General features: G+C 64.7%; 42 protein-coding genes and 1 pseudogene (1 of these 43 cut by a window edge). 17 read left to right on the top strand and 26 right to left on the bottom strand.

Annotated features, from left to right (window positions below; genetic code table 11):
* A protein-coding gene (locus AAHK20_RS28295; RefSeq protein ID WP_449184843.1) for an MFS transporter crosses the window boundary here: on the bottom strand, positions 1–49 show its beginning. The gene continues 1,307 nt to the left of window position 1, outside the view; the window shows 49 of its 1,356 coding nt (coding positions 1–49); the start codon lies at positions 47–49; its stop codon lies beyond the left edge, outside the window.
* A 288-nt stretch (positions 50–337) separates the two neighbouring features.
* Here AAHK20_RS28295 and AAHK20_RS28300 point away from each other — a divergent pair, with 288 nt between their 5' ends.
* Positions 338–643, top strand: a complete 306-nt coding sequence (locus AAHK20_RS28300) for an NIPSNAP family protein (RefSeq protein ID WP_449184803.1) — start codon at positions 338–340, stop codon at positions 641–643.
* 48 nt (positions 644–691) lie between these two features.
* On the opposite strand, the gene AAHK20_RS28305 is transcribed toward AAHK20_RS28300, so the two are convergent.
* Positions 692–1,585, bottom strand: a complete 894-nt coding sequence (locus tag AAHK20_RS28305; protein ID WP_449184804.1) for a LysR family transcriptional regulator — start codon at positions 1,583–1,585, stop codon at positions 692–694.
* A 101-nt stretch (positions 1,586–1,686) separates the two neighbouring features.
* Here AAHK20_RS28305 and AAHK20_RS28310 point away from each other — a divergent pair, with 101 nt between their 5' ends.
* From AAHK20_RS28310 to AAHK20_RS28330, 5 genes are all read left to right on the top strand, one after another.
* Positions 1,687–2,595, top strand: a complete 909-nt coding sequence (locus AAHK20_RS28310) for an HpcH/HpaI aldolase/citrate lyase family protein (RefSeq protein WP_449184805.1) — start codon at positions 1,687–1,689, stop codon at positions 2,593–2,595.
* 44 nt (positions 2,596–2,639) lie between these two features.
* The gene (locus AAHK20_RS28315) at positions 2,640–3,845 is read left to right on the top strand and encodes a CaiB/BaiF CoA transferase family protein (RefSeq protein WP_449184806.1); all 1,206 of its coding nucleotides are present in this window, start codon (positions 2,640–2,642) and stop codon (positions 3,843–3,845) included.
* A gap of 11 nt (positions 3,846–3,856) precedes the next feature.
* A complete protein-coding gene (locus tag AAHK20_RS28320) occupies positions 3,857–4,687 on the top strand; it encodes an amidohydrolase family protein (protein ID WP_449184807.1) in 831 nt (276 codons plus the stop codon).
* A gap of 67 nt (positions 4,688–4,754) precedes the next feature.
* Positions 4,755–6,119: a short-chain fatty acid transporter gene (locus AAHK20_RS28325; protein ID WP_449184808.1), complete on the top strand. Its 1,365-nt coding sequence runs from the start codon at positions 4,755–4,757 to the stop codon at positions 6,117–6,119.
* Between the two features lie 37 nt (positions 6,120–6,156).
* Positions 6,157–7,503 carry a 2-hydroxycarboxylate transporter family protein gene (locus AAHK20_RS28330; protein WP_449184809.1) on the top strand — a complete coding sequence of 449 codons (1,347 nt, stop codon included), beginning with the start codon at positions 6,157–6,159 and terminating at the stop codon, positions 7,501–7,503.
* A gap of 224 nt (positions 7,504–7,727) precedes the next feature.
* Here the strand turns inward: AAHK20_RS28330 and AAHK20_RS28335 are convergent, their stop codons facing one another.
* Positions 7,728–7,955 carry a hypothetical protein gene (locus tag AAHK20_RS28335; RefSeq protein WP_137336815.1) on the bottom strand — a complete coding sequence of 76 codons (228 nt, stop codon included), beginning with the start codon at positions 7,953–7,955 and terminating at the stop codon, positions 7,728–7,730.
* Between the two features lie 321 nt (positions 7,956–8,276).
* Between AAHK20_RS28335 and AAHK20_RS28340 the strand changes: the two genes are divergently transcribed.
* Entirely contained in the window at positions 8,277–10,730 is a 2,454-nt protein-coding gene (locus tag AAHK20_RS28340) for a glycogen/starch/alpha-glucan phosphorylase (protein ID WP_449184810.1), read from the top strand.
* Positions 10,731–10,766: 36 nt separating this feature from the next.
* Here AAHK20_RS28340 and AAHK20_RS28345 read toward each other — a convergent pair whose 3' ends face one another.
* The 4 genes from AAHK20_RS28345 to AAHK20_RS28360 all read right to left on the bottom strand — a co-directional run bounded on the left by AAHK20_RS28345 (position 10,767) and on the right by AAHK20_RS28360 (position 13,511).
* Positions 10,767–11,108 carry a hypothetical protein gene (locus tag AAHK20_RS28345; protein WP_449184811.1) on the bottom strand — a complete coding sequence of 114 codons (342 nt, stop codon included), beginning with the start codon at positions 11,106–11,108 and terminating at the stop codon, positions 10,767–10,769.
* Between the two features lie 112 nt (positions 11,109–11,220).
* Positions 11,221–11,610 carry a DUF6232 family protein gene (locus AAHK20_RS28350; RefSeq protein WP_449184812.1) on the bottom strand — a complete coding sequence of 130 codons (390 nt, stop codon included), beginning with the start codon at positions 11,608–11,610 and terminating at the stop codon, positions 11,221–11,223.
* A gap of 177 nt (positions 11,611–11,787) precedes the next feature.
* On the bottom strand, positions 11,788–12,042 hold the full coding sequence (locus AAHK20_RS28355; protein ID WP_449184813.1) for a DUF2866 domain-containing protein: 255 nt from the start codon (positions 12,040–12,042) through the stop codon (positions 11,788–11,790).
* Between the two features lie 302 nt (positions 12,043–12,344).
* The gene (locus tag AAHK20_RS28360; protein WP_449184814.1) at positions 12,345–13,511 is read right to left on the bottom strand and encodes a porin; all 1,167 of its coding nucleotides are present in this window, start codon (positions 13,509–13,511) and stop codon (positions 12,345–12,347) included.
* Between the two features lie 290 nt (positions 13,512–13,801).
* On the opposite strand from AAHK20_RS28360, the gene AAHK20_RS28365 reads away from it, so the two are divergent.
* Positions 13,802–14,611, top strand: coding sequence for a MetQ/NlpA family ABC transporter substrate-binding protein (locus AAHK20_RS28365; RefSeq protein ID WP_449184815.1), 810 nt, complete (start codon positions 13,802–13,804; stop codon positions 14,609–14,611).
* Between the two features lie 46 nt (positions 14,612–14,657).
* Here the strand turns inward: AAHK20_RS28365 and AAHK20_RS28370 are convergent, their stop codons facing one another.
* From AAHK20_RS28370 to phnG, 9 genes are all read right to left on the bottom strand, one after another.
* Positions 14,658–15,773, bottom strand: coding sequence for a succinylglutamate desuccinylase/aspartoacylase family protein (locus AAHK20_RS28370; RefSeq protein WP_449184816.1), 1,116 nt, complete (start codon positions 15,771–15,773; stop codon positions 14,658–14,660).
* Between the two features lie 238 nt (positions 15,774–16,011).
* Positions 16,012–16,797 (bottom strand): ABC transporter substrate-binding protein, encoded by a 786-nt coding sequence (locus AAHK20_RS28375; RefSeq protein WP_449184817.1) that lies wholly within the window; start codon positions 16,795–16,797, stop codon positions 16,012–16,014.
* 269 nt (positions 16,798–17,066) lie between these two features.
* Positions 17,067–18,200 carry an alpha-D-ribose 1-methylphosphonate 5-triphosphate diphosphatase gene (locus AAHK20_RS28380; protein WP_449184818.1) on the bottom strand — a complete coding sequence of 378 codons (1,134 nt, stop codon included), beginning with the start codon at positions 18,198–18,200 and terminating at the stop codon, positions 17,067–17,069.
* A 31-nt stretch (positions 18,201–18,231) separates the two neighbouring features.
* Positions 18,232–18,993, bottom strand: a complete 762-nt coding sequence (gene phnL / locus AAHK20_RS28385; RefSeq protein ID WP_449184819.1) for a phosphonate C-P lyase system protein PhnL — start codon at positions 18,991–18,993, stop codon at positions 18,232–18,234.
* A 10-nt stretch (positions 18,994–19,003) separates the two neighbouring features.
* A complete protein-coding gene (gene phnK, locus AAHK20_RS28390; protein WP_449184820.1) occupies positions 19,004–19,774 on the bottom strand; it encodes a phosphonate C-P lyase system protein PhnK in 771 nt (256 codons plus the stop codon).
* On the bottom strand, positions 19,771–20,670 hold the full coding sequence (locus tag AAHK20_RS28395) for an alpha-D-ribose 1-methylphosphonate 5-phosphate C-P-lyase PhnJ (protein ID WP_449184821.1): 900 nt from the start codon (positions 20,668–20,670) through the stop codon (positions 19,771–19,773). The genes phnK and AAHK20_RS28395 overlap by 4 nt, the downstream gene beginning before the upstream one ends.
* Positions 20,667–21,806, bottom strand: a complete 1,140-nt coding sequence (locus AAHK20_RS28400) for a carbon-phosphorus lyase complex subunit (RefSeq protein ID WP_449184822.1) — start codon at positions 21,804–21,806, stop codon at positions 20,667–20,669. Before AAHK20_RS28400 ends, AAHK20_RS28395 begins: the two co-directional genes overlap by 4 nt.
* Positions 21,806–22,444 (bottom strand): phosphonate C-P lyase system protein PhnH, encoded by a 639-nt coding sequence (phnH, locus tag AAHK20_RS28405; protein ID WP_449184823.1) that lies wholly within the window; start codon positions 22,442–22,444, stop codon positions 21,806–21,808. The genes AAHK20_RS28400 and phnH overlap by 1 nt, the downstream gene beginning before the upstream one ends.
* 134 nt (positions 22,445–22,578) lie before the next feature.
* Positions 22,579–23,070 carry a phosphonate C-P lyase system protein PhnG gene (phnG, locus tag AAHK20_RS28410; RefSeq protein ID WP_449184824.1) on the bottom strand — a complete coding sequence of 164 codons (492 nt, stop codon included), beginning with the start codon at positions 23,068–23,070 and terminating at the stop codon, positions 22,579–22,581.
* Positions 23,071–23,252: 182 nt separating this feature from the next.
* Between phnG and phnF the strand changes: the two genes are divergently transcribed.
* From phnF to phnN, 3 genes are read left to right on the top strand one after another with little or no spacing between them, the layout of a single operon-like run.
* A complete protein-coding gene (phnF, locus tag AAHK20_RS28415) occupies positions 23,253–24,020 on the top strand; it encodes a phosphonate metabolism transcriptional regulator PhnF (protein WP_449184825.1) in 768 nt (255 codons plus the stop codon).
* A 14-nt stretch (positions 24,021–24,034) separates the two neighbouring features.
* Complete coding sequence (locus tag AAHK20_RS28420) at positions 24,035–24,862, top strand: DUF1045 domain-containing protein (protein WP_449184844.1); 828 nt, start codon at positions 24,035–24,037, stop codon at positions 24,860–24,862.
* Positions 24,859–25,425, top strand: coding sequence for a phosphonate metabolism protein/1,5-bisphosphokinase (PRPP-forming) PhnN (gene phnN, locus AAHK20_RS28425; protein WP_449184826.1), 567 nt, complete (start codon positions 24,859–24,861; stop codon positions 25,423–25,425). Before AAHK20_RS28420 ends, phnN begins: the two co-directional genes overlap by 4 nt.
* Positions 25,426–25,548: 123 nt before the next feature.
* Here the strand turns inward: phnN and AAHK20_RS28430 are convergent, their stop codons facing one another.
* Positions 25,549–26,439, bottom strand: coding sequence for a LysR family transcriptional regulator (locus AAHK20_RS28430; RefSeq protein ID WP_449184827.1), 891 nt, complete (start codon positions 26,437–26,439; stop codon positions 25,549–25,551).
* 144 nt (positions 26,440–26,583) lie between these two features.
* Between AAHK20_RS28430 and AAHK20_RS28435 the strand changes: the two genes are divergently transcribed.
* Positions 26,584–28,170, top strand: a complete 1,587-nt coding sequence (locus AAHK20_RS28435) for an MFS transporter (RefSeq protein WP_449184828.1) — start codon at positions 26,584–26,586, stop codon at positions 28,168–28,170.
* On the opposite strand, the gene AAHK20_RS28440 is transcribed toward AAHK20_RS28435, so the two are convergent.
* Positions 28,167–28,991, bottom strand: a complete 825-nt coding sequence (locus AAHK20_RS28440) for an IclR family transcriptional regulator (RefSeq protein WP_449184829.1) — start codon at positions 28,989–28,991, stop codon at positions 28,167–28,169. The genes AAHK20_RS28435 and AAHK20_RS28440 overlap by 4 nt on opposite strands.
* Positions 28,992–29,307: 316 nt before the next feature.
* On the opposite strand from AAHK20_RS28440, the gene pcaF reads away from it, so the two are divergent.
* Positions 29,308–30,510, top strand: coding sequence for a 3-oxoadipyl-CoA thiolase (gene pcaF / locus AAHK20_RS28445; protein WP_449184830.1), 1,203 nt, complete (start codon positions 29,308–29,310; stop codon positions 30,508–30,510).
* 88 nt (positions 30,511–30,598) lie between these two features.
* On the opposite strand, the gene AAHK20_RS28450 is transcribed toward pcaF, so the two are convergent.
* The 3 genes from AAHK20_RS28450 to AAHK20_RS28460 form a co-directional block, all read right to left on the bottom strand.
* Positions 30,599–31,249, bottom strand: a complete 651-nt coding sequence (locus AAHK20_RS28450; RefSeq protein ID WP_449184831.1) for an outer membrane lipoprotein — start codon at positions 31,247–31,249, stop codon at positions 30,599–30,601.
* Between the two features lie 277 nt (positions 31,250–31,526).
* Positions 31,527–32,996: an NAD-dependent succinate-semialdehyde dehydrogenase gene (locus tag AAHK20_RS28455; RefSeq protein ID WP_449184832.1), complete on the bottom strand. Its 1,470-nt coding sequence runs from the start codon at positions 32,994–32,996 to the stop codon at positions 31,527–31,529.
* A gap of 30 nt (positions 32,997–33,026) precedes the next feature.
* Positions 33,027–34,313 (bottom strand): 4-aminobutyrate--2-oxoglutarate transaminase, encoded by a 1,287-nt coding sequence (locus tag AAHK20_RS28460; RefSeq protein ID WP_449184833.1) that lies wholly within the window; start codon positions 34,311–34,313, stop codon positions 33,027–33,029.
* 128 nt (positions 34,314–34,441) lie between these two features.
* On the opposite strand from AAHK20_RS28460, the gene pdxR reads away from it, so the two are divergent.
* The gene (gene pdxR, locus AAHK20_RS28465; protein WP_449184834.1) at positions 34,442–36,043 is read left to right on the top strand and encodes a MocR-like pyridoxine biosynthesis transcription factor PdxR; all 1,602 of its coding nucleotides are present in this window, start codon (positions 34,442–34,444) and stop codon (positions 36,041–36,043) included.
* 79 nt (positions 36,044–36,122) lie between these two features.
* On the opposite strand, the gene phnE is transcribed toward pdxR, so the two are convergent.
* The 3 genes from phnE to phnC form a co-directional block, all read right to left on the bottom strand.
* Positions 36,123–36,863 carry a phosphonate ABC transporter, permease protein PhnE gene (gene phnE / locus AAHK20_RS28470; protein ID WP_449184845.1) on the bottom strand — a complete coding sequence of 247 codons (741 nt, stop codon included), beginning with the start codon at positions 36,861–36,863 and terminating at the stop codon, positions 36,123–36,125.
* Positions 36,864–36,964: 101 nt separating this feature from the next.
* Positions 36,965–37,942 (bottom strand): phosphonate ABC transporter substrate-binding protein, encoded by a 978-nt coding sequence (gene phnD / locus AAHK20_RS28475; protein WP_449184835.1) that lies wholly within the window; start codon positions 37,940–37,942, stop codon positions 36,965–36,967.
* A 29-nt stretch (positions 37,943–37,971) separates the two neighbouring features.
* Entirely contained in the window at positions 37,972–38,808 is an 837-nt protein-coding gene (phnC, locus tag AAHK20_RS28480) for a phosphonate ABC transporter ATP-binding protein (protein ID WP_449184836.1), read from the bottom strand.
* A gap of 303 nt (positions 38,809–39,111) precedes the next feature.
* On the opposite strand from phnC, the gene AAHK20_RS28485 reads away from it, so the two are divergent.
* From AAHK20_RS28485 to AAHK20_RS28495, 3 genes are read left to right on the top strand one after another with little or no spacing between them, the layout of a single operon-like run.
* Positions 39,112–40,152, top strand: a complete 1,041-nt coding sequence (locus AAHK20_RS28485; RefSeq protein ID WP_449184837.1) for a M14 family zinc carboxypeptidase — start codon at positions 39,112–39,114, stop codon at positions 40,150–40,152.
* Positions 40,149–40,928, top strand: coding sequence for an alpha/beta fold hydrolase (locus AAHK20_RS28490; protein WP_449184838.1), 780 nt, complete (start codon positions 40,149–40,151; stop codon positions 40,926–40,928). Before AAHK20_RS28485 ends, AAHK20_RS28490 begins: the two co-directional genes overlap by 4 nt.
* Before the next feature lie 9 nt (positions 40,929–40,937).
* Positions 40,938–42,026 carry a beta-propeller fold lactonase family protein gene (locus AAHK20_RS28495; protein WP_449184839.1) on the top strand — a complete coding sequence of 363 codons (1,089 nt, stop codon included), beginning with the start codon at positions 40,938–40,940 and terminating at the stop codon, positions 42,024–42,026.
* A 30-nt stretch (positions 42,027–42,056) separates the two neighbouring features.
* Here AAHK20_RS28495 and AAHK20_RS28500 read toward each other — a convergent pair whose 3' ends face one another.
* Together AAHK20_RS28500 and AAHK20_RS28505 are read right to left on the bottom strand one after the other, a co-directional pair.
* Positions 42,057–42,554, bottom strand: a complete 498-nt coding sequence (locus tag AAHK20_RS28500; protein WP_449184840.1) for a hypothetical protein — start codon at positions 42,552–42,554, stop codon at positions 42,057–42,059.
* A 247-nt stretch (positions 42,555–42,801) separates the two neighbouring features.
* Positions 42,802–43,166 (bottom strand): annotated as a pseudogene (locus AAHK20_RS28505) (TonB-dependent receptor); the annotation flags it as partial.

Raw genomic sequence — 43,166 nt, forward strand, 5'->3', positions numbered from 1 at the left:
CGACCGCGAGCATGATCGCGACGATCGCGCGGCGGTCGCGCGCGCTCATCGGGGTATCGACAGGGAGGTCGGCTGGCGCGCGGGCCGCGTTCGCCTCGGCGTTCGGAGGGATGGTGTTCTGCACGGTTGAGCGTCTTGAAGCGTGGGCGGAGGTGCGCCGAATCGAAGGGATGCTGCGGCGCACCGAGCGATTGTCACAGAGTCGCGGAAAACGTGCAGAAGGCGCTTTCCAATTGGCTTTCGGGTGGTTCTTGATTGGCTTGCAAAGGGGCGAACCCGGGGCCCATCCTGGTTGGGTGCGCTAAGCTACACGCCCGCAACCCAACCAGGAGTGACCGTGATCACCTGCTATCTGCGCTATGTCGTCGATCCCGCCAAGCTGAAGGAATTCGAGCACTACGGACGCATGTGGATTCCGCTCGTCGAGCGCTTCGGCGGACAGCATCACGGGTACTTCATGCCGTCCGAGGGTGCGAACAATATCGCGCTGGCGCTGTTCTCGTTTCCGTCGCTGGCGGCATATGAGCAATACCGTCAGAAGTCGATGGACGATCCGGATTGCCAGGCCGCGTTCAAGTACGCGCAAGACACGCAATGCATCATCAGCTACGAGCGCAGTTTCTTTCGGCCGGTGTTCGAATAGTTTTGCTGATTTTGTGGTCCATAAAACCAGCCCGACGCTGGTTCCGTATCACGTTCCAGCGCCTTCCCCCTCGCGCTCCAGCACCTGCTCGGCACTGTGCAGCAGCCCCTTGATCAAACGTCCGCGCGGCGATGCACGGTGCCAAAGCAAACCGAAGCGCCGCGGCTCCGTTTTCATCGGCAGCGCCATCCTCGCGACATCGAGTCCTGCCGTCAAAGGCGAAACGATGTCCGGTGCGAGCGATACCCCGAGTCCGCGGTCGACCATCATCGCGATTGCCATCAGCGAATTCAACTCGAACAGCTCGTGCGGAACGATCTTCGCGGTCCGAAGGTATTGATCCGCTTGCTTGCCGCCGCCAAGCGAGCGATCGTATCGAATGAAGGGCTCGCGACGCAGCAACTCATGAGGCTCCTGATCCGCGAGCCTCGAATGTGCCAGTACGACGAGCGGTTCCTCTCGCAACAAATGCCAGTCGTAAGCCTTGGGCAGCGCGAACGCCGGATGAAGGCAAATTGCCACATCGATATCGCCCCGCTGCAGCGTCTCGTACAGCTCCGTCGACGTGCCTGCCCGGATCAACACCTTCGCTTGAGGGAAGGCGGCCGCAAAGTTGGCGAGCACGTCGGGCAACAGGCTCAGAAGCGCCGTCGTAATCGTGCCGATCCGCAATTCGCCCGCGGCCTCGTCTTCGAGCGCAAACGCCTTGAGTTCCGAAAACCCGCGCACGAGACCCCGCGCCCTGTCGATCACGCGATGCCCGGCCTCGGTCGGGATGACCGTGCGCCCGGCGCGCACCAGCAGCGATACACCCAGTTCGCGCTCGAGCGCCTGAATCTGCTGTGCGACGGCAGCGGGCGTCACGCCCACGCGGCGGGCGGCTTCAGCCATTGAACCGCTGTCGACGACGAGCAGAAGGCTGGCGAGAAAATCGATGTCCATGAAGATAGATTATCTATGCTTTGAAGATAGATACGGATAGTTTATCTAAATCTACAGCGGTCTTAGACTCATCTCCAGCCAATAGACGATGAACTGGAGACATGAGAAGCAAGCTCTTCGTGCCGGCGTCACGCCCCGAACTGTTCGCCAAGGCATTCGCGAGCGCCGCGGATGCACTGTCCTTCGACCTCGAGGATTCGGTCGCCGCCGAGCGTAAGCGAGAGGCGCGCGAAGCGCTCCGCACGCTATTGCGCTCGAACGACGCCACCACCCATGCAAAAGTCCTGATCGTTCGCGTGAACGCGCTCGACTCGCCGCATTTCAACGCCGACGTCGACGCGGTCGTCCAGTCCGGACTCGACTTCATCAATCTGCCGAAACCCGAGAGCGTCGAAGACGTCCGCGAGGCCGCGTCCGCCATCGATCGGGCGGAGCGCGCCAACGGCGTGACCCGTCCCGTGAAGCTGCTGCTCAACATCGAGTCGCCGAAGGCGTTTCGCCATGCGGCGGAGCTGGCCGGTGCGCATCCGCGCGTCACGGGGCTGCAATTGGGCTTGGGCGACCTTTTCGAGCCGCTCGGCGTGGCTCGTCGCGAGGTAGCCGCCATTGCGCAGGCGATGTTCGGTCTGCGCATCGCGGCGGGCGAAGCGGGGGTCTTCGCCTATGACTCGGCATTCGCCAATATCAAGGACGAAGCCGGCTTTCGCGCTGAAGCGCAGCTCGCGCGGTCGATGGGGTTTCTCGGCAAGAGCTGCATACACCCGAGCCAGATCGCGCTGGCGAACGAGGTCTTTCGCCCGTCGGATGAGGAAATCGCGCATGCCGTGCGCGTGGTCGCAGCGGCGCGCGAAGCAGAAAGCAACGGCGTCGGGGCTTATGTGGTCGACGGCAAGATGATCGATCCGCCATTCGTCGAGCGCGCGCGCGTTCTCGTCGGCAATGCGCGACGGCTCGGCTTGCTGACGAGCGAACAGCGCAGCGCGCTGGAAAGCGCTCACGCCGCAACCTGAAGCGCGCAGCCGCGCTGACGCACTAGATACCGACGGAGATTTTCATGCAAGCATCGCCCCTTCAATCGCGTGCCGAGGGCTCGGGACCGCTCGCCGGCGTGCGCGTGCTCGACCTGAGCGCGTACATCGCCGGCCCTTACGGATGCACGCTGCTCGCCGACCAGGGCGCGGATGTCATCAAGATCGAGCCGCCCTCGGGCGACAATCTGCGCAAATACCCCTCGACACTCGAAGCCGAGAGCCGCGCCTTCCTCGGCGTGAATCGCGGCAAGCGCGGTCTCGTGCTCGACCTCAAGCAGCCGGAGGCGCTCGCGGTGCTGATGCGTCTCGTCGAATCCGCCGATGTGCTCGTCCACAATTTCCGTCCGAACGTGCCGGCGCGGCTTGGCATTGCGTATGAGCAATTGCGTGAAGTCAATCCGCGACTCATCTATTGCGCGGTGACGGGCTACGGCGACGCGGGACCGAACAAGGAGAAGGCAGGCTACGACCAGGTGCTCCAGACGATGACCGGCATGTGCACGCTGCAAGGCAAACGCGGCGGGCCGCCGGAGATCCTTTACGGATCCGTAGTCGACTACTATGCGGCCGCGCTGGTCGCCGCTGGCGTGTCGTCAGCGCTCTTCGAGCGCGAGCGCAGCGGCGTCGGGCAGTACGTCGGCGTGTCGCTGCTGCGCAGCGCGCTCACGATGCAATCCGCCCGCATGATCTGGGCCGAGGGCGAGCCGAAGGACGTCGGCCGCGACATGCGATCGGGCGGCATAACAGGCATCCATCCGACGCGCGAAGGCTACCTGTACATCTCCGCCAACACGCCGCACTTCTGGCAGTCGCTGTGCGAGAAGACCGGCCTCGAAGCGCTGTCGCAAGACGAGCGCTATGACACCGTCCGCAAGCGCGCGCAGCATTGCGACGAAATCGTGCCTCAGTTGCACGCCGCGCTGCAGGCGCGCACGGCGCTCGAATGGGAAGCGCTCTTCGGCGATGCAGTGCCCTGCGCGGCAGCTCGCAGCGTCGAGGACATGTTCGACGATCCGCAAGTCGTTGCCGAAGACATGGTGACGAGTTTCGACTATCCGGGTGTCGGCCGTTATCGCGGCTTCAAGCATCCGATTCGCTTTGGCGCGACGCCGGGACGCGATCCTGCCGCGGCACCCGCATTCGGCCAGCATTCCGATGCGGTGCTGCGCGAATTCGGCTGGACCGATGCCGAGATCGAATCGCTGCGCGCGAAGCGCGCGGTTCAGTGAGGAGACGCGCGATGCAGTTCAAGGCGCCGGCGAACGCATGCGATTCGCACATCCATATCTATGACCACCGCTTCTTCGCCGACCGTTCCGCTCATGGATTCGTAGAAGGCGCGAGCGTCGCCGACTACCGCAAGGTGCAGGCGCGCATCGGCACGCGGCGGGCCGTCATCGTCACGGCGCGCGCGTACGAGACCGACAACAACGTGACCCTCGATGCGATCACGCAGTTCGGCCTCGACAACGCGCGCGGCATCGCGGTGCTGCGTCCCGAGGTCACCGATGCTGAACTCGCCGCACTGCACGACGGCGGCATTCGCGGTATTCGCTTCACGCTCTATACGCCGGCGCATGCCGTCGTGAACTTCGACATGGTCGAGCCGCTTGCGCAACGAGTCGCCGAACTCGGCTGGCATGTGCAGTTGCACTGGACGGCGCAGCAGATCGTCGAGCATGAAGCGATGCTCGCGCGTCTCCCCTCGGCCATCGTCTTCGATCATCTCGCCCGCCTGCCGTTGCCTGCCGGCCCATCCCACGCTGCGTACGCCATCGTTCGGCGCCTGGCCGATTCGGGACGCGTGTGGGTGAAGCTGTCCGGACCGTACCTGGATTCCATGGCGGGTCTTGAAGGCGGCTATGCCGACACGACCGCTACCGCCCGCGCCTGGGTGACCGCGTTGCCCGAGCGCACGGTATGGGGCAGCGACTGGCCGCACGTAACCGAATCGCACAAGCCCGACGACGCGGCGCTCTTCGACCTGCTGGGCGCATGGGCCGATGACGAAGCGACGCGCAAACGCATCCTCGTCGACAACCCGGCGAAGCTCTACGGCTTCCCGACCTGAACGCGACCTCGCCGACCCGAACGCGCACAGAACGCGTGGGGCACACCCAATACCCGGAGACAACTTCATGAAACCCGCCGCCGCAGTTGCACCCATACGCAAGACGCGCTTCACCGAAGCGACGATCAGCCTCTTCGAGCGCACCATCCCCGATCCCTTCGTCCTCGCGATCCTGATCACGGCGATCGTCGCCGTGTTGTCCGCGATCTTCGCGCCACACGCGTCGTTCGAACGGCTGATCGGCGGTTGGTACAAGGGCTTCTTCGACATTCTCACGTTCGCGTTTCAGATCACGCTCGTCCTCGTGACCGGTCACGCGTTCGCGCATGCACCGCCCGTGCAGCGCGTGTTCAAGGCGCTCGTATCGGTCGCCCGCACGCCGGTACAGGCCGCGACGCTCACGTTCGTGCTGGTTGCCATTGCATCGTTTTGCAACTGGGGCCTGGGGCTCGTGGTCAGCGCGTTGCTCGCGCGCGAAGTGGCCAAGCGCATGCGCGTCGACTTCGCGTGGATCGTCGCGGCCGGTTTTTCGGGCTGGGTCGTGTGGGCGAGCGGCATCTCCAGTTCGATCGCGCTTGCGCAATCCACGCCCGGCAGCGCCATGAACGTCGTGCAGAAACTGACTGGGCAGGTCCTGCCGTTCAGCGCGACCGTCTTCACGACGTTCAATCTCGTGCCGACGATCGTGATGCTGATCGCGATGCCGTTCGTGCTCGCACTGCTCAAGCCGCGCGATGAAGACGCCGTAGTGCTCGATACCGAGAAGAATCCCGACGCCCCGCTGCGCGAGACGCCGACGGGCAAGTTGAGCTTCGCGCGCTGGATCGAGTATTCGTGGCTCGGCAGCGCGTTCATCGGCGTGGCGGGGATTGCGGTGGTCGTGCTCGCGCAGGTCCATCACATGGCGTTCTCGGGCGTGAACGCCGTGATCTTCATCATGTTCATCGCGGGCGTGATCCTGCATGGCTATCCGCTCGCGTATGCGGACGCCGTGAAGAACGCGGCCAAGCAGACCGGTTCGATGATGCTTCAGTACCCGCTCTATGGCGGCATCATGGGCATGATGGATGCGACCGGTCTGCCTGATGTGATCTCGCACTTCTTCATTGCGATCTCCAACGCTCACACCTTGCCTTTCTGGAGCTATGTCTGCTCGCTGATCGTGACGTTCTTCATTCCGAGCGGCGGCGGTCATTGGGCCGTGCAGGGGCCGTTCGTCGTGCCGGCGGCGGTGGCGTTGCACGCATCCGTGCCGGCCACGACGATGGCGGTCGCGATGGGGGAGCAGGTCTCGAACATGATGCAGCCGTTCTGGGCAGCGCCCGTGGTCGCAATGGCCGGCATCGGCGTGCAGCGCGTGCTCGGCTTCACCGTGACGACCTTCGTGCTCGGAGCGGTGGTCTACGGCGCCGCGCTGCTGCTGCTCTCGTGACGCCCGCGCTTAAAACGACACGAACGGAGACAGACATATGGAATCGGCAACGACCGGACAAACCGTAGCCGCAGGGCCATCCCATCCTAAGTCGCTGACGGAGCGCTGGTGGCGTGTGTTCGACACGCGCATTGGCGCGCTGCCCCTGCCGGTGTATCTCTTGCTGCTGGCTGTGCTCGCTGCCATGACGCTCGAGGGCAAGCTCGCTTCGGATTTGCCAACCGGCATCGCGCTGGTTGCGCTCGGCGGCTTCACTTGTGCGGAACTGGCAAAACGCATTCCCTGGATTCGTCACATCGGCGCGACTTCGATTTTTGCGGCGTTCATTCCGTCGATGCTGATTTACTACAAGCTGATGCCGGCTTCGGTCGTCAAGGCGGTCACCGACTTTACGAAGCACTCGAACTTTCTCTATCTCTTCATCGCGGCGATTATCGTCGGCAGCGTGCTCAGCATGGACCGCCGCACGCTGATCAAGGGCTTCGTGCGCATTTTCATTCCGGTCGCGAGCGGCTCGGTCGTCGCGGCGCTGGTCGGAACGGGCGTCGGCTTCGCGCTCGGCATGCCAGCGCAACATGCGCTCTTCTTTGTCGTCGTGCCGATCATGGCGGGCGGGGTGGGCGAGGGCGCTCTGCCGCTGTCCGCGGGCTATGCGCAGATTCTGGGCGTCGGGCAGGGGCCGCTCTTCGCGCAGGTGCTTTCGGCCGTCATGCTCGGCAACATCGCGGCGATTTGCTGCGCGGGTCTCCTGAGCTATCTTGGGACACGCCGGCCGAAGCTGACCGGCAACGGCCGGCTGACCGTTGCCGAATCAGAAGAGGGTCACGCCGATCCCGCAGCGCCCTCGTTCGAATTCGACGTGAGTTCAGTCGCCGCGGCGGGCGCGACCGCTATCGCGCTGTATCTGCTCGGCGTGCTCAGTCATCAACTGTTCGGCTGGCCCGCGCCGGTTGTGATGCTCGTGCTCGTGGTCGCGGCGCAGCTGTTTCAGGTTGTTTCGCCCCGCGTGCGCAGCGGCGCGCGCTTCATGTATGGGTTCTTTTCGACGGCGGTCACATATCCACTGATGTTCGCGATCAGCGTTGCAATGACGCCATGGGGTGAGATCGTCACCGCGTTTCATTGGATCAATATCGTGACCGCGGTGTCGACCGTGCTTGCGCTGACGCTGACCGGCTTCTTCGTCGGGAAGCTGGTCGGGATGTATCCAGTGGAAGCGGCCATCGTCAACGCGACGCATAGCGGCCTCGGCGGTACCGGCGATGTCGCAATCCTGACGGCTGCGAACAGGATGGAGCTGATGCCCTTCGCGCAGATTGCGACGCGCATCGGCGGTGCCGTGACGGTGATGACTGCCCTCGCTGTCTTTGCTCTCACGCATTAGGAATGCGCTGGAGTTGCGATAGACCGTAGGTAGGGGCTTGGCCGACCGTTCGGGGGCGATTTGGCCCCTTGCGATCGGATCGTCTGGACGCAGGGGGCTTCCGACGGCTAGCTTTCATTTGTGTTTCGATTTTGATGTTTTTGTCTGGCCCAGGACCGCAACTAACGGTCAGCCGCCGCCGGCCCCCGGCGAGCACCGGCGGCAGCGGCACGCAAACGACCCGATCACGAAAACGAGGAGAGCAGGATCGATAGATGTCTAACATGCGCCTTGAACGCGTCAACCGTTTCGCGCTCGCTCGACGAACTGAGGTGCGGCAGCTCCGACAATTCCACCTGAGCTTGAAATTCGTCAGCGGCCTTGCGGCGCATCTCCGGCGGCAGCGAGCGGATCAGCGAGATCATCAGCAGTTCCTGGGCGTGAATCATGCCTAGCGTCGAATGCGTGTTCATGGCGGCCTCCCTTTGAACGTATGGCGCGCGTACAGCCGTCGCCGCGCAAGCAGCGGGGCGCTGCCTGCGCGCGAGTGCGCTGCTTTTCACATTTCTATACTAGGCGTGAAGCGGCGACATCGACAGCCGGCGCTCACCCGTGCGTACCGGTACGCACCAGCGCGGCGCATCGGATGTAACAGCGCGCAAGTGTCGTGGCGCTGTCGCCGAATCTGCGGAAAATGGCGTAACCTGCTTATTCCCTTGTCTGTGTCCCTCGCTCGCTTTTGCTGCGCGTGCTGCAACACCCGCGCGCCCGAAGCGCTCACAAGGAGGCTTTCGATGACAGCCGTCGATCTGGAATTCGACCAGCTCAACAGTACCGTCGATGCGCTACGGCGCTCCATCTCCAACCGCCTGATGTACGGCGTCGGCAAAGACGCCGCCACCGCCCGCCCTCAAGACTGGCTCAATGCCGCGGCGCTCGCGGTGCGCGACCGGCTCGTCGCGCGCTGGATGAAGACCACGCGCCATCAATACGAGCAGGACGTGAAGCGCGTCTACTACCTGTCGATGGAATTCCTGATCGGCCGGACGTTTACCAACGCCTTGCTCGCGCTCGGCATCTATGACCAGATGAAGGAAGCGCTCGCGGGACTCGGCGTCGACATGGACACCGCCGCGGAACTCGAACCCGACGCCGCGCTCGGCAACGGCGGCTTAGGCCGGCTCGCCGCGTGCTTTCTCGACTCGATGGCGACGCTCGCGATTCCCGGCTTCGGCTACGGCATCCGCTATGAATACGGCATGTTCCGCCAGAAGATCATCGACGGCGAGCAGGTCGAGACGCCGGATTACTGGCTGCGCGCGGGCAACCCTTGGGAGTTTCCGCGTCCCGAGGTGCAGTACATCATTCACTTCGGAGGACGAACGATCGAGCGCGACGGCCATGTCCAATGGATCGAGACCGAGCACGTCAACGCGATGGCCTACGATACGGTGATCCCCGGCTTCGCCACGAGCGCGACGAACACGTTGCGGCTGTGGTCCGCGCGCGCGACGGAGGAGCTCGATCTGTCGGCGTTCAATCAGGGCGATTACCGCCGCGCCGTCGAAGCCAAGGAGACCTCCGAGAACGTCTCGCGCTTGCTGTACCCCGACGACTCGACCCCCGCGGGGCGCGAGTTGCGCTTGCGCCAGGAGTACTTCTTCGTGTCGGCGACCATGCAGGATCTGATTCGCCGCTACCAGCGCACGCACAGCACGTTCGGGCGCTTCGCCGAGAAGGTGGCGATCCACTTGAACGACACGCACCCCGTGCTCGCGATTCCCGAGCTGATGCGGCTTCTGGTCGACATCCACCATGTCCCGTGGGATCGCGCGTGGAAGCTCGTGCAGCAGGTGTTCTCGTACACGAATCACACGCTGATGCCCGAGGCGCTCGAAACGTGGGACGTCGAAATGCTGGCGCGTTTGCTGCCGCGCCACCTCGAAATCATCTTCGACATCAATGCCGAATTCCTGAAAGACGCAAGCGCGCACTTCGGTCACGACGTCGACGTGATCCGCCGCATTTCGCTCGTCGATGAGTATGGCCAGCGGCGCGTGCGCATGGCGCATCTGGCGATCGTCGCGAGTCAGAAGGTGAATGGCGTCTCGAAGCTGCACTCGCAACTGATGGCGCGCGAGTTCTTCAGAGATTTCGCGCATATGTTCCCTGCGCGCTTCACGAACGTGACGAATGGCATCACGCCGCGTCGCTGGCTCGCGCAGGCGAGCCCGCCGCTGTCGGCGCTGATCGACCAGCATATCGGCACGCATTGGCGCCGCGACTTGTTCGAGTTGAGCAAGCTGCGCGCGCTCAAGAGCGATCCGGCGTTCTCATCCGAATTCCGCGCCGCCAAGCGCCGCAACAAGATTCGTCTCGCGCACCGGCTGATGCACGACACCGGCATCATGGTGCATCCCGATGCGCTGTTCGATCTGCAGGTCAAGCGCATCCACGAATACAAGCGGCAGCTGCTCAACGTGCTGCATGTGATCGTGCGCTACAACCGCATCCGCGCCGAGCCCGAGCGCGATTGGGTGCCGCGCGTCGTGATCTTCGCGGGCAAGGCCGCGTCGGCGTACAAGATGGCGAAGACCGTCATCAAGCTGATCAACGACGTCGGCCAGAAGATCAACAACGATCCGCTCGTCGGCGACCAGCTCAAGGTCGTGTTCGTGCCGAACTACGGTGTGAGCGTGGCCGAACTCGTGATTCCGGCGGCGGATCTGTCGGAGCAGATATCGATGGCGGGCACGGAAGCGTCGGGCACCGGCAACATGAAGCTCGCGCTGAACGGCGCGTTGACGATCGGCACCATGGATGGCGCGAACATCGAGATCTGCAATGCGGTGGGCCGCGACAATATCTTCATATTCGGCCACACCGCGGAAGAGGTCGACGACTTGCGCGCAACCGGCTATCGGCCGCGGCAGATCTACGAGGAGAATGCGGAGCTGCGCCTCGCGCTCGACCAGATCCGCACCGGCTACTTCTCGCCGGACGACCCGCATCGCTTCTCGGACATCTTCCACACGTTGGTCGATTGGGGCGACCACTACATGGTGCTCGCCGACTTCGCCGCGTTTGCGGCGGCGCAGGAGGCGGTCGATGCGCGTTTCCGCGACCCGCGTCTGTGGACCGAGAGCGCGATCGAAAACGTCGCGGGCATGGGGCAGTTTTCGTCGGACCGCACGATCGCGGAGTACGCCCACGACATATGGCACGTGAAGCCGGTCGATGTCAGCTAGGGCGGGTCGACGCGGCGCGCGAAGCCGCGTGCGCCGTCAGCCGCGCTGAGGGCGGCGAATCTGCGTCGTCACCGCGCGGCCGAGCGTGGCCTGCCCGAGTGTGCGGGTGAGGGCTGCGATCACGTCCGCAAGCGGGCGGGACGTGACTTCGATGCGGAATGTCACGCAATCGCGCAGCTTGTCCATCGTGACGACATAGAGGCGCAGGTCGTCGCCGAGCGCCTGGTGCAAGGCGCGGCGTCCGGCGCTCGTCGAGTGGCCGGGCACCGTGACGTCGATCGACACATAGGAGACAAGCCGTTCCGGCGTGCGCGTGCGGACCGGCCGGGCGATACGCGGCGCAGCAGGTGCAAGGTATTCGGCAGACGACTGAAACATGGCTTAAGCGCTGGCGCAAGACGCGCTGGCGTTCGTTGTTATGACGAACCCAATGTAGTCCCGTAGGGCTAAACCGCGCGCAAAAGCTCTGTACGAACGAGTTAATTTTCTGTTAATGCGGCGCAGCAGCCAGATTTTCGATCGCCTGCTGCAGGACCTGGTCCACGTGCTTCACGAATTCGAGGTCCGGGCTGGAGAGGGCTTCGCGTTCGCCGTTCGGCGTGTCGACGATCAAGCGATGGGCGATGTCCTGCGTGAACCACGTGAGCACGCCGACGACGATCATCATGACGCCGAGCGTCAGTCCCGCGCCCGAGCGGAACATGGCGCCGGCCACGGCGCCGGCGAGGCCGATGAGGGAAAGCGTGAGCGGCAATGCCTTGTTTTTCTGGACCGTCATGATCCGTGTGCTGCGGATCTCGCGCAGTGCGAAGACTTGTCCGGCTGCGCTGAGGCCGTTGCGGGTGATCGTGACGCCGCGCTCGTTAAAAGCATTGTCCATCGGCGAGAGATGCAGGGTTGAAACCGCGCAGCGTATCAGACTCTACGGCGATGCGCCGGGCGCGGCCTGCGTGCTGTGACGTATGGCCGCACCATGGCGCGGGTCATGGCGTTGGGGCGATGGGAAACGACGCCGCGCGGCGCGCAGCGGGACTACGCGCGCCGGGCGCGCGAAGCCTTAAACCGGTTCGCAGGTGTAGAGGCGTCCCGGCACGTGGCTCGCCACGACGCGGGCGATGTCCGCGTCGGTGCTTTCCGCCGGCACGACGCACCGGTACGACGGCACGTCGCCATGCGTGGTCCATTCGACGAGGCGATACGGCCGGCTCCATGGACGTTGAACCGGCATCGACACTCGGCAGCTCTGAACCGGCAGCTTGTGTTCGCTTTTGAGCATCGTACGCAGATGCTTGAATACCGCGTCTTCGATCATGGTCGCTCCCGTTTGCGTGTGGCGCTGCCGGTGGCGGCGCGCTGCGTGAGAGGGATAAAAAAATGCCGCCTAAGCTACGGCGGCTGAACAGGGGTGGTATGGGATGCATAGTCGCAGCCAAGAATTAAGCCAAACTTAAAACGTGCTGTCGCTTGCGGCCCGCACTTCCCCGCGCTGTTGCAAGGCTCTGCCAACACGTGCAGGAATGCTTTTAAGCGCAACGCCCCGCTAAGAAATCCGCGGGGCGTCGCGCTTTTTGCAATGATCAGCCGCTACCGAAAAGCAGCAGCGGCGATATCGCTTTAGAACTTGTGACGGATGCCGACGCGCACAGCGACTTGATTGGTCGAGTTCGTGCCCGACGTACCGAAGTACGACGAAGCCGAATCGCCAATCTGCGCCTGAATCGGCGTCGTCGTGCCGGTGAGGTTGCCCGACGCCTTCTGGTAGACGGTCAGAAAGTACACGTCGGTGCGCTTGCTGAGCGCGTAGTCGACGCTCGCGTCGACCTGGTTCCAGTGGCCGGAGAACGCGTCCGACACCTTCATGTACGTGTAGCCGAGGCCGGCCGTCAGAGCCGGCGTGAACGCGTACTTGCCGCCTGCCTCATAAGCGTTGAACGTCGTCTGCGCACCCGTGGTCGGCTCGATGTGCGTGTTCGTCCACAGGGCCCACAGCGTTGCCGGGCCAATAATGTAGCGGCCACCGAGGCCGACCGTGTGCAGGTCGCGGATCGCATTGGTCGACGAGCCGAGCGTGATGTTGGCGAGGTTTGTCGAGAACGCTGCGGGCGTCGCGGCTGCCGGGAAGCGGATGTCGGTGTAAGCCGTGCCGACGGAGAACGGACCCGTCGCGTAGTTCGCGCCGAAGCTATACGCGCGCGACGAGCTGCCGGCCGCACCGGAGAACGCGCCGGCCTGGTTCGAGAAGCCGTACATCGCGCCGAACGTCAGGCCCGCGAAGTTGGCGCTCGTGAACTTGACCGAGTTGCTGATGCGGCTCGACGTGAGCTGGTCAACGTCGTTGATGTGATAGCCGTAGTTGCCCGCAACGGTGTTGCCGCCGTTCGAGTAGCTGCCGCCGAGATAGTCGGTCGAGAACGAGTACTGACGGCCGAGCGTGAACGAGCCGATGGTGTCCTTCGAGATGCCGACGTACGCCTGGCGGCCGAATTCGGAGCTGCCTTGGCCTAGCGTGCCAGTGCCGCTGTTGAAGCCGTTTTCGAGCACGAAGAGTGCTTTCAGGCCGCCGCCCAGATCTTCCGTGCCGCGCAGGCCCCAGCGGCTGCCTTGTGCGACGCCGTCGTCGTACTTGTAGAGCTTGCTGCCGGTCTTGGTGCTGGTCTGCGTGCTGTTGTTCACGTAGCTGATACCCGCGTCGATCAAACCGTACAGCGTGACGCTGCTTTGTGCGTGTGCGGTCCCCGCGATCGTTGCAATGGTAGCGGCGGCGATGATTTTCTTTTTCACAAATTCTCCGTTTTTAAAGGTAAGAGCCCGGCTTCCCGTCTTCGCGGGATCGCAGAACCGGCGGCAATTTATCGGACGAGAACGAAAGCGATATGACAGCTAGGTAATCGCAGGGATTTGTTGTGCGGTTGCAACAATCGGCTTGTTTGGATGCGCGGTGAGAGGCAGTCGGCAGGGTCATATGCACCGGCGCGAGCGGGCCATATGCGTAGCAGAAAAGATTGGTTCGCCTGCGTGGAGGCGGGTGCGACGATGCGCGTCCAGCATCCACAACACCAAACGAGGACACCATGCAGCGCAGAACCCTTATCCAGTCTCTCGCCGCGCTTACGGCCGCTTTCACGCTGGCGGCGCCGCTCGCGCACGCCGGCGACACCGTGCTCAAGGTCGGCACGATGAGCGGCCCCGATGCGCAAATCTGGTCGGTCGTGACTCAGGTGGCCGCGCGCGAGGGCCTGAAGATCAAGGTGATCGAGTTCAACGACTACGTGCAGCCGAATGCGGCGCTCGACGCGGGCGACCTCGACGCCAACGGCTTCCAGCACCAGCCGTTTCTCGACAGCCAGATCAAGCAGCGCGGCTACAAGATCGTCAGCATCGGGCTGACTTATACGGCGCCGCTCGGGTTCTATTCGAAGAAGCTGAAGTCGCTGAAGGACTTGCCGGTGGGCGCGAAGGTCGGGATCCAGAACGATCCGTCGAATGGCAACCGGTCGCTGCTCCTGCTGCAGAAGTACGGCGTGCTGACGCTCAAGCCGGGCGCGGGCACGAACGGTGTGAACGCGACGCCGCTCGATATCGCCGACAACCCCAAGAAGATCAAGATCGTCGAACTCGACGCGGCGCAGCTGCCGCGCGCCTTGGGCGACCTCGATGCGGCATCGATCAATACCGATTACGCGGTGAAGGCGGGTTTATCGTCGACGAAGGACGCGATTGCGATCGAGGATGTGAAGGGGCCGTATGCGAATCTGATCGCGGTGCGCGAAGGCGACAGGAACAAGCCTTGGGTGAAGAAGCTGGTGGCCGCGTATGAGTCGGATGACGTGCGGCAGTACATCAACAAGCAGTTCAATGGGGCGATCGTGCCGGCGTTTTGAGGGGCGCGCGGAGGGCGGTTCTGCCGCTCTCTCGCGCGCCGCTCGCTCAATTCGACAGCAGCGAGCCCGTCCGGTAAGGCGTCGCGCCCGCGATGCGCGCGATTTCGAGCCCGGCGGTCGCAAAGCGCGCGCGGTGCCGCGCGTACAGCACGCCGGAAATGCTGCTCGAGATCGTGACGACGCGGTCGGTCAGCGGATCGACGATATCGGCGATCTCCTGGCCCGGCTCGACCCACACGCCCACCGGCGCGCGGAACACGAGCACGCCCGAAATCGGCGCGAGCAGCGGCTCGGTGCCGGCGAGCGGCGTGGCCGCGAATTCGAGCTGGGGCAGCGGGGCGGGCGTGCCGTCGATCACGCCGCGATGCGTCAGGTATTCGACGATCGCGTGCGCGTCGCGCTCGGCGAACGCGTACGTCACGTCGCCTTGGCCGCGCAGCTCGATCGTCACCGAGATCGAGCCGTTCGGAATCGGATAGCGGTCGCCAAAGCGCGCGCGCAGCTCGGACCAGCAGAAGCTGTGGATCTCGTCGAACGGATTGCCGATCGAATTGAGCGCGAGCAACGATGCTTTCGAATCGAGGTAGCGCGCGAGCGGCTCGACTTCGGGCCACAAATCGGGGTTGGTGTAGAGGTGCATCGCGGCTTCGAAGTCGCAATGCAGATCGAGCACGACGTCGGCATCGTAGGAGAGGCGCTGCAGCGCGAGGCGCTGCGATTCGAGCTCGGTGTTCGGCGTCTGCTCGTTAAGCGCTTCGCGCATCGCATGGCGCACGGCGACGAGATTCTGCTGCGCGTCGTCGGTCAGGCGGCCTTCGATGCGCGGCATGATGAGCGCGGCGAGATCGTGGAAGTTGCGGTTGAAATTGCTCGCGGTACCGGTTTCGAAGCGGCCGAGCATCTGGCCGAGCAGATGCTGATTGAGGCCGATCGGATTCGGCACCGGCACGACGACGATCTCGCCGCGCAGCTTGCCTGCCGCTTCGAGCGCGGCGAGCCGTTTGCGCAGCGCCCACGCGACCAGCATGCCCGGCAGTTCGTCCGCGTGCAGCGACGATTGGATGTAAATTTTCTGCCCGCCGGAAGGGCCGTAGTGGAAGCTCGTCAGATGCCGCTCGGTGCCGAGCGCGGGGGAGATCAACGGATGAGTTTGTGTTTGCATGATTTTGTATGCGCGCCGGAGGTCATGCGGGCGCGATGACGGGGAAATAGGTCTCAGGCGATTGTACTTCGCGGCACGCGGCGCGGGGGCGGGTACTCAGTCTTAACCGCGCGGCCTCGACGACGCGCAGGCCGCGAATCTCGATGGACAAAAGAAAAAAGGCCCCGCGCAACACGGGGCCTTTTTCGCTTGCACATCCGGCAACGACAGGCGCGGGAGCGTCCCGCGCCGTCGTGGATCAGCCGCCGTACACGTCGAACGTGAAGTACTTCGCTTCGATCTTCTTGTACGTGCCGTCCTTGATCATGTCGGCGATGGCCTTGTCGATCTTCGCCTTCAGGTCGGTGTCTTCCTTGCGCAGACCGATGCCGGCGCCGTTGCCGAGCGTCTTCGGATCGTTCAGGTCGCCGCCGGCGAAAGCGAAGCCCGCACCGCGCGGGGTCTTCAGGAAGCCGATGTCGGCCTGCACGGCGTCTTGCAGCGCGCCGTCAAGGCGGCCCGAGATCAAGTCCGCATAGACCTGGTCCTGGTTCTGGTACGGGACGACCTTCACGCCCTTCGATTCCCAGTTGGCCTTCGCGTACGTTTCCTGAATCGTGCCTTGCTCGACGCCAACCGACTTGCCCTTCAGCGATTCCGCCGTCGGCATGACGCCCGAACCCTTCTTCGCCACGAGACGCGTCGGCGTGTTGAAGAGCTTCGACGAGAACGCGATTTGCTCTTCGCGCTGCGGCGTCATCGACATCGACGACAGCACGCCGTCGAACTTCTTCGCTTTCAGTGCCGGGATCATGCCGTCGAAGTCGTTTTCGACCCAGACGCACTTCGCGTTCACGCGCTTGCAGATTTCATTGCCGAGGTCGATATCGAAGCCGACCAGCTTGCCGTCGGAGCCCTTCGATTCGAACGGGGGGTAGCTCGCATCGACGCCGAAACGGATCGTGGTCCAGTCTTTGGCTTGAGCGACGCCCGCGGCGGAAACGGCGAGCAGCGAGATGGTCAAGGCGGCTAACAGCTTTTTCATTTTTACTCCTCGGAGGGGTTCGTTCACCTCGAATGCGGTTGTGCCGCTTCAAGGTTTTTCCGGCGCAACGGTTTGCCAGAACGGTTATTACGGCCGCCAGCCGGGCGGCCAGCAGCGCGCGGCACAGCATACCAAGCCAAAAATATGGCGCCGCTAGTAGAACACCGGATGGCGGCCGAACGCAACCTCTAGGCGAAAGACCCCTCTAGGACTGTTACCTAAGCGCTTTGAGTGCGCCAAATGCGTGTTTTTACGCGCTTTTTGCGCCGTCAAACGATCCGTTCCCCCTCGCGATACGTGGCGCGCGGCACCGGCAGCGCGTCGTGCATCGTCACGCGCAGGAAGTCGGCGCGCAGGCCGGGCTCGATCGCGCCCCGGTCGTGGAGGCCGGCGGCGCGCGCCGGTTCCGCCGATACCGTGCCGACCGCGCGCGGCAGCGTCCAGCCCGCTTTGTCGACGAGCTCGAAAGCGGCGGTAAGGAGGCTCGACGGCACATAGTCGGAGGAGAGGATGTCGAGCAGGTCCGCGCGCGCGAGTTCGAGCGCCGAGACGTTGCCCGAGTGCGAACCGCCGCGCACGATGTTCGGCGCACCCATGACCGTCGCGATGCCGAGCTTGTGCGCGGCGGCCGCGGCGACCTGCGTGGTCGGAAATTCGGAGATCGCGACGCCTTCGGCCGCGGCTTCCTCGACGTGCTCGGCGACCGTATCGTCATGGCTCGCAACCGGCAGTCCGAGCGCCTTGCAGCGCGCGACGATTTCGCGGCGATGCGCGATGGCGAAGCGCTCCTGGTCGGTGGTGAGTTCGGCGAGGGCGGCGGCCATGTGCTCGTCGGTCCACTTGCCGTTGCGCTCGTGGTACTTGCGCCATTGCTCCTTGTCGTGCCACTGGCGCTGGCCCGGCGTGTGGTCCATCACGGAAGCGAGCCGCAGCAATGGATGCGCGGACAACGAATCGAAAATCTCGACGACGTCCGCCGTGCCGATCTCGCAGCGCAGATGCAGGAAGTGCTCGGCGCGCAGCAGCTTGCGTTCGGAGAAGCGCTGGAGCGCGCGCGCACACGACGTCTGAATCTCGCGGCCGCGCAGCTTGGAGGTGCTCATCGAGCCGATCGCGAGCGCGTCGAACACGGTGGTGATGCCGGCTGCGGCGACTTGAGCATCGTGGATCACGAACGCGGCGTCGGTGTTCCAGATCACGCCGGGACGCGGCGAAAGGTGTTTTTCGAGGTTATCGGTGTGCAGCTCGATCAGGCCCGGCAGCAGATAGTCGCCGTCCCAGTCTTGCGCCTCGGGCGCCGACGTCGTGCCGCGCGCCAGCTCGCGGATCGTGCCGCCTTCGATCTGCACGACCCCGGTGAATGTTTCGTCTCGCGTCACGATGCGAGCGTTCTTGATCAACATCGACAAGCTCCTTGTCCTTGGATTGCGCGTGTCAGTGAATGAGGGAGGCGGCGGGCGCGCTCAATTCGAGGCGGCGCGTCGCGACGCTCTCGCGCGTCGCTTCGTCGTGGAAGATGCCGACGATCGCGGCGCCGCGTTGGCGCGCTTCTCTGATCAATTCCGCCACGATATCCCTGTTTTGTGCATCGAGTGAGGCAGTGGGCTCGTCGAGCAGCAGCAACGGATGCTCGGCGATCAGGCCCCGTGCGATGTTCACGCGCTGCTGTTCGCCACCGGAAAACGTGGCGGGCGCAAGCGGCCACAAGCGTTGCGGCACGTTCAGCCGCGCGAGCAGGGCGGATGCGCGTTCGCTCGCTTCGTGCTCGTCGACGCCGCGCGAAATCAGCGGCTCGGCGACGAGCGCAAGCGTCGGCACGCGCGGGATCACGCGCAGAAACTGGCTCACGTAGCCCACAACCGAGCGGCGCAGCGCGATCACGTCGTGCGGCTCGGCGCCGGTGATTTGCACATGGCGCTCGGCGCGTGAATCGTCGCGGATCGCGATCATGCCGCCCGTCGCGAGATAGTTGCCGTACAGGCAGCGCAGGAACGTGCTCTTGCCTGCGCCCGACGGGCCGGCAAGCACGACACATTCGCCGCGCTCGACATCGAGCGAAACGCCCGAGAGCGCCGTGATGCTCGCGCCGCCTTGCGTGTGCAGCGTGAAGCGCTTGCTGACGTGTTGCGCGCGCAGCATCAGCGCGTCGTTGTCGATGAAGGCGCGTTCCGGTGCGCTGGTTGCGGTTGTATTCATCGTCGATCCTTTAGACAGGAAGCACAGACGAAACCAGCGTCTGCGTGTACGGATGTTGCGGATCGTCGAGCACTTGATCCGTGAGGCCCGCTTCGACGACCTTGCCGCCTTGCATCACCATGAGCCGGTGCGCGAGCAGGCGCGCGACGCCGATGTCGTGCGTGACGATCAGCACCGAGAGATGCAGCGTGGTCGTGAGCGTGCGCAGCAAATCGAGCAGTCGCGCTTGCACCGAGACGTCGAGGCCGGCGGTGGGCTCGTCCATGAACACGAGGCGCGGTCCGGTGACCAGATTGCGCGCGATCTGCAGACGCTGCTGCATGCCGCCGGAAAACGCTGACGGGAGCTCGTCGATGCGAGCGGAGTCGAGTTCGACGCGCTCCATCCATTGCGAGGCGGTGTTGCGGATCTGCCCGTAGTGGCGCGCCCCGACCGCCATCAGCGGCTCGCCGATGTTCGCGCCCGCCGATACGCCAAGCCGCAGCCCGTCGCGCGAATTCTGCTGCACGAAGCCCCATTCGGTGCGCATCAAAAGACGCCGCCGCGGCTCGCTGAGCGAGAACAGATCGATCGCTTCGCCGTTCGTGTTGGTGTAGCTGAGCGAACCGCGATCGGCTTCCGTGCGCAAGGCGAGCGTGTTCAGCAGCGTCGACTTGCCCGAGCCCGATTCGCCGACGATGCACAACACCTCGCCCGGATAGAGATCGAACGTGACGTCCGCGCAGCCGTTGCGGCCGCCGAATTGCTTCGTGATGGCGCGGGCGGAGAGGAGCGGGGTCATGCGCGTTCTCCTGCTTCTTGTGCATCGCGCCGGTCGTGGCAGTAATCGCTGTCGGAGCAGACGAACATGCGCTTGCCCGCATCGTCGACGATCATCTCGTCGAGAAAACTTTCCCGCGAGCCGCACAGCGCGCATGCATGCTCCCAGCGCTGGATCTCGAACGGGTGGTCGTCGAAGTCGAGGCTGCGTACGGACGTGTAGGGCGGAATCGCGTAGATGCGCCGCTCGCGGCCGGCGCCGAACAACTGCAGCGCGGGGTTCATGTGCATTTTCGGATTGTCGAACTTGGGGATCGGCGAAGGCGAAGTCAGGTAGCGGCCGTTGACGATTACCGGGTAGTCGTAAGTCGTCGCGATGCTGCCGTGGCGCACGATGTCCTCGTAGAGCTTTACGCTGATGAGGCCATAGTCGGCGAGCGAGTGGAGCTTCTTGCACTCGGCGATGCGCGGCTCGAGCTTGAAGAGCGGCTCGGGGTTCGGCACCTGGTAGACGAGGATCTGGTTCGCGGTCAGCGGCGTTTCGGGAATGCGGTGACGCGTCTGGACGATCGTCGCTTCCGCGGTCTTGCGCGTCGTCTTCACGCCCGCCGTGCGTGCAAAGAAGCGCCGGATGTTGACGGCGTTCGTCGTTTCGTCGGAGCCCTGGTCGATCACTTTGAGCGTGTCGTCGCGGCCGATGATCGCCGACGTCACTTGAATGCCGCCCGTGCCCCAGCCGAACGGCAGCGGCATTTCGCGCGATGCGAACGGCACCTGATGGCCCGGCACCGCGACGGCCTTGAGCAGCGCGCGCCGGATCATGCGCTTGGTCTGCTCGTCGAGATAGGCGAAGTTGTAGCCTTCGGCGGCGCTGTCTGCATCGGTATCGGTTAAGAGCTGCATATCGGGAGCGTTCATGCGGCTTGTTCCTCGTCATCGCCGCGCTCGCGGCCATCATGTTGTGCGCGCAACCGTCTCACGAGCTCGAGCTCGGACTGAAAATCGACGTAGTGCGGCAGCTTCAAGTGCTGGACGAAACCGGACGCCTCGACGCTATCGCTATGCGACAGCATGAACTCGACGTCCTGAGTCGGCGACGAGACCGTCTCGCCGAGTTCCTGCGCGCGCAGCGCGCGGTCGACGAGCGCCATCGCCATCGCTTTGCGCTCCGAATGGCCGAACACAAGGCCGTAGCCTTGCGTGAACGCGGGCGGGGCTTCCGCGCTGCCCTTGAACTGGTTGACCATCTGGCATTCGGTGACGTCGAGTTCGCCGATCTCGACCGCGAAGCCCAGCTCCGGCAGATCCATTTCGACGGCGACGTGGCCGTAGCGGATCTCACCCGCGAACGGGTGCGCGTTGGCGTAGCCGCGCTGCGTGGCGTAGCCCATCGCGAGCAGGAAACCCTCGTCGCCGCGTGCGAGATTCTGCAGGCGCGTCGTGCGGTGGGCAGGGAAGGCGAGCGGCTCGCGCGAAAGGTCGCCGGGTTCCGCGGCGTTTTCCGATGGACGTTCTTGCTCGATCAGACCTTCCTGGTCGAGCAGGGTCACGACGCGGGGCATCGGTTCGGGTTGGCTGCTTGCGGTGTCGTGCAAGTCGCGCAGAGAAAACGCCTCTTGCGAAGCCGCAGCGTCACCGTCGTCGCCTTCGGCCAGCAGCGCGAAATCGAGCAGACGTTGCGTGTAATCGTAGGTCGCGCCGAGCAACTGACCGCCCGGCACGTCCTTGAACGTTGCGGAAATGCGCCGCTCGGCGAGCATCGCCTCGGTGTCGAGCGGCTCCGTGAAGCCGAAGCGCGGCAGCGTCGTGCGGTACGCGCGCAGCAGAAAGATCGCTTCGACGAGGTCGCCCGCGGCCTGCTTGATCGCGAGCGCGGCCAGCTCTTCGTCGTACACCGAGCCTTCGGTCATCACGCGCGCAACGGCGAGGCGCAACTGCTCGCGGATCTGCGCGACGGACAGCTCGGCAAGCCGCGTATCGCCGCGGCGGGCTTTATCGATGAGGCGCCACGACGCTTCGATCGCGCGCTCGCCCCCTTTGACGGCGACGTACATCAGTTCACCTCCGCTCGGGTGGTGCGCGGCAGGCCGACGAGCGCGTCGCCGCACACGAGATAGCAATCGATGCCGCACGGGAAGTGCACGGCAAGTTCGGCGCGCTCATGCCAGAAGCGCTCGGGCAGTCCGCGCGGCGCGATCGTCGCGGTCGTTTCGATGCCGGGGCCGCTCAGGGTGATCGGCGTGCCGCCTGTCAACGCGTCGACGCGGATCAGCAGCGTGGCAGCCTGTTCCGGCGTTTCGGGTTCGCCGAGCGAGAAGGCGCTGAGCGACGGCAGGGCTTGTGCGTCGTGCACGTAGGCGAAGGCGGCGCGCGAGGGCGTGTCGGTCAGCGTAGCGTTCGTGTGAAAGCGCAGCGTGGCGCCGAGCGTCGCATCGGGCGTGGCGAGCCAGATCGGCGTGGTGTCGTCGGCGAGCGCGAGCAGCGTGGCGAATGCTGCGCGGCCGGCGTGTCCGGTGCTCGCGGCGTTCGGAGTGTTCGCGGCGGATTCGGGTAGCGCGGGTAACGCAGCGGTGACGGAGCCGATCGTGCCGGGGCGCGCGAGCGCGTCGAGCAGCGTGCGGAACACGGCCTGCGTGTCGTGGACCGGATCGGCGAAACCCGGCGTCAAGCTCGAAAGTGCAATCTGTTTCATGGTGCCCTCCGCCGGGCCGCCCCAAGGAGGGCAGCGGCCCCCTCGGGGGGAGCTTTGCATGGGACCGGAGTAAGCGCTAAAGCGCTAACTCCGGTCGACAGCGAACGAATGTGAGCGTGGGGGTTGTTCATTAGTTAGTCGCCTCGGACCATCGTGAAGAATTCGACGCGCGACGACTCGGCATCCTGCCGGCGCGTTTCGCGCTGTGCCGCAAGGCGTTCGGCGAGCGGCTCGATCAAACGTTCGTTGAGTGCCGCATGCCGTTCGGGCACTTGCAGCAGCGCGTCGGCAAGCGCCGCGAGTTCGGCGCGGCGTTTGTCTCGACCGAGCTGGCACGCCACGCCGACCGGCGCCGTGCCATCGCTGCCGCTGACGCCCTTGAGACGCAGCGTGGCGCGCGTGACCGTGGCCTCGCCGAGATTGAACGGGTCGCCGGTGCCGCCGATGCGGCCGCGCACCATCGCGAGCCCGATCTCGGGCGCCCGCAGCCATTCGTACGCCGGGAGCTCGGCGCCCTCGAACGCGCGAGCGAGCGCGGCTTCCAGATCGGCGCGCGGCGCGCGGGCGAGCACCGCGAGCCACGCACGCCGGCGGGAGTGGGAGGATGAGGCGACGGTAGCGCTCATGAAATTCCTTGTCGATGCGATCTAAGGTGCGAACATTTCACCATCTAATTGTCTAAACGTCTAGACGTTTAGATGTAAAATTTTTGGGCAATGTGCGCCACCGCGCGATTTTCACATTTCCATCACGCGGGCCGCACTACAATGCGCAAAACGAAATTGAAACCCAAGGGAATGACAACGCCATGACATCGAACGCATCGAACGACAACGGGGACCCGGGAACCGTTGTCGAGCGCGGCGCGGGCGTCGCCGTATGGCGGCAGATCGAGCAGATCCTCGCGGCGGAAATCGCGGCGAGCGGCTTCGGCGCCGAAGGGCGGCTGCCGAGCGAAGGCGAGCTGGCCAAGCGCTTCGACGTGAACCGCCACACCGTGCGCCGCGCGATGCTGGGGCTCGCCGCGCTGGGCCTCGTGAGTGTGGAGCAGGGACGCGGCACGTTCGTGCAGCCCGGCGCGATGGATTATTCGATCGGACGCCGCACGCGCTTCACGGAAAACCTTCAAAGGCAAAACCACGCGCCGAGCGGCGCGATGATTTCGGCGGCCCGCGTGAAGGCCGACGCGAATGTCGCGAAGGCGCTCGCCATTCGGGCAGGCGCGTTCGTCTACAAGATCGAAACGCGCCACGAATCGGATGGCGTGCCGCTCACGTTCGCGCGCAACTGGTATCCGGCCGCGCGTTTTCCGGACATGCCCGAAGTGCTCGAGCGCACCAACAGCATCACGAAGGCGCTCGCCGAATTCGGCGTGCACGACTACGTGCGCAAGTGGAGCCGGATCGGCAGCGTGCTGCCCGAGGCCGAAGTCGCGCGCCGGCTCAACATCAACCGGCAGCAGCCGGTGTTGTGGGTCGAGAACGTCGAGGCCGACATGGAGGGCGTGCCGGTCAAGTACGGCATTACGCACTTCGCGGCGGACCGCGTGCAGTTGATGATCGAGCACGACGTATGAGCGCCTCCGAACCGATGCGCTCGCAGGTGTGGCTCGACGAAGGCGCTGCAGTTGACGCCGTTCAAGCTGCGACTGCGCAATGGACCGCAGACGCGCGCTTTGCGATCTATTACGCGCCGCCGCGCGAATCGGGCTGGTGGCAGGCCGGTTGTGCATGGCTTGGGCGCGATCCCGAGAACGGCGCCGTTCATACTCCGCCCGAGCTTGCTGCGCTGCGCCGTGAGGTCGGTGCGTTGACGGTTGCGCCGTGCCGCTACGGATGGCACGGCACGCTCGTTGCTCCGTTCAGGTTGGCGGACGGCGTCACTTCAAATGACGTGCTCGACGCCGCGCTCGCCTGGGCGCGGCGCCAGACGCCGTTCTCGCTGCCGGTGGAAGCGGCGCTCTTGAGCCGCTTCGTCGCGCTGCGTCCGGCTGCTGCGTCGGGCGATGACGCCTTGCGCGCACTAGCCGCCGACGCCCTGAGCACGCTCGACGCCTTGCGCGCCCGCCCGCCAGCCGCCGACATCGAGCGCCGCTTGGCCGCGCCTTTGACCGAACGGCAGCGCGAATTGCTGCTCGCATGGGGCTATCCGTACGTGTTTGACGAGTTCCGTTTTCATATGACGCTTTCCGATTCCCTTTCCGCCGACGACGAGTGCGATGCGCTCATTCGGCATTGGCATGCGGAGGCGGCGCGGCTGGGGCCGCTGCCGGTCGATGGGGCGGCGCTGTTCGTCGAGCCGTCGCCGGATGCGCCGTTCGTGCTCTGGCGGCGGCTGCCGTTCCTGGCTGATGCCGCCCAAGCGGGCGAGTCGAACGATGGCGCGCAGGCCGGCAACGCAGCAAGGAGCACGCGATGAGCAGCCGCCTCGTCTACGTGATGGGACCGTCCGGCGCAGGGAAGGACTCGCTCCTCGCGTACGCGCGCCAAGCTCTCACAGGTGAGCCCGTCGTGTTCGCGCACCGCTACATCACGCGGCCCGCAGGCCACGGAGAAAATCACATCGCGCTGACGGCCGACGAATTCGCGGGCCGCTCGAACCTGGGCCTCTTCGCGCTCGAATGGGCGAGCCACGAATTGCGCTACGGAATTGGAATCGAACTCGACGCGTGGCTTGCGCGTGGATGCGCAGTCGTCGTCAACGGCTCGCGGCAGCATTTGCGCGAGGTGTTGGCGCGCTATCCGCTTGCGCAGCTCGTCCATGTCGACGCCGCGCCGCATATCCTCGCGGCACGGCTCGGCGCGCGGGCGCGCGAGACGGCAGAGCAAGTCGCGGCGCGCTTGGCGCGGCATGCGCCGTTCCAGGTGCCCGACGGCGTGCGGCTGACCTCGATCGATAATTCGGGGGCGCTTGAAACCGCTGGGCAGCACTTCGTCGACGTGTTGCGCGGGATCGCGCAATCGGCGAGCCGCGTGGCGTGATGCGCGCGGTGGCAAACAATCCGGGGGCAAGCGGCTCGCGTTTGGTATGCAACATGCCAAATACCGCATGCCGTATGCAGCGTAGCGCGCGACAGTAAGGCGTTGTCCGCCTTCGATCGCCGTCTACCCCAACACCCGCTTCTCAACCAAATAATCCACGAACACTCTGAGCTTCGGCAGCAAGTGCCGGTTGCTCGGCCACAGCACCGAGAACCGCCCCGTGTCGGGCAGATAGTCGTCGAGTACAGTCGTCAGCGTTCCGGCCGCGATCGCCTCGCGCACGACGAAGTCGGGCAGATAAGCGATGCCTAAACCTCCCGATGCCGCAGCGATCAACGCTTCGATGCTGTTGCAGATCAGCCCGCCTTCGAGCGCGACAGGTGGTTCGTCCGCGCGCAAGCGCAGGCTCCATGGCTGAAGCTGTCCCGTGGTTGGAAACTTGTAGCGCAAGCACGCGTGCTGCTCCAGCTCGCGCGGCACGAGCGGCACGCCGCGCCGCGCGAAATACCCAGGAGCGCCGGCAAGAACGAAGCGAAACGGCCCAAGCGGCTTCGCCTTCAAGCGCGAGTCGTTCAGCTCGCCGCTGCGAATCACCGCATCGACGCCCTCGGCGATCACGTCGATCAGCCGGTCGTTGAAATCCAGATCGAGCTCGATGTCGGGATACCGCTGCGTGAATTCGGGCAGCACCGGCATCAGCATCCGGTATCCGACCGCCGGCAGGCTCACGCGCAGCCGACCGCTAGGCGTGCCGGTGACGCGCAGCATTTCCGCCTCGGCCTCTTCGATCTCCCCGACGATGCGCTGGCACCGCTCGAAAAACAGCGCCCCTTCCTCAGTCAGACTGATACGCCGCGTACTGCGGTTCAAAAGCCGCACGCCGAGTTTTTCCTCGAGCCGCGCGACGCTCTTGCCGACCGCCGACGCCGACACCCCCAGCCGTTCCCCCGCCGCGACGAAGCTGCGCATCCGGGCGGCGTGGACGAAGGCTAAGAGACCGCTGAGGCTATCCATCGTATCCCTCGATTCGAGAATTTTTGTCCGTTCATGGCGGACGAATAGCGTGTTTTGCCACGATTGCGGCCACTTTATCATCAGTCGAACTCATTCACCGCCTCGTTTCGCCATAAAGCGGCGAGCGCAATTCAAGAGGATTCGATGTCGACTGATTCCGCTACAAAGCGCCGTGCCGGCCGCCGCGCGCCGTTCTCGCGCTCGCCTTCGCCATTGCCGAATGCACGGGCCGAGGCTACCCACCGCCCGCTCGCCGTGCTCGGCGCCGTCTGCCTGGCGGCGGTGACGCTGCCGCTGAGCTTCGCCGGCGCGCCCGTCGCGATCCCGGCGATCAGCCACGATCTCGGCGGGAGTCCCGTCGCGCTGAACTGGATCACCAACGCGTTCATGCTCAGTTTCGGCAGCGTGCTCATGGCGGCGGGAACGCTCGCGGACGTGTTCGGCCGCAAGCGGATCTTCGCGATCGGGATTGCGCTCTTTGTGTTGTTGTCGCTGCTGATCGGCTTTGCGCCGAGCGTCGGCTGGCTCGACGTGTTGCGAGCGGCACAGGGCGTCGCCGGGGCCGCGGCGCTGTCGGGCGGATCTGCCGCGCTCGCGCAGGAGTTCGACGGTGACGCCCGCACGCGCGCGTTCAGCCTGCTCGGCACGACCTTCGGCGTGGGGCTAGCGTTCGGTCCAATCCTCGCGGGGTTCCTCATCGACCGCTACGGTTGGCGTTCGATTTTCGTCTCGAGCGCGCTCATCGGCGTGCTCGTGCTGCTGATCGGCGTGCCGCGCATGCGCGAATCGCGCGATCCGGATGCAGCCGGCGTCGACTGGCCGGGCACCTTCGCCTTCACCGGCTTCCTGGCGACGCTGACATGGGGCGTGCTGCAGGCGCCGGAAAGCGGCTGGACGAGTGGTTTCGTCGTCGGTCTTTTCGCCACATCGGCGGCGTGCGTCGTGGCTTTCGTCGTGATCGAGCGATGCACCGTAAGGCCGATGCTCGATCTCACGCTGTTTCGCTACCCGCGCTTCGTGGGTGTGCAAGCGCTGCCGGTCGCGACCTGCTATTGCTTTGTCGTCCTGCTGATCTTGCTGCCGATCCGCTTCATCGGCATCGAGGGGCGCAGCGAGGTGAGCGGCGGATTGATGATGATCGCGTTATCGGCGCCGCTCTTGTTCGTGCCGTTTGCCGCCGCCCTAGTCACGCGATGGGTGCGGCCGGCGGTGGTGGCGGGCGTCGGGCTGCTGATCGCCGCTTCTGGCCTGTTTCTGCTGTCGCGCATCGAGCCTGGGCAGTCGGCACGCGGCACGATGCTCGCGATGTTCGTCATCGGGTTCGGGACGGGCATGCCCTGGGGGCTGATGGACGGCCTGTCGGTCAGCGTCGTGCCGAAGGAGCGCGCCGGCATGGCGACCGGCATCTTCAGCACGACACGCGTGGCCGGGGAGGGGATCGCGCTCGCGATCGTCGGCGCGCTGCTCGCGGGATTGATTCAAGGAGGGCTCGCGCGCGAGTCGCGTGTCTCCGCCTCGCCGCGTTTAGCCATGGCGGCTCAGCGCGCGGCGACCGGAGACCTGCGCGATGCGGTGGCCCTGATCCCGGGGTTGAGCCACGCGACGCTCGTCAACGTCTACGCGCATGCGTTCCAGACGCTCCTGTATGCGTTGATTGCTATCACGCTGTTGTCCGCGCTGATTGTCTTCGCGTTGCTCACGCAGCCGCATCGCAGCGCGGACGACGCCTAACCGCGCCGCGCGACCAGTTCGGAGACGGTCCGCGAAGCCTGCTGCAGCGGCTCCAGAAACGCTTTCACCATCTGCTTGGCGGACTTGCGCTGCACGTTGCCGCTGATGTTGAGCGCGGCGATGATGCGTCCCTGTCGGTTGCGAATCGGCGCGGACATCGAGATCAGGCCGGCTTCGAGCTCCTGATCGACGATCGCCCAGCCTTGCGCGCCAACTTGCGCGATGGTCTTCTTGAGCTCGTCCCGGTCGACGATCGTGCGCGGCGTGTGCGAGACGATCTGCGTGGCGTCGAGCGTGGCGTCGAGTTCCTTCTCGCTCAACGCCGAAAGCAGCACGCGGCCCATCGACGTGCAATAGGCCGGCAAGCGGCTGCCGATCGAGAGATTGATCGTCATGATCTTGTGCGTCGGCACGCGCAGCACGTAGACGATTTCCGTCCGGTCGAGCACGGCCGCCGAGCAGCTTTCGTGCACCTGCGAGGACAAATCCTCCATGATCGGCTCGGCCAGATTCCAGAACGGCATCGACGTCAGGTAGGCGAAGCCGAGATCGAGGATTCTCGGCGTGAGGCGAAAGAGGCGTCCTTCGGCTTCGACGTAGCCGAGCGTCTGCAGCGTGAGCAGAATGCGGCGCGCGCCCGCGCGCGTGAGGCCGGCAGCGGCGGCGACATCGGTCAGCGTCTGTTCGGGGCGTTCCGAGTTGAACGTGCGGATCACGGCGAGGCCGCGTGCGAACGACTGGACGTAGGAGTCGCCCGGTTTGTCCGGCGCTTCGGAGGTTTCGTCGGAAAGGGGAGGCGACACTTGGGGAGCTTTGCTCATGGCCTGTGGCGAAATGGGGCAGCCGTGAAGATAGCTCAAGGCTCGCCTTTCGCCAACCTTGGGCCAACGGGGGTGATCCGAGGTTCGTCGCTTGCCGGTGCGTTGGGCGGGGAACACCGCCAAGCTTGACAGGGATTTCTCTGAGCCTCTATGATGGCTTTAAATGTTCGATAAGCGATCTTTAGTTCGTATATAGAACATTTCGCAATCCGGCCGCACGGCTTTCTCGTTTGCAACGATCATCGCCGCATGGCCTCCCGCTCGACTGCGCCGCGCCCGGGCGCGCGCGCCGGCATTCAATCTCTGGAGACATCACATGACCGAAGCCTTCCTGTGCGACGCGATCCGCACGCCAATCGGCCGCTATGCGGGTTCCCTGTCGTCGGTTCGTGCCGACGACCTCGGCGCGGTGCCGCTGAAAGCGCTGATGGAGCGCAACAAGGACGTCGACTGGTCGGCCATCGACGACGTGGTCTACGGCTGCGCAAACCAGGCCGGCGAGGACAACCGTAACGTCGCGCGCATGTCGCTCCTGCTGGCCGGTCTGCCGCAGGCGGTGCCGGGTTCGACCGTGAACCGCCTGTGCGGTTCGGGCATGGACGCGGTCGGCATTGCCGCGCGCGCGATCAAATCGGGTGAAGCGGCGCTGATGGTGGCGGGCGGCGTCGAGAGCATGAGCCGCGCGCCGTTCGTGATGGGCAAGGCGCCGACGGCGTTCTCGCGTCAGGCCGACATCCACGACACGACGATCGGCTGGCGCTTCATCAATCCGCTCATGAAGCAGCAATACGGCGTCGATTCGATGCCGGAAACGGGCGAGAACGTCGCGCAGGACTACAACGTGAGCCGCGAGGCGCAGGATGCGTTCGCGCTGCGCAGCCAGCAGAAGGCGGCCCGCGCGCAGCGCGACGGCACGCTTGCGCAGGAAATCGTGCCGGTGACGATCGCGCAGAAGAAGGGCGACCCGATCGTCGTCTCGCAGGACGAGCACCCGCGCGAGACGAGTCTCGAAGCGTTGGCGAAGTTGAAGGGCGTGGTGCGTCCGGACGGCACGGTGACGGCGGGCAACGCATCGGGCGTCAACGACGGCGCGGTCGCCTTGCTGCTGGCGAATGAAGAGAACGCGAAACGCTTTGGCCTGACGCCGCGCGCGCGCGTGCTCGGCATCGCGACGGCGGGCGTCGCGCCGCGCGTGATGGGCATCGGCCCGGCGCCCGCCACGCAGAAGCTGCTCGCGCGTCTGGGCATGACGATCGATCAATTCGACGTGATCGAGTTGAACGAAGCGTTTGCCTCGCAAGGCATTGCGGTGTTGCGCATGCTCGGCGTGGCCGAGGACGATCCGCGCGTGAACCCGAACGGCGGCGCGATTGCGCTCGGTCACCCGCTGGGGATGAGCGGTGCGCGGCTCGTCACGACCGCGACGTACCAACTGCATCGCACGAAGGGGCGCTACGCGCTGTGCACGATGTGCATCGGCGTCGGGCAGGGGATTGCGATGGCGATCGAGCGGGTGTGATGCCTGATTAGGCAGGCTTTGCCGCTTGCCTCACCCCACCTCGCTGACAGCGGGCCGCTTTTATAGCGGCCCGCCGTCGTATCAAGCATCAATAGCGCGCGATCTGATTGCCGTCGACACGTACGCGATCGCCCGGATGCAGATCGCCAGGGTTGGACAAATCGAAGGCGCGCGTCGAGCCGTCGTTGAGCTGCACCGAGACGCGATAGCCGGCCGGCCCGCCCATTTGCTGGCCGATCGAGTTTCCGGCCACCGCGCCGCCCAAGGCGCCGACCACGGTGGCGACATCGCGTCCGTGCCCGCGTCCGATCTGGTTGCCAAGCACGCCGCCGACCACTGCTCCGACCACGGTTCCCGCGACGCCACCAGGACTTGCCGCATTGTTGAGCGGCTGGATGGCCGTCACGGTGCCGTATTGCTGCGAGTAGCCATAGGCCGGCGCAGCAGCCGGGGCCGGTTGATAGGCCGCAGGCGGAGGCGGCTGGTAGCCGGCAGGCGGCATCGGCGCGGGAACAGGTTGGGCGTAGGCCGGCTGCGAGTCGGTGTCCTGCGTGTACGCGGGCTCGGCATATTGCGGCTGTGCGTATTGCGGTTGCGTGTACTGAGGTTGCGCGTATTGCGGCTGGGACGGATATGACGCGTACGGATTCGGCGCCACACAGCCGCTCAGCGCGAACGTTGCGCCGGCTGCGGCAAGGGAAACGAGAAGGCTGGCTTTGGGGAGAAATACGCGCGTCATCGGGTGTCTCTGCATCGAAGCGCCGCTTGCTTGCGGCGGAGTGATCCAACTGCGGATCGGCGCGTGAAGTATAGGGAAAGCGGTGTTTACGGGCGCATGGCTGCGGGTAACAGTGTGTAAAGTCTGTAGCGGCGTGACGCTTGCCGACAAGTCTCGATGCGCGACGTTCGCGGACCGAGCCGCATGTGCAGAAAACAAAACGGCAACGGTGTTAAACCGTTGTCGTTTTGCGTTGCCGTTTTGCTTAAAGCCGCGAGCGATTCAAGCGCTCAGTGCCTCAAACCTCGCCCATGCACAGATACTTGATGACGACATAGTCGTCGATCCCGTAGTGCGAGCCTTCGCGGCCGAGCCCCGATTGCTTGACGCCGCCGAACGGCGCGACTTCGTTCGAGATGAGCCCGGTGTTGATGCCGACCATGCCGTACTCGAGCGCTTCGGCCACGCGCCATACGCGGCTGATGTCGCGGCTGTAGAAGTAGGCGGCGAGGCCGAACTCGGTGTCGTTGGCGAGCTGCACCACTTCATCGTCCGAGGCGAATTTGAAGAGCGGCGCGAGCGGGCCGAACGTTTCTTCCTTCGCGACTTTCATCGCGGGCGTGACGCCGGTCAGCACCGTGGGCTCGAAAAAGCCGTGGCCGAGCGCGTGGCGCTTGCCGCCAGTGACGATCTTCGCGCCTTTAGCCAGCGCGTCCTCGATATGCGCTTCGACCTTCAGCACCGCGGCTTCGTTGATCAGCGGGCCTTGCGTCACGCCGGCTTCGGTGCCGCGACCTACTTTTAGCGCACCGACGGCCGCGCGCAGCTTCTCGGCGAACGCGTCGTACACCTTCTCGTGCACGTAGAAGCGGTTCGTGCAGACGCAGGTCTGTCCGCTGTTGCGATACTTCGAGGCGATCGCGCCGGCCACCGCCGCGTCGAGATCGGCGTCGTCGAACACGATGAACGGCGCGTTGCCGCCGAGTTCGAGCGAGACCTTCTTGACGGTCGGCGCGCACTGCGCCATCAACAGGCGCCCGACGCCGGTCGAGCCCGTGAACGACAGCTTGCGCACGGTCGCATTGCCGGTCAGCTCGCCGCCGATCGTCTTCGGGTCTCCGGTGACGACGCTGAACACGCCCGCCGGCACGCCCGCGCGCTCGGCCAGCACGGCGAGCGCGAGCGCCGAGAGCGGCGTTGCTTCAGCCGGCTTGACGATGATCGGGCAGCCGGCCGCGAGCGCGGGACCGACCTTGCGCGTAATCATCGCGGCCGGGAAGTTCCACGGCGTGATCGCCGCGCACACCCCGATCGGCTCTTTCACGACGACGATGCGCTTGTCCGCGGAGGGGCTCGGAATCGTGTCGCCATAGACGCGTTTCGCTTCCTCCGCGAACCATTCGAGGAACGATGCCGCGTACAGGATCTCGCCCTTCGCTTCGGCGAGCGGCTTGCCTTGCTCGGTCGTGAGGATCAGCGCGAGGTCGTCCGCGTTGTCGAGCATCAGGTCGTGCCACTTGCGCAGCACGACTGAACGCTGCTTGGCGGTCTGCTTGCGCCACGCGCTCCAGGCGCGGTTGGCCGCTTCGATCGCGTGGCGGGTTTCCGCCGCACCCATGTTCGGCACCGTGCCGAGCACGTTGCCGGAGGCGGGATTGCGCACTTCGAACGTCGAGTTGTCGGCGGCGCCTTGCCATTCGCCGGCGATGAACGCCTGCGTGCGCAAGAGCGACGCGTCCTTCAGATTGATCGGTTCCAGATTTGGCATGTTCACTCCAGATGCATTTACGCCGCGAATTTAAGCCGTGACCGCCACGCTTTCCTTCAGCACCTCTTCGAGCAGGCCGAGCGCTTCGTCGAAGACTGCGTCTTGAATGGTGAGAGGAAACAGGAAGCGAACGACGTTGCTATAGACGCCGCACACGAGCAGCAGCAGCCCGCGCTCCAGCGCGCGCGCCTGCACTTTCTTCGTGAAATCGGTATCCGGCTCGTGCGTGCCGGCCTTGAGGAATTCGACGGCGACCATCGCGCCGGGGCCGCGCACGTCGGCGATCTGCGGCACCTCGCGTTGCAGCGACGTGAGCTTGGCTTTGAGCTTGTCGCCGAGCTTCGTCGCGCGCTCGCAGAGTTGTTCTTCGTCGATCACGTCGAGCACGGCATGCGCCGCCGCGACAGCGAGCGGGTTGCCCGCGTAGGTGCCGCCGAGGCCGCCGGGCGCGGCGGCGTCCATGATCTCGGCGCGGCCGACTACGCCAGACAGCGGCATACCGCCCGCCAGGCTCTTGGCGATCGTCATGAGGTCGGGCACCACGTCGTAGTGATGCATCGCGAAGAGCTTGCCCGTGCGCGCGAAGCCGGTCTGCACTTCGTCGGCGATCAAGAGGATGCCGTGCTCGTTGCAGATCTTGCGCAGGCCGCGCACGAACTCCGCGGGCGCGGGATAGAAGCCGCCTTCGCCCTGCACCGGTTCGAAGATGATCGCGGCGACGCGCTTCGGATCGATATCGGCCTTGAAGAGCGTTTCGACCGCGCGCAGCGAATCGGCCGTCGACACGCCGTGCAGCGGATTCGGGAACGGCGCATGGAACACGTCCGACGGGAACGGGCCGAAGCCGAGCTTGTACGGCGCGACCTTGCCGGTGAGCGCCATGCCCATCAGCGTGCGGCCGTGGAAGCCGCCCGAGAACGCGATCACGCCGGGACGGCCGGTGGCCGCGCGGGCGATCTTGACCGCGTTTTCGACGGCCTCGGCGCCGGTCGTGAAGAACGCGGTTTTCTTCGGATGGTCGCCGGGCGCGCGGGCGTTGATTTTCTCGGCCAGCGTGACGTACGACTCGTACGGCACGATCTGATAGGCGGTGTGTGTGAAGCGATCGAGCTGTTCGCGGATCGCCGCGACGATCTTCGGATGACGGTGGCCCGTGTTGACGACCGCGATGCCGGCGGCGAAATCGATGAAGCGGCGGCCTTCGATGTCCCACAGTTCCGCGTTTTCGGCGCGCGCGGCGTAGAAGTTGCACATCACGCCGACGCCGCGCGGGGTGGCGGCGTCTTTGCGGGCATGGAGTTCGGAATTGGTGGACATGCGTTCATCTCCTCGCGTTGGATTGAGTTCGTGTCGATGTGCGGCGTAAAGCCGCCCGATGCAACGACTATAATCAGATTTGGCTCCAATTATTAGAGCCATTTCAATGAAAATGTAGGAGCCAATTTATGCGGGCGAGCGTATTGTCGGACTGGCTGGCGCAGCGGATCGAGCGCGGAAACGGACAACCGGTCTATCGGCAGCTGCATCGGCTGCTGCAGCAGGCGATCCTGTCGCGCGAGCTGCCGGCCGGGACGAAGGTGCCGTCGTCGCGGTTGCTCGCCAACGAACTCGGGATCGCGCGCAATACCGTGACGCAGGTCTACGAGCAATTGGCGCTCGAAGGCTATGTGACTTCGGGGACGGGGCGGGGCACCTTCGTCGCCGATAGCACTCCGGATGAGATCTTGGGCGCGCCTGAGACGGCGGAGCCGGTGCGCAGCGGCGGGGACGCGGGGAAAGCGGTTCGCGCAGCCGGGCAGGGCCCGGGGCTTGGTGCAGGGTTTGGAGCGCCCGCGCCGCCGTTTCAAACCGCGGCGCCTGCGCTCTCGACGCGCGGTACGCGTCTCGTCGCAGGCGCGGGCGTCTCGAAGCGCCAATGGGGCGCGTTCATGCCCGGCGTGCCCGATGTGTCGCGCTTTCCCGCGCAGGTGTGGAACCGCATCAGCAGCAAATACTGGCGCCGGCTGCGCCCGGAACTCCTGACCTACGCGCCGGGCGGCGGTCTGGCGCTCTTGCGCCACGTGCTCGCCGACTACCTGCGCACGTCGCGCTCGGTGCGCTGCACGCCCGAGCAGATCATCATCACCACGGGTATCCATCAATCGGTCGATCTGGCTGTGCGTCTCTTGTCCGACCCCGGCGACGTCATCTGGACCGAAGACCCGTGCTATTGGGGCGTGCGCAGCGTGCTGCACGTGTCGGGGCTGCGCGCGCGTCCGATCGGAGTCGACGCCGAAGGGATCGCGCCTTCGCCCGACGATCTCGCGAATCCGCCGAAGCTGATGCTCGTCACCCCGTCGCATCAATATCCGCTCGGGATGGTGATGACGCTCGCGCGCCGCCGCATGCTGCTCGAATACGCGCGCCAGCACCAGTGCTGGATCATCGAGGACGACTACGACAGCGAATTCCGCTACGGCAGCCGGCCGCTCGCGTCGCTGCAGGGGCTCGATACGGCGGGGCAGGTGATTTATGTCGGGAGCTTCGGCAAGACGCTGTTTCCGGGCTTGCGCGTGGGGTATCTCGTCGTGCCCGAGGCGCTCGCGGAGAGCTTCGCGACCGCGAGCGCCGAGCTGTACCGGGAAGGGCAGCTATTGCAGCAGGCGGTGCTCGCCGAGTTCATCGCCGAAGGGCATTTCACGTCGCATATCCGCAAGATGCGCACGCTTTACGGGCAGCGGCGGCAGAACTTGCTCGATGCGGTCGCGCGGCGCTATGGCGACGCGTTGCCGACGGTCGGCGGCGATGCGGGGCTGCATTTGGTGCTGCAACTGCCGGAGGGCGCGGACGACCGCAAAGTGGCCGCCGCCGCGCTCGAGCGCAATATCGTCGTGCGGCCGTTGTCGGGGTACTACGCGGAACCGGCGCGCTCGGCGTCCGGGTTGCTGATCGGCTATGCGTGCGTACCGGATGAGGAGATCGTGCCGGCGTTCGAGTTGCTGGCGGGGGCGATGGATGAAGCGGGGCTGCGGGAGGGCGTTCTGGAGGCGGGCAGCCAAATTAGATGAAATTATGGGAATTCAATAATTATTTGATTCCCATAATTCTCGCCAATTGGCAGCTCGATGCATTTGACGTGGTGGGCCCTCAAATCACCCTTTCCCGCAACCAAGCCGAAGCCAGATCGAGCAACGTCACCACCACGATCACCATTAACATCACCGCTGCCGTCTGCGGATACTCAAACGAGCGAATCGACTCATACAGCACGACGCCGATGCCGCCCGCGCCGACCATCCCGACCACCATCGCCGAGCGCACGTTCGATTCGAAGCGATAAAGCGCGTACGAGATCCACAGCGGAAACACCTGCGGCAGCACGCCGTAAATGATCTCGTCGAGCTTGCCCGCGCCCGTCGCGCGCACGCCCTCGGCGGGACGCGGATCGATCGCTTCGACCGCTTCCGCGAAGAGCTTCGCGAGCACGCCCGTCGTGTGCACCCACAGCGCGAGCACGCCCGCGAACGGGCCGAGGCCGACCGCGACGATGAACACCATCGCGAACACCATCTCGTTGATCGCGCGGCACGCGTCCATCGCGCGGCGCATCGGCTGCACGATCCACGCCGGCGCCATGTTATGTGCCGACATCAACCCGCAAGGCACCGCGCAGACGATCGCGAGCACGGTGCCCCACAGGGCGACGTCGAGCGTCACGATCATCTGCTGCACATACACGCGCCAGTCCGTGAAATCCGGCGGGAAAAAGCCGCGCGCGAAGTCGCCCATGTTGGACGCGTCGCTGACGAGATCGAGCGGGCGCATGTCTGCGCCGTTCCACGACAGGCCGAGCAGCGCGAACAGCACGATCCAGCCGGCCATCGACATCCAGCTGCGCTTGCCCGCCACCGCGGCGCCGGCAGACAGCGCCGGGCGCGGCGCCGTCTGCTGAGCGGCGTCGCCGCGCGCTCCGGTGATGTCGGCGGTTTTCATTGCTTCGCGCCAGCGGACGCCGTGAGCGCGTTCATCTGCTGTTCGAGGGCCGCTAGCTGCGTCTTCTTGTCGGCGTCGGACAAATGCGCGTCGGACTCGATCTTCTCCTTCTGCTGGAACAGCGCGATTTCGCGGATCGGCACGAGCTGCGCATCCGACGACGCGTCGAAGCCGCTATAGCCCGTGATGTTCGCCATCACGGCCTTCTCGTGCGCATCGGTCTTGCCGTAGTTGACGAAGAAATTGCGCAGCTTGTCTTTCGTCGCTTGCGGCAAGTCCTTGCGCCAGACGAGCGGGTCCGACGGAATCTGCGGCGACGTCCACAGCACGCGCACTTGCGCGTACTTGTCCGGATGCTGCGTCTTCAGCGTGCCGACCTCGACGCTGTTGTTCGTCGCGATGTCGATCTTGTTGTTCACGACGGCGAGCAGATTCGCTTCGTGGCTCGACGGCAGCACGGCCTTGAACGACGTGTTCACCGGCGTGTTGTGCTTCGCGAACAGGTAGTACGCGGGCACGAGCGTGCCCGAGGTCGAATTCGGATCGCCGAAGCCTAGCGTGACGTCCTTGGTGTTCTTGAACACGTCGTCGAGCGTCTTGAATCGGCTGTTCACGTTCGTGATCAAGAGCGAGTAGTAGCCCGATTCGCCGTTGACGTACTTCACTTTCGCGAACACTTCGCCATCCGAACGATCGACCGCCTGGATCGCCGACGCGTTGCCGAAGTAGCCGATCTGCACTTTGTTGAAACGCATGCCTTCGATGATGCCGGCGTAGTCGGTCGCGAAGAATGCCTTCACGTGCAGGCCGGTTTGCTTGTTGAGATCGTCGATGAGCGGCTGCCAGCGCTGCGAGAGCACCGCCGACGAATCGGTCGAGATGATGCCGAAGGTCAAGTCCTCGGCGTGGGCGGCAATCGAAGTGAGCGAGGCGAGCGCTACGGCGCCCGCGATCAGGTGACGAAAGAGTTTCATCGAGGAGCTTCCTGGTGGACGAACAGTTGTTATGAAACAGCGATGCGGAGATGGGTGCCGTCATGGATACCCTCGGACGCCGCTTGCGCGTCCGGCACGAGCAATTCTTCGGCGTCGACGCCGTACAGGCGGTGCAGCAGTTCGGGCGTGAGCGCGGCCGACGGCCCGTCGTAGACGATCTTGCCGCGCCGCATCGCGATGGCGCGCGGACAATAGCGCATCGCGATATCGATCTGATGCAGCGAGACGAGCACGGTCAGTTGATGCTCGCGGTTCAGCGTGCGCAGCATGTCCATCACGCGGCGCGCCGATTCCGGATCGAGCGAGGCGATGGGTTCGTCGGCGAGGATGATCTTCGCGCGCTGCACGAGCGCCCGCGCGAGCGCGGCGCGCTGCTGCTGGCCACCGGAGAGATTGCCCGCGCGCTCCAGCACATGCTCGGCGATGCCGACTTCGGCGAGCGCTGCGAGCGCTCCCTCTTTTTCCGCACGCGAGAACGTGCCGGACAAACGGCGCCAGAACGGCATGCGCGCAAGCGCGCCGACCAGCACGTTGGTCTGCACCGACAGGCGGTTGACGAGATTGAACTGCTGGAACACGACGCCGATATCGCGCCGGATGCTGCGCACTTCGCGCGCGATGCGGCCGTTGCGCTGAATCGGCCGGCCGAGGATCTCGATGTGCGACGGCTGCGGATCCGCCGGGGTGAAGCCCGCGATGTGACGCAGGAGCGTCGATTTGCCGGAGCCGGACGCGCCGATCAGCGCGACCATTTCTCCCGGCTCGATCCGCAGGCCGATTTCGTCGAGCGCCCTGCGGCCGTTGGCGAACGTCTTACTGATTCGTTCGATGCGGATCGCGTCCATGAATTCCTCGGCGCTGAGCGCGCTGCGTTAAGTCATGGGGCATTCTAAGAATCGACTGTGACCGTTCGGTGAAGGTATCTCAACGTCTAGACGACTATATGTTATGAAGATTGTCATCCTGACGAGCGGATTGTGACCCTTGGATGTCGTCTCGGCGATGTCACAAAGTGTTGCCGTAACGACATTCGAAACGACATTAAAAGAGGGTGCGACGAACAGCCGCTGCTACAATAAACTGTCTATATTGTTTAGATTCCACGCGGTGCCGGCGGCGCCGTTTTCCCATCGACTCGGGCTTTCGCGATGACGACCGTGCTGACCCAGGTGCCCGAGACGACCTTCGCCGAATACGAAGACCTGAAGGCGATCCTCGACGCGGGCGCGATGCGCTTTTCGATGCGCGTCGCCTGCGAAACCCAAGCGCAAGGGCACACCTTTCCGGTCTATGTCGCCTCGATCGGCTCGACCGATCCGCAGGCGCCGGCAATCGGTTTTTTCGGCGGCATTCACGGCCTCGAGCGAATCGGCACGCAATTGCTGCTCGACTACATGCGCTCGCTCCTTTACCGGCTCGAATGGGACGAACTGCTGCACAGCCAGTTGCAGTCAGTCCGCCTCGTCTTCATGCCGATCGTGAATCCGGGCGGCATGTGGGCGATGACCCGCGCGAACCCGAACGGCGTCGACCTCATGCGCAACGCGCCGCAGAACGCGGAAGGGCGCGTGCCGTTTCTGGCCGGCGGACAGCGCATCGGGCCGTGGCTGCCGTGGTATCGCGGCAAGGACGGCGCGCCGATGGAAGTGGAGGCCGCGACGCTGTTGCGCGTGGTCGAAGAGGAATTGATGTCGCGGCCGCTCAGCTTCGCGCTCGATTGCCACTCGGGCTATGGCTTTCGCGACAGCATCTGGTTTCCCTACGCGAAATCGAAAAAACACATGGCCCACCTGCCGGAAATGTTCGCCCTGAAGACGATGTTCGAATGCGCCCACCCGCACCACGGCTACGCCTTCGAGCCGCAAAGCCATCAATATCTCGCGCACGGCGACCTGTGGGATTGCGCGTACGACCGCACGAAGGCGCCCAACATTTTCCTGCCGATGACGCTCGAACTCGGCTCGTGGCTGTGGATCAAGAAGAACCCCCTCCAGATCTTCAAACGCGAAGGCATGTTCAATCCGATCAAGGCGCATCGCACGGAACGCGTGCTGCGCCGGCACGTGAATCTGCTCGATTTCCTTGCCCGCGCCGCGTTTGCCGCGCCGCGCTGGCTGCCGCAAGGGGCGGCGCGCCATCAGTTGCTGCAGCGCGCCACCGATCACTGGTACCAGGCGCGCGGCGCATGACGACCTGGATCCTTCTGCGCGGTTTGACCCGCGAAGCGCGCCACTGGGCGGCGCTTCCCGACAAGCTCGTCGCGAGCGGCATCGAAGGCGAGGTGGTGCTCGCCGATTTGCCGGGCAACGGCATTCACTCGGGCGTGCGAGCGCCGGCAAGCGTGCCGGAGATGGTCGATTTCGTGAAGACCGACATCGCCCGTCTCGGCTATGCGCCGCCTTACCGCGTGATGGCGATGTCGCTCGGCGCGATGGTCGCGGCGGCGTGGGCGCAGCGCGCGCCGAAGGATATCGAGTGCCTCGCGCTCATCAACACGAGCATGCGGCCTTTTTCCGGGCCGACCGAACGGCTGCGCCCGAGCGCGTGGATGGAGTTGCTGTGCGCGGCGTGGCGCTGGCGCGACCGGCGCGACGCCGAAGCCGCGATTCACAACCTCACCTGCAACCGGCACGACACGCGCGAGGCCGACTTGACCGCGTGGGCCGAGATCTATCGCAGTGCGCCTGTAAGCCGCGCGAATGCGTTGCGTCAGCTTTGGGCCGCCGCGCGCTTTCAGGCGGCGCCGCATGCGCCGCGCTGTCCGACGCTGGTGTTGTCGTCGCGGGAAGACCAGCTGGTCGACCCCGCTTGCTCGCGAAAGCTCGCGACCGCCTGGCAGGCGACGCACGTCGAGCATCCGTGGGCCGGGCACGATCTGCCGCACGACGATCCGGCGTGGGTCAGCGATACCGTCGCCGCGTGGGGCGCGACGTCGTTCGACAGGCCGCTCAGCGCGCAGCGTTGAGTGAGCGACATGCCGCACAAGATCCTTCCTGCACGAACCGCCGCGCGGCTTGTCGCGCTCTGCGCGGGCGTCGTGCTCGCTGCGCCGGGCGTGACGCGGGCCGCGCCGCCGCTTGCTTATGTGACGAGCGAAACGGCGGGCGTCGGCGTTATCGACCTCGATAAACTGAGTCTCATCAAGACGTTTCCGGTCGGCGCGGATGGTCCACGCGGGTTGAGCCTGACGGCGGACGGCTCGCGGCTTTTGGTGGCGAACAAGAATACCGGGGACCTGTCCGTCATCGATACCGGCACGGGCGCGGTGCTGCAGCGCGTGAAGATCGGCAAGAACCCGGAATTCGTGCGCGTGCACGGCGATTTCGCCTACGTGACGCATGAGCCTGGCAGCGATGCCGCGCCTGTCTCGGCCGGCGGTCACGATGCGAAGGGCGGCAAGGGCGACGATGACGACGATGCGAACAAGCCGCCCGCCGAAATCTCGATCGTCGACTTGAAGAGCCTGCGCGTGATCACTTCGGTGAAGAGCGGGCACGAGACGGAAGGCGTCGAATTTTCGCGCGACGGCGACACGATGCTCGTAACCAACGAGGGCGACGATACGGTCTCCGTCTACGATGCGCGCACGGGCACGCTGAGAAACACCGTGAAGCTGCCTGCGGGCGGCAGGCCGCGCGGGGTGAAGGCGTCGCCGGACGGCAAGGTCTATGTCGTCACGCTTGAATCGGCGAGCCAGTTCGTCGTGCTCGATGCGGGCGATTTCCGAATCTTGAAGACGGTTGATACGAAACTCGGGCCATACGGCGTTGCGTTTGGGCCGGCAGGCAAGCGTCTTTTGATCGCCGCGGCGCGCGACAAGACGCTTCAGGTGTTCGATGCGCAGACCTACGCGCTGGTCGCGGACGTGCCGATTGGGGTGCGCTGCTGGCATTTCACGTTTTCGCCGGACGGGGCGACGCTGCTTGCCGCGTGCGGCCGCTCGAACGCGGTGGTTGCGCTCGATGCGCGGACGTATCAGCCGATCAAGGAAATCGGCGGCTTGCCGCTTGCGTGGGGCATCGTGACGTATCCGAAGGGGGTTGGGTCGATTGAGGCGCCTTGATCGTGGTGGGGCTGTTGGTCTTCGTTGGTGTTATGGAAGCTTTGCGCGGAGTTGATCGAGCAGGGAGGGCCGAAGCTCAATCTTGCTGGCATTGTATTCGCAGCCGTCGAAGACGATCGTGTTGTCCACGATCAGTCTCGAATCGGCTGGTTGGCATGTATAGGTTCTGTCGGCAAGCAATTTTTTGGTTTCACTGTCGTTTACTCGCAAGTAGAGATAGCTGGCATTTAGAAGGCATTGTGTCACCAGGTATTTCCCGTCGTCCGATGCCTGAGTCTCGCAGGCGTGAGTTGTTTTTCTGATCTCCGAAAACCATACATAGTTCGCCGTCAGTCCCACCAGAAGCGGTAGGAAAATCAATGTTGCGATGACTTGCGTTGACCGCTTAAGGCGTTTCCGTCTCTTTGCCTGGGATCCGAACACGATGAATGGGATGGCCAAGAGCAAATACAGAATAACAAGCATTGCTATGACCGGCGATCCAAGCAACACAACGGCGCGAATATTGTTCGAGATGTCGAGCATCATAGGGATGGCTGGATAGGGGCGCTCAGAAGGGGGGGCGGAACTTTGCTACTTCAGTGCCTGGGATCTTGCGATGCTTCGTTAATCGCAACCCGGCTAGCGGGCGACTTTCGAAATTGAGCTCGAAAGCGTAACGCAGGATATTGATTAGCAGAACGGTTTATCGTTAAGCCTTGACGTAAGACATGCGGAATACGCGCCTTGAGTCGAAGCTTGCCGTTGAACCTCGAAAACCACCGGTGTTCCAACCTTACTTCCACGCATACCGCATCCCCACCCACAAGCCTCTCGGCGCACCCGGCCCGACAAACTGTTCATTGACTGGCGCAAACGCGTCAAACGTGTGGTTCGGTCCGTTGAAGAAGTTTTGCCCGAGCACGCCGAAGCTCGCGTAGCGCTTGTTCAGCAGATTCGACATGGTTCCGAACACCTGCAATTGCTTCGTGATCTGGTACGTCGTATCGAGATCGATCAGGAAGTAGCCCGCGATCTTGCCGTTCACGTCCTCGTTGTCTTCGTCGCCGCGCGCGTAGATGCTGCCGCGGTAGGTCAGGTTCGTGCCGATGTTCCACTTCGGCGTCGCTGCGTAGTCGAGCCTGAGTTTGACGGTGTTCG

Source organism: Trinickia camelliae (assembly GCF_053525655.1).

Excerpts from the sequence above, each read along its gene's own strand:
- AAHK20_RS28305 (WP_449184804.1), bottom strand. The coding sequence starts at position 1,585 with ATGGACATCGATTTTCTCGCCAGCCTTCTGCTCGTCGTCGACAGCGGT.
- AAHK20_RS28310 (WP_449184805.1), top strand. The coding sequence starts at position 1,687 with ATGAGAAGCAAGCTCTTCGTGCCGGCGTCACGCCCCGAACTGTTCGCC.
- AAHK20_RS28315 (WP_449184806.1), top strand. The coding sequence starts at position 2,640 with ATGCAAGCATCGCCCCTTCAATCGCGTGCCGAGGGCTCGGGACCGCTC.
- AAHK20_RS28320 (WP_449184807.1), top strand. The coding sequence starts at position 3,857 with ATGCAGTTCAAGGCGCCGGCGAACGCATGCGATTCGCACATCCATATC.
- AAHK20_RS28325 (WP_449184808.1), top strand. The coding sequence starts at position 4,755 with ATGAAACCCGCCGCCGCAGTTGCACCCATACGCAAGACGCGCTTCACC.
- AAHK20_RS28330 (WP_449184809.1), top strand. The coding sequence starts at position 6,157 with ATGGAATCGGCAACGACCGGACAAACCGTAGCCGCAGGGCCATCCCAT.
- AAHK20_RS28335 (WP_137336815.1), bottom strand. The coding sequence starts at position 7,955 with ATGAACACGCATTCGACGCTAGGCATGATTCACGCCCAGGAACTGCTG.
- AAHK20_RS28340 (WP_449184810.1), top strand. The coding sequence starts at position 8,277 with ATGACAGCCGTCGATCTGGAATTCGACCAGCTCAACAGTACCGTCGAT.
- AAHK20_RS28345 (WP_449184811.1), bottom strand. The coding sequence starts at position 11,108 with ATGTTTCAGTCGTCTGCCGAATACCTTGCACCTGCTGCGCCGCGTATC.
- AAHK20_RS28350 (WP_449184812.1), bottom strand. The coding sequence starts at position 11,610 with ATGGACAATGCTTTTAACGAGCGCGGCGTCACGATCACCCGCAACGGC.
- AAHK20_RS28355 (WP_449184813.1), bottom strand. The coding sequence starts at position 12,042 with ATGATCGAAGACGCGGTATTCAAGCATCTGCGTACGATGCTCAAAAGC.
- AAHK20_RS28365 (WP_449184815.1), top strand. The coding sequence starts at position 13,802 with ATGCAGCGCAGAACCCTTATCCAGTCTCTCGCCGCGCTTACGGCCGCT.
- AAHK20_RS28370 (WP_449184816.1), bottom strand. The coding sequence starts at position 15,773 with ATGCAAACACAAACTCATCCGTTGATCTCCCCCGCGCTCGGCACCGAG.
- AAHK20_RS28375 (WP_449184817.1), bottom strand. The coding sequence starts at position 16,797 with ATGAAAAAGCTGTTAGCCGCCTTGACCATCTCGCTGCTCGCCGTTTCC.
- AAHK20_RS28380 (WP_449184818.1), bottom strand. The coding sequence starts at position 18,200 with ATGTTGATCAAGAACGCTCGCATCGTGACGCGAGACGAAACATTCACC.
- phnL (WP_449184819.1), bottom strand. The coding sequence starts at position 18,993 with ATGAATACAACCGCAACCAGCGCACCGGAACGCGCCTTCATCGACAAC.
- phnK (WP_449184820.1), bottom strand. The coding sequence starts at position 19,774 with ATGACCCCGCTCCTCTCCGCCCGCGCCATCACGAAGCAATTCGGCGGC.
- AAHK20_RS28395 (WP_449184821.1), bottom strand. The coding sequence starts at position 20,670 with ATGAACGCTCCCGATATGCAGCTCTTAACCGATACCGATGCAGACAGC.
- AAHK20_RS28400 (WP_449184822.1), bottom strand. The coding sequence starts at position 21,806 with ATGTACGTCGCCGTCAAAGGGGGCGAGCGCGCGATCGAAGCGTCGTGG.
- phnH (WP_449184823.1), bottom strand. The coding sequence starts at position 22,444 with ATGAAACAGATTGCACTTTCGAGCTTGACGCCGGGTTTCGCCGATCCG.
- phnG (WP_449184824.1), bottom strand. The coding sequence starts at position 23,070 with ATGAGCGCTACCGTCGCCTCATCCTCCCACTCCCGCCGGCGTGCGTGG.
- phnF (WP_449184825.1), top strand. The coding sequence starts at position 23,253 with ATGACATCGAACGCATCGAACGACAACGGGGACCCGGGAACCGTTGTC.
- AAHK20_RS28420 (WP_449184844.1), top strand. The coding sequence starts at position 24,035 with ATGCGCTCGCAGGTGTGGCTCGACGAAGGCGCTGCAGTTGACGCCGTT.
- phnN (WP_449184826.1), top strand. The coding sequence starts at position 24,859 with ATGAGCAGCCGCCTCGTCTACGTGATGGGACCGTCCGGCGCAGGGAAG.
- AAHK20_RS28430 (WP_449184827.1), bottom strand. The coding sequence starts at position 26,439 with ATGGATAGCCTCAGCGGTCTCTTAGCCTTCGTCCACGCCGCCCGGATG.
- AAHK20_RS28435 (WP_449184828.1), top strand. The coding sequence starts at position 26,584 with ATGTCGACTGATTCCGCTACAAAGCGCCGTGCCGGCCGCCGCGCGCCG.
- AAHK20_RS28440 (WP_449184829.1), bottom strand. The coding sequence starts at position 28,991 with ATGAGCAAAGCTCCCCAAGTGTCGCCTCCCCTTTCCGACGAAACCTCC.
- pcaF (WP_449184830.1), top strand. The coding sequence starts at position 29,308 with ATGACCGAAGCCTTCCTGTGCGACGCGATCCGCACGCCAATCGGCCGC.
- AAHK20_RS28450 (WP_449184831.1), bottom strand. The coding sequence starts at position 31,249 with ATGACGCGCGTATTTCTCCCCAAAGCCAGCCTTCTCGTTTCCCTTGCC.
- AAHK20_RS28455 (WP_449184832.1), bottom strand. The coding sequence starts at position 32,996 with ATGCCAAATCTGGAACCGATCAATCTGAAGGACGCGTCGCTCTTGCGC.
- AAHK20_RS28460 (WP_449184833.1), bottom strand. The coding sequence starts at position 34,313 with ATGTCCACCAATTCCGAACTCCATGCCCGCAAAGACGCCGCCACCCCG.
- pdxR (WP_449184834.1), top strand. The coding sequence starts at position 34,442 with ATGCGGGCGAGCGTATTGTCGGACTGGCTGGCGCAGCGGATCGAGCGC.
- phnE (WP_449184845.1), bottom strand. The coding sequence starts at position 36,863 with ATGTCGATGGCCGGCTGGATCGTGCTGTTCGCGCTGCTCGGCCTGTCG.
- phnD (WP_449184835.1), bottom strand. The coding sequence starts at position 37,942 with ATGAAACTCTTTCGTCACCTGATCGCGGGCGCCGTAGCGCTCGCCTCG.
- phnC (WP_449184836.1), bottom strand. The coding sequence starts at position 38,808 with ATGGACGCGATCCGCATCGAACGAATCAGTAAGACGTTCGCCAACGGC.
- AAHK20_RS28485 (WP_449184837.1), top strand. The coding sequence starts at position 39,112 with ATGACGACCGTGCTGACCCAGGTGCCCGAGACGACCTTCGCCGAATAC.
- AAHK20_RS28490 (WP_449184838.1), top strand. The coding sequence starts at position 40,149 with ATGACGACCTGGATCCTTCTGCGCGGTTTGACCCGCGAAGCGCGCCAC.
- AAHK20_RS28495 (WP_449184839.1), top strand. The coding sequence starts at position 40,938 with ATGCCGCACAAGATCCTTCCTGCACGAACCGCCGCGCGGCTTGTCGCG.
- AAHK20_RS28500 (WP_449184840.1), bottom strand. The coding sequence starts at position 42,554 with ATGATGCTCGACATCTCGAACAATATTCGCGCCGTTGTGTTGCTTGGA.